Raw genomic sequence first — 56,269 nt, 5'->3', positions numbered from 1 at the left:
TAGAAAAGATGTATAGGGTCAACCAGATGGTTGGCGAAATACTTAACATCTTGAAAAATGAGGTAAAACCTGGTATAACCACCGAGTATTTAAATGAAGTAGCCGAAAAAGAAGCCAAAAAGAGGCATGCTAAATGCGCCTTTAAAGGCTACGGTGGCTTTCCTAAATCGCTGTGTACATCGATTAATGAAGAAGTAGTGCACGGTATACCCTCAAAAAAGAGGGTTTTGAAAGAGGGAGATATAATAAGCCTTGATTTTGGTCTTGTTTATGATGGATGGTATGGTGATTCGGCAATTACCGTGGCTGTTGGAAATATAGATGAAAAGAAAAAGAAGCTGATGAAGGTTACAAAAGAGGCACTCTATCGCGGCATCGCTTCAGCAAAAGCGGGTAATTTTCTTTACGACATCTCTGAGGCTATTCAAAGTTATGTAGAGAGCTTTGGTTTTTCTGCTGTCAGGGATTATGTGGGTCATGGGATTGGTAGAAACTTACATGAAGATCCGCAGGTGCCCAACTATGTGCCGGATAAGAATTTTAGAGGTCCTCTGTTAAAGGTTGGGATGGTTATAGCTATCGAGCCTATGATTAATGCCGGCACCTGGAGGGTAAAAGTTTTAAAGGATAAGTGGACTGTTGTTACAGCTGACGGTGAACCATCTGCTCATTTTGAGCATACAGTGGCAATTACAGATGAAGGTCCGTTTATCTTAAGTGAGGTAGGTAATGGCTAAGGAAAAGAGTATTTCTGTTGATGGAGAGGTTGTAGAGGCATTGCCCAATGCAATGTTTCGTGTAAAATTGAAAAACGGTCATATTGTACTTGCTCATGTTGCAGGGAAGATGCGCATGCATTTCATCAAGATTTTGCCTGGAGATAAGGTTAAGGTTGAGCTTTCTCCATACAGTATTGAACGTGGCAGAATAGTCTATAGGTATAAATAGGAAGCGGAGGTTTGAAATGAAGGTTAGGCCATCTGTGAAGAAGATTTGTCCTAAATGTAAAATTATAAGAAGAAAAGGTGTTGTAAGGGTTGTATGCGAAAACCCTAAACATAAACAAAGACAGGGTTAATGGAGGTTTAAGTGGCACGAATTGCTGGAGTTGAATTACCAAGGAACAAAAAGATTTTTATCGCTTTAACCTACATCTACGGTGTTGGCAGGACGCGTTCTTTAGAGATTCTCTCAAAAGCTAATGTTGATCCTGACAAAAGAACACACGAGCTAACACCTGAGGAGATTCAACGTATAAGGAGCGTTATTGCTGATTATAAGGTTGAAGGTGAGCTAAGAAAAGAAGTGGCAATGAATATCAAGGCTTTAATGGATCTTGGTAATTACAGAGGTTTAAGGCACAGGAGGGGCTTGCCTGTAAGAGGTCAGAGAACGAGAACAAATGCAAGAACCAGAAAAGGTAAGAAGAAAACCGTAGGTAGAAAATAAAAGGAGATGAGCGTAGATGGCTAAAACGGTTAGGAAAAAGAAAAAGGTCAAGAGAAATGTCGTAAGTGGTATAGCACATATTCAGGCTACATTTAACAATACGATAGTAACTATTACCGATCAAGATGGAAATGTATTGTGCTGGTCTTCTGCTGGCGATGCTGGTTTTAAAGGCACAAGGAAGGGAACCCCGTTTGCCGCCCAGCTTGCAGCCGAAAGTGCTGCCAAGAAGGCAATGGCAATGGGCATGAAAGAGATCGATGTCAGGGTAAAAGGACCTGGTCCCGGAAGAGAGACGGCTATCAGATCTCTTCAGTCAGCAGGGTTAAGGGTTAAGTCTATTAAAGATGTTACACCTATTCCACATAACGGGTGTAGACCACCTAAAAGAAGAAGGGTATAAGGAGACTAAAGTATGGCTGTATATACTGGACCTGCATGTAGAAGATGTAGAGCATTGGGCGTTAAGCTTTTCTTAAAAGGTGAAAGATGCTTTACCGATAAGTGTGCCTTTGAAAGAAGGCCTTATCCACCCGGAAAAAGCAGAAATACAAGAAGGAAGTTATCATCATATGCTCTGCATTTAGCCGAAAAACAAAAAGCCAAAGCGGTATATGGAGTTTTAGAGCGTCAGTTTAGAAGGTATTTTGAAGAGGCAAAGCGCCAGAAGGGTGAAACAGGTGCAAATCTTGTTATCTTACTTGAGCGCAGGCTTGATAATGTTGTTTACAGGGCTGGTTTTGCATCATCAAGAAGAGAGGCAAGGAGACTTGTTGCGCATGGCCATATCAAAGTGAACGGCAAAAAGGTAAATATCCCTTCTTATCTTGTCAAAAAAGGGGATGTTGTATCTGTTTCAGATAAAATGAAATCCAAAGAGGAGTTCAAACAGAGATTTGAGGAGAATGCAAGAAGATCATCTGCTTCGTGGATTGTTGTTGATATGGATAATGTGTCGGCTACATTTGCTGACATTCCAACAAGAGATGATGTACAGCCACCATTCAACGAAAACGCCATTGTTGAGTTGTACTCTAAATAAAAAATAACGAAGGGAAGCAAAATGAAGGGCGTTTTTAAGTATCTGACATTGCCTGAAGAGGTAAAAATAGATAAGGTTTCAGATGAGTTTGGAAGATTTATACTGGATCCTTTAAATGAGGGTTATGCTATAACCATTGGCAACGTTTTGAGGAGGATCTTGTTATCTTCGATACCCGGTGTTGCCGTTGTGGGTGTGGAAATAGAAGGTGTGGAGCATGAATTTAGCACAATAGAGGGTGTCAAAGAGGATGTTTTAAACATTATATTGAATCTCAAACATATGAGATTTAAGGCCCTTACGGATGATTTTGAAAGAGCTGAGGCGTATATAGAAAAGAAAGGCCCCGGAATTATTACGGCTGCGGATATCCAAACACCTGCACAGGTTGAGGTTGTTAGTCAGGATGCTTATATTGCAGAGCTGATGGATGATGCTGAATTTAAAGCAAAGCTTTACCTTGAAAAGGGTATAGGCTACAGACAGGCAAATTATGAAATGGTCAATACAGATATGGGATATATACCTATCGATGCATTGTTTTCGCCAATTGTAAAGGTTTCATATCATGTGGATAAAAGCACAACGAAAGATTATTATAACTACGAAAGATTGATTCTTGAGATAGAAACGGATAAAACTGTTACGCCTCAGGATGCTTTGAAAACAGCAAGTTTTATTCTTGGTAATTACATATCTATTTTTGCTGGAGACTTCAGAAAGGTTTCGATGGAAGAGCAAACCTCAACACAGCAGGAAGAACAAATTAACGAGGCTCTTCTTAAACCAATTGAGGAGCTTGAACTCAATGTAAGGGCTTCAAATTGTCTTGCAGCTCATAAAATTAGGTATATTTATGAACTTGTTCAGAAAACAGATGCAGAGCTTCTAAACACCAAGAATTTTGGCAAACAGTCACTTAAAGAGATTAAGGATGCTCTTGCCCAGCTAAACTTAGAGCTCGGTATGAGTTTTACGCAAAAGCAGCTTGAGACGATAGAAAATATGATAAAAGCCAAAGAAGGAGAGGGCAATGAGACATAGAAAGGGATACAAAACATTAAGTATCGATTCAGAAAGAAGAAAACATTTATTGAGAAACCTTGCAATTGCATTGATTGAGAATGAGAGGATTCAAACCACAGATGCCAAGGCAAGGGAGCTTGTCAGGTTTATAAGCAAGTTGATTACAATGGCAAAAAACGACACTCTTGCCTCCCGTAGAAAGGCTTTGGCTAAGTTGAACAACAACAAAAAAGCTGTGAGAAAATTATTTGACAATATCGCTCCACGGTTTGCCACAAGAAACGGCGGTTATGTTAGAAGGATTAAATTGGGCTTTAGAAAGGGTGATGCTGCAGCCGTTTCGATTGTGGAGTTTGTAGAAAAATCAGCAGAGTAGTGGATGGACACAAAGGCAATCAAAGGAGTATCTTTGATACTCCTTTTTTTTATAGCTGATTACTTTACAAAGTTATATATATCACATCATTTAACATTAAATGGTTCCATTGAGGTGATAAAGGGTTTTTTTAATATCGTGCATTTGGAAAACAAAGGTATTGCTTTTGGATTGCTTGCTGATTTACCCGAAAATCTACGCCGCATAGCGTTATGCACAATCAGTGGCGTTGTTTTTTTTGTTGTGTTATGGCTGATTGTCTTTTCTAAGGATAGAAATGGCATTTATATTTTTGCACTTTCACTTTTGGGTGGAGGAGATCTGGGAAATCTATACGATAGAGTTTTTAAGGGTTATGTTGTTGATTTTTTGGATTTTCATATAAAACAATACCATTACCCTGCATTCAACCTTGCAGATAGCTTTATAACAATCGGTATAACGCTGCTATTTTTCTATGCTTTCTTTAAAAGAGATGGTCGGGGCGAGAGGATTTGAACCTCCGACCACTTGAACCCCATTCAAGTGCGCTATCCAGGCTGCGCTACGCCCCGTTTTTTACCGTTTTGATTATAGGGTAATAGCCGTATTTTTTCAAGGTTTTAATGATTGCCTTTGATGGTGTTGAAAATCGTATATACCAGATAAAGCTCTTTTTGGGTTTTGCTTTGAATATGATTTTGAAAACGGTTTTTGACCAGGCTTTTTTGTAAGCTAATTTCTTTTGAGATTCAACGGATTTATCAATTAAACAGTAGTATAGAAGGTTTATATTTTTTATTGCATAAACATTATAACCCCTTGCTTTGAGGGCTTTTGCAAATTTTAATGTTGCATTGTAGCTTGTAAGACCACCCACATAAACATCATACACAAAGCCTTTTGTGATAGCTTTCTTTGAAAGTTTATATCCTATTTTATTGGATTTTAATATTCTTATAGCCACAGAGGGATTTGAGGTTTTAATGGTTACTGTATAAATTGGTAGTGGTTTTTGTTTTGGTCTGGGTTTTGGCTGTTTAATGGTAAATTGAGCAGGAAGCGGCGGCAGTAGTTTTGTTGTATTGTCAGGTTTTGGTTTTTTGGGGATTGTTGTAAATGCTACCTCAATACTAAAGATCGGGGCACTTTCACTCTTTTTTATCAGTTTTTCTACTTCCTCTTTCTTGGTTTTCTGTTCCTTTTTTGATTTTTTGTTTCCCTCTGGTTGTGTTTTTGGAGTTTTTACATGTATGCTGGGTTCATGTTTTGGTTTTATTGTTTTCTTTTTTGCAATCTGTTTTTCTATTTTTGGTTTAACAACGGTGATTTTGTTAACTTTTTTGAAAAGTTTTAGGGTTTGATAGGAGCCGATAATCAGGAATATTGCAATTAAAGCTAAAGCTACACCTAAAGCAATCTTTTTTGTTTTTTTGTATTTTTCGGGTATATCTATTTTTTCAGGCAGGTTGTGTTTAATGAGATTTAGCTTAATCATTGATAGATTGCCTTAAAAGTTGGATAGGTAAGTTCAGATAGATAGTTTAGGAAAGAAAAGCTTTCAACCATTCTGTCAAATGGATTTTTGTTTTCAATTAAGGTTGTTTTAATATGTTTTATACCTGTATTTTGCTTTATGAAGCCTTCTGCTGCATCAATACCTTTTGTTGAGTCTATTAATTTCAATGCCTTTGCCTGTTTACCACTAAAAACGCTACCATCTGCATAGGATTTGAGCTTATCTATTGGTATATGGCGGGCAGTTGAAACGGCTTCTAAAAATTGATTGTAAATACTTTCTAAAACAGAATAGATCATTTTTATATCCTGTTTATCGGGTTTTCTGAAAGGATTGCCAAAATCTTTAACCTTCCCTGTTTTAACGACAAATAGATTTACTCCAGCCCTTTTTGCAAGTTCTGAGAAATTTAATGTTTCAAAAATAACACCGATACTGCCCACAATAGATGTTGGATAAGCTACAATTTTATCTGCACCACATGCTGCAAAGTATGCACCGCTTGCCCCGATCGTTTTAATCAATGCCACAATGAATTTTTTTGTGTTTTTTAAGGCAAGGTAGATACGCTGGCTGGCACAGGCATCACCACCGGGTGAGTTGATTTTTATCAGGATAGCTTTGATATTTGGGTCATGTTGCGCTTTTTTTAGGTTTTTAATAAAATCATCGGCTGTTTTTGTTGATATAACACCTGTAAGTTTAATGACAGCTACATTGGGTGGTTTTGAAAATAGATAATACACCATATTAAAAACAAATAACGCTAAGAAACCTATTATGGCGTATTTTATAACCTTTTTCAGCATAAGGTCTTATTTTACTTTATAAAGGTCGATATGAGTCTTCTTTTGTCTTTATCTATGCGAAGAATCCTGATTTTTACCTTATCCCCCTTTTTGGGTTCTATGTTGTTGTATTCGCTCTTTGGCACAAGACCCTCTATGCCTTTCTGAAGTTTCACAAAACTTCCAAACGGTTTTACGCTAACAACCTCAACCTCTAATTCATCACCCACAGCGTATTTTTTATCCACCTCATCCCATGGATTGGGCATAAGTTGTTTTAAGCCCAGCGCTATTCTTTCCTTATCCTTTTCTATGTTTAACACCTTTGTTTTGATTTTATCTCCTATATTCAGCTGTGGCTTCTCATCTTTATCCCATGAGAGGTCGTTTTCATGGATTAAACCTTCTATACCTTCTGCCAGTCTCACAAACACACCAAAGTCCTTAATGCCTGTGACTATGCCTTCAACTACATCATCCACTTTGAACAGTTCATCGACCAATTCCCACGGATAGGGTTTGGTTTGTTTTATGGACAGCGACATACGCCTGTTTTCTTTGTCTATATTTGTAATCTTAACATCAACCTCATCGCCAATTTTATATAACTCTTCAAGTTTATAAGGGAACTTATCGTAGGTTATTTCACTTTTATGCACAAGTCCTTCAATACCCTTTTCAAGCTCAACAAAGATACCGTAGTCGACTATGTTAACGATTTTACCCTTCACTACATCATCAATTTTAAATTTATCATCTATATCTTCCCATGGATCCTTTGTGAGTTGCTTCATGCCCAGATAAACCTTTTTCTTATCCCTGTCTTCCTCTATTTTTATAACCTTTACATCAATTTCATCATCTATTGAAACCATCTCCGAAGGGTGGGAGATTCTGCTGTAGCTCATATCGGTTATATGCACAAGTCCGTCCACACCGCCAAGATCCACAAAGATACCATAATCTGTGATATTTTTAACCTTGCCTTTTAAGACAGCGCCCTCTTTAACCTTCTGCCATATTTCTTCTTGTCTTTTTCTTTCTTCCTCTTCAAGTAATATGCGCCTTGAAACAACAGCGTTTCTTTTGGCTTCGTTGATGCTTACAATTTTAAATTCGAACTCTTTACCCACATAGGCAGAGTAGTTTTTAACAGGTTTAATCTCAACCTGAGAGCCTGGCAAAAAAGCCAAAAATCCGTCTATTTTAACTGTAAATCCACCCTTGACTAAGTTTTTAATCCTTCCTTTTATTGTTTCGTTGTTTTTATAAGCCTCAACTACCCTGTGCCATCCCCTGATTCTGTCAGCTGCTGCCTTTGATAAAATCTCAAAACCATCATCATCGGTTTTATTGAAAAACAGTGCTTCAACCTCATCACCGATCTTTACATTGATGTTTCCCTCATCATCCTCAAACTCTTTCAGCTTGATTATGCCTTCTGACTTGTAACCTATATCAACGAAAACATCCTCTCCTCTAATGTCTATTACCTTACCTTTTATGATGTCTCCGCTGCCAAAGTTTTTGAATACATCATCGTAATTTGCCATCGATTGAGCATCTTTTTCCATGTTTGACATGTTTCCCTCCTTTTTTGTCTTTTAAGCATTATAACTATAGCTTAATTAGGTGTCAATAAATAAGCTTGACAGTAAAACTACAAGAACTTAAAATTTGCTTATGATAGATTTGCACACGCATACACTGTTTAGCGATGGTGAGCTGATACCTTCTGAGCTTGCAAGGAGAGCAAAAGAGATAGGCTACAGCGCCATTGCATTTACAGATCATGCGGATTTCTCCAATATGGAATTTATTATAAAAAATTTGCTTAAGGTTGTTGGGGGACTTGAGAAGTATTTTGGTTTGTATGTTTTTGCTGGTGTTGAAATTACCCATGTTCCACCTGAGCTTGTAGCTGATGCAGTAAAAAAAGCTTACAGTCTGGGTGCCGAAATTGTTGTTGTTCATGGCGAAAGCCCCGTTGAGCCTGTTAAAAAAGGTACAAACAAAGCGGCTATAGAAGCAGATTGCGATGTTTTAGCTCATCCGGGTTTAATTGAAGAAGAGGATGCCAAACTTGCTGCCAAAAACGGTGTATACCTTGAAATTTCCGCAAGAAGCGGCCACAGTTTTACAAACGGGCATGTTTATAAAATGGCAAAAAAACACGCTGCTAAATGTGTTTTAAATACCGACACCCATTCACCGCATAATTTAATAGATGATCAATTTGCAAAAGTTGTGTTAATGGGTGCAGGAATGGATGAAAATGAAGTCAAAAAAACGCTTTTTAATGCAGAAGAGCTTCTGGAGCGTTTATTGAAAAGGAGATACGATGAAAAGAATCGCTAAACTACTTTTGGTGTTGTTTGCTGCAGCGTTTGTAGCATCATGCTCAGGTTCTAAAGAGTTCATTTTACATGTTGAAAAGTATGAGCATTTTACTCAGCCGCTTGCACCACCTGTTGATTATGAAAAAATAACAAATGTTGACGATATAGGATACAGAGTGGGTCTGAATTTTTTTGATAAAAAGGCGTTTATCGGTAATCTTGATGGTGAGATATATGAGATTGACGCACAAACTGGTTCAAAAAAACTCATTGCAGAAATTGATCAGCCTATTGAATCCAATATTGCCTTTGATGGAGAAAGCATTTATGTTGGCTCAAACAGGGGCATTCTTTTTAAAATCTCATCAAACGGTAAGATTATTGCAAAAAAGTCTTTTGGCTTTCCTGTTATGAAGGTTTATTATGTTAAAGGCAAACTGTATGTTGGCACAGAAAATGACATTATATACTGCTTAAACCCTGCAGATTTATCTATAGAGTGGAAGTTTTTACACGGTGAGTTTAATATGCTTGATATAAGGGGCATAAGCGGCATGCTTTTTGGTATGGATGGTATTTATGTAGGTTTTGATGATGGCAGTATTGATAAGATTTCATATAAAGGGGATTTAGTCTGGGAGGTTCAGGCTTCAAAAGGCACGATGTTTATCGATTGCGATTCTACACCTGTTAAAAACGATCAGGCTGTTTATATTGCATCAACAAGAGGGTATATAGAAGCTGTTAATCCCGATGAAGGTAATGTTTTATGGAAAAGAAAGCTGTCAACATATGCAAATCTGCAGCTGAATATTTTTGGTGTATATGTAGCAGACGAAAACGGTTATATTTATTGTCTTGACAATTCAAATGGTGAAACGATCTGGAAAAAGAGAATCACTGCAAAGGGCAACATCTTTGCAATAAAATTGGTGGGAAAGGTGCTTTATGCAATAACAGATCAGGGTAGGCTTGTTGCTTTGGATAACTTAAGAGGGGATGTACTTGACATTGTTGATATCGATGATGATATAAGCTCCCCGTTTGCTTTATGTTGCAATAGGCTTTTTGTTGTATCAAGGGATGGTTCTATCTACTCCATCTTTTCGCGGTAAATCATGGATGAAAAAAACAACAATCTGAAGGGTTTTAATAACTTTTCCAAGTTTTTAGCTATATATCTGCTTGTAGCTGTATTTATGTTTTATCTCTATCAATATTTTACAAAGGTTCAAGTAAATAATATCCCCTATTCTACATTTAAGGAGCTTATAAAAGAAGGAAAGGTCAAGAGTTGCACAATTTCGGATAAATACATTAAAGGTGTATATATTGATAAAAACGGCAAAAAAATGCATTTTATAACCGTTGCCGTAAATGACCCTGACCTTATTAAAGACCTTGAAGCCCACAATGTAAAATTTAGTGGCAAAGTAACCAATACATGGCTGACAAATCTGATTTTTGGATGGATTCTACCGTTTGGGTTTCTATTTTTCATCTGGTGGTTGATGACAAAAAAGATGCGGGGCACAAGTGGTGGTCTGTTTGGCTTTGGTAAGGGCAGGTTTAAGGTTTATCTAAACGAAAAACCCGATGTAAAGTTTTCCGATGTTGCTGGAGCTGAGGAGGCAAAGCAGGAGATACAGGAAATTGTAGAATACTTAAAAGATCCACAAAAGTATCAAAGGTTGGGTGGCAGAGCTCCCAAGGGTGTTTTGCTTGTTGGAGTACCGGGTGTTGGAAAAACCTTATTTGCAAAGGCAACAGCTGGAGAGGCAGGTGTGCCCTTTATCAGTATCAGCGGTTCTGAGTTTATAGAGATGTTTGTGGGTGTGGGTGCAAGCAGGGTTAGAGACCTTTTTAATGAGGCAAAAAAGCTTTCTCCGTGTATCGTTTTTATTGATGAGATTGATGCAATTGGCAAGAGCAGGGCGTTTAACTCATTAACCAGCAACGATGAGAGGGAACAGACGCTCAATCAATTACTTGCTGAGATGGATGGCTTTGATTCATCAAAGGGTGTTATTATAATGGCTGCAACCAATAGACCGGAGATTTTAGACCCCGCTCTTTTAAGGCCCGGGCGTTTTGATAGACAGATTATTGTTGACAAACCCGATGTTAACGGCAGGGAAGCTATTTTTAAGGTTCATATGAAAAAGATAAAGGTTGGCAGTGATGTGGATGTTAAAAAATTAGCCCAGATGACACCGGGGCTTGTTGGTGCAGATATTGCAAATATTGTCAATGAAGCTGCTTTACTTGCCGCACGAGAGAATAAAGATGCTGTTTATATGGAGCATTTTGAGGAGGCTATCGAGCGTCAGATCGCAGGTCTGAAGAAGAAAAACCGTGTTATCAAGGAAGATGAAAAGAAGCGGGTCGCTTACCATGAATCTGGACATGCAATATGCGCATATATGCTACCCGGGGCAGATCCCGTGCATAAGATATCCATAATCCCGCGCGGATTGGCTGCACTGGGCTACACGCAGCAGCTACCTATGGATGATAGGTATCTGTTAACAAAAGAGGAAATGATTGATAGAGTGATTACACTGCTTGGTGGCAGGGCTGCAGAGGAGATTATCTTTGGCAGTGTTTCAACAGGTGCCCAAAATGACCTATCACGGGCAACCGACATTGTGCGTTCCATCATTACTCAATTTGGTATGGATGAAAAGTTGGGTTTGATGGTGGCTGAAGAAAGAGAAGGCGGAAGGTTTTTAACAAGCGAAGGCATTCTAACTAAGGGTGATAGGCTGAGTGAAAAAACCAAAGAGATCATAGACGAAGAGATTGTTAAGATATTGGATGAATGCTATGCAAAGGCCAAGGAAATCTTGATTAACAATAAGGAAAAACTACTGAGACTTGCAGAACTCCTACTAAAAAAGGAAGTGGTGGATAGCGAGGAGCTTAAGAAAGTAATGGAGGATAACAGTGGAGATTAAAAAAATACTGGCATGTGTGGACTCAAGTGAATATTCAACGGCTGTTATGAGGTTTTCTTCCTATTTTGCAAGAAAACTTGGCAGTGAACTTGTGGGTTTGCATGTAATCGATGTGATTCAGCTTGAAGGTCCAATGATGTACGATATCAGTGGCGCCATAGGACTTGAGCCGTTTATAGATTTTTCAGCAAAGGTAAAAGCTGCTTTAGAGGCAAAGGGAAAAAATATACTTGAATCTTTCAAAACAATAGCAGGGGAATTTGGGGTCAATTTTTCATACAGGATGCCCGTTGGCGTTGTGGCTAATGAGATTTTATCTGCATCTGAGGATTTCGATGTCGTGTTTATCGGCAGAAAGGGTGTTAATGAGCAGTATGAAAGGGGTATTCTGGGTAGCAATATTGAAAGTGTGCTAAGAAAGATAGAAAAACCGTTGTTTGTATCGCCAAAACATTTCTACACTTTTGATAAAGTTGTTGTGTGTGTTGATGGAAGAGAGATTTCTAAAAAGGCTTTTGAATATGCCACTTTTATAGCTAACCTGTTTGGTGTGGAAATCAGGGCTGTATTTGTCAAAAAATCACACGATCAGCCGCAATTTGAATATGATATTGATATAGTTGAGTCAGAAAGTGTGGTTGCTGGGCTTGAAACCTACATCTCTCAATTTGAAAAACCACTTGTTGTTATGGGCGCCTACGCCAAACCCAAGCTGCTTGAGATTCTGCTTGGCTCAACAACGGAGGCTCTTCTAAAACGGGATCTTGAATACGGTTTTCTTCTGGTAAGATAATGAAAGATATACAGAAAGAGTTTTTAGAGAATCGTAATAAGAATCGTGATGTCTGGCGTCTGTTTAAGATTTTGTCTGATTTTACAGATGCGTTTGAGGAATTGGATGAAATTGGTCCTGCTGTGGCTATTTTTGGCAGTGCAAGGGAAAAAGAGGATGGATTTTACTACAAAAAGGCAAGGGAGATATCAAAAAAACTTGCCGAGAATGGCTTTGCCATAATTACAGGCGGTGGTCCGGGTATAATGGAGGCTGCAAATAGAGGAGCTGTAGATGCAGGAGGTATTTCAATTGGTTTGAATATAGAGCTACCTCATGAGCAGTATCTCAACCGTTTCGTTAATATTGGACTTGATTTTAAATATTTTTTTACACGCAAGGTTACCTTTATGAAATACGCTGTGGCATTTGTTGTTATGCCCGGCGGCTACGGCACAATGGATGAGCTGTTTGAAAGCCTTGTGCTAATTCAGACGGATAAGATTGGCGCATTTCCTGTGGTTTTATATGGGAATGAGTTCTGGAAAAAAGTGTTTGATTTTTTGGTGTTTTTAAGGGATAGGCGCTATATTTCGCCTGAGGATCTATCTATTTTTAAGATAACCGATGATGTAGATGAGGTTGTTGAGTATATCAAGAATAGAACCTTCTCAATAACCGCCACTGCAAACAATCATGAAAAAAATCCCTGACTTCATATCTGAAGCATTAAGCTCAGTGCAACCACAAGAAGCTTTATCCTTTATAAAAATCGGTAATAATAAATTGCGGATAAATGATTTTTATATTGAGGCAAGGAAATGTGTTGTAGTGGCGGCAGGCAAGGCAGCATGTGCAATGGTTAATTTCTTTTTAGAAAGAGGTGTTAAATTTAAAGCCGGTATTGTTGCAACAAATAGACCCTGCAAGATTGATTGCAAGCAGATTGATTTTTTTCACTCCTCCCATCCACTCTACAGTTCTGAAAGCCTTCATGCTGGAAAGAAACTGATGGAGCTTGCAAAAAAGTATAGCAGTGCTGATTTTCTTTTTTTGATAAGCGGTGGAGCATCCTCTATGGTTGAGTATTTTGATTATGGTTTAAATAAGGTAAATACAGCAGTGGATTTTATTTTGAAGGGCGGGTTTGATATAAGACAACTGAATGCTTTTAGAAAATCTATTTCTTTAATTAAGTGCGGCAAACTACTCAGATTTATAAATGGCAGGGTGATTTCTTTGATTATAAGTGATGTTGTTGGTGATGATATAAGCGTTATTGGCTCAGGACTCACGGCATGTGAGGATCGAATGGATTTAAGTGGTGGAGTTGAAGAGGTTTTCAGGCGTTTTGAGATCTATCCAGAGAGCCGTTGTTTATCTAAAGAAGAGTTTCAGAGCATGAAGGTTAGTAATCTGGTCATTGCCTCAAATTTTACTTTTTTAAATAAGCTAAAGGAGATTCTAAAAGATAGAGGTTTTAATGTAATTAGTCTTGGTAGTCGTATAGAGGGGGATGTTGAATGCGTTGCGGGTGTTTTAAGTGGTGTTTTTAAGGAGGCGATTGAGAATAAACTGAATGTTAAAAAACCGATTGCTATAGTTTTTGGAGGCGAGACTACTGTCAAAGTAAAAAGAGCAGGTAAGGGTGGCAGGAATCAACATCTCAGTTTGTTAATTGCCTCACAACTTAAAGATTATGCAGGAAAATTTGAATATATTGGCTTTGCCACAGACGGTAAGGATGGCAATTCTAATTTTGCTGGCTGTATAGTGAATAAAGATATGTATGAGGCTGTAAGAAGACTTGATATCGATTTTGAAGAATATATAAAATCGTTCAATTCGGCGGTGTTTTTTGAGAGGGTTGGAACAGCTATCGGTGGATTTGATACAAACACAAATGTGGCAGATGTAGGTGTGTTTGTTGCACAATAGTTTTGACATGTAGTAAATAAAATATTATCATTGCCAAAAAGTCAATGTGATGGAGGTTTAAGATGTCTCACGATCATGGTGGCAATGAGCACAGGAAGTTGATGGGTTTTTACAATGCAGCTAAGTGGGCTATGAAGGGGGAGTGTTATTTAGACATCTATGCCGATGAGCTTTCTAATGAGGAAGAGGAGCAATTAAGAAGACATCTTGAAGATCTTGGTATTATTTTTGATGTTAGCCCCAAAGGCGTTATCAAAGGATACTTTGAGGGAAAATACGAAAAGGTTTTCCCTGTTATGAGGCAGCTTCTTAAAGAGGGTTGGAGCTGGTAGTCTTGAAATTTTATAATTAATCGTTATTATCTTTAGGGGAGTGGATCGGGTGGCCGCTTAAGCTTTATGCTTAAGAGGAAAGTCCGGGCTCTTCAGGGTCAGGGTGCCTCTCGAAAGGGAGGTTGGGGCGACCCAAAGGAAAGTGCCACAGAGAAGAGACCTCCAAGCCCTCACTTTTTATGTAAACATGTGATACCTATCCATTTTAGTGGATGGGTAGAAAAATAAATGTTTATGTTAATAAACTATTTCTTAGAAGAGTGAGGGCTCGGTGAAGCTGAAACGGTGGTGTAAGAGACCACCGCCTGGAGTAGTAATACTTCAGGGCACGGCAAACCCCACCCCGGAGCAAGACCAAATAGGAAGGCCAATGGGTTGACCCTGCCCTCGCATTATGCGATGGCCTTCGGGTAGGTCGCATAGATAAATGGCCACCGCCTGCTATAGCAGGTACAGAACCCGGCTTATAGATCCACTCCCTTTTTGTTTTATTCAGGTTTCTGGTATGCAATGGCCATCTTGAAATGGCACAGCTTGAATTTTGTGTTGAGGCGGGAAATCGACTCAGTAGCTCCTAAAATAAGATAGCCACCGGGATTTAGGATGTCGTTATAAAAGGTATCTATAACCTTTTGTCTTGATTTTGAGTCAAAGTATATCAGCACATTGCGGCAGAAGATCACATCCATCTTTCCGACTTTTCTGGAAAGTGCTGAATCTAAAAGGTTAAGGTTTTTGAATACAACTTTCCTTTTCACGAAATCCTTGATTTTATATTTGCCAAAACCGGCGTTATCAAAATACTTTTTCTTAAGTTCAGGCGTCAACTCTTTAACAGAGTATTCACCATAGACGCCCTCTTTTGCTTTTTCCAAAACTTCGTTTGATATGTCGCTTGCAAGCACCCTTGCAGGAATGTTTTGACCATATTTTTCCATTAAAGCTATAACGATTGTGTAAGGTTCCTCTCCCGTTGAACAGGCTGCAGACCATACATTTATAGAGCGTTTCTTTTTTAATAATTCAGGCACCATTACATCTCTAAATGCTTCAACTTGTCTGATATGCCTAAAAAAATAGGTTTCGTTGATTGTTATAGCATCAAACAGCGGGCCAAGCTCCTGAGAACCCTTTGGTGATTTTAAGTATTGCAGATACTCCTCAAAGCTTGATAGATTAAGCTCTTTTAATCTCTTCTTTAGTCTGTTTGTAAGCAGATATTCCTTGTTTTTCTCAAAGAAAATACCGGATTTTTTGTAGATAAACTCTCTTAATTCTTCGAATGTTTTTGGATTCATTTTTTCAGACACAGCTACTTAGACCCCTCAAAATAAAGTTGCTTTGCCTCTTCAATTTCCTCATATAGTTTAAATGTAAAGAATGCAAGGTCAAATTCCTCACTAAGGTTTGCCTCTTTTATCAATAACTGCCAGCCTTCATCCTCTTCAAGCGTAAATTTTGCATAATTGCCACCAAATCCTATACCTTCGGTGTAGGTTAAAAGGTCTGCTACATGAACAACAGAAACCAGAAGCTTATTTTTTGCGTTTTTGGGATCGTGATGATTTTCAACAATATCGATGATTTCCTCTGGTAGACCCCATATTGATAGTAGTTTTGATCCCAGCTGACAGTGATTTATGCCGTATAGTTCCATCTCTGAATCTATAAAAGAAATTCCTTTTTTGAAAGCGTTTTCCAGTATTTCATCCAGACACTCAGGTGCGTATAGATCAAGCAATACTTTGCCGATGTCGTGTATAACCCCGCCACTAAATTCTGCAGAGCTAAACTTAAAGTTTAAAATATTATTGATTATTTTTGCTGTAACACCACAACCAAATGAATGCTCTAAAAATTTATCCCTGTTAAAGTTTTTATGCAGTGGTAGTTTTTTTACGCTTGATAGGATAACGGATATCATAACTATGTTTTCTACCTGAACAAAGCCCAGCAGGTTTATGGCATGATTGAGGCTTGTAACCTCTCTTGCAAGGCCGTATAGAGAGGAGTTTGCAAACTTCAATATCTGACTGACTAAATTTGGATCCTTTTTAATAACCTCTTCAAGATTGCGTGATGTTGTGTTGGGGTCACGTGTAAGCCTGATTACCTCAAATGCTATGGCAGGAAAAGCTGGTAAATCGTCTATGCTTGCTAAGTTCTCATACAGCTCTTTAACCTTGTTCATAGTTAACAAGTTTATTGAAAAAAATTTTTCCGTCAAGTCTTTTTTTGTAAATTGTAAAAATTACTTGACAGGGTATAGTTTAGTTGTAAAATGACGGCGATGAAAAAGTTAATTTTTTTCCTTATTATTGCGTTTTTTTGCATATTTTCTGATTCTAAAGCTGCAACAATACAGCAATTATTTAGGGGCCTTCAAAACCAGCCTGTAACAAAGATTGATAAAGCAGAGGTAGCAATATTTAAGGCAAAGAAGTATCAGACTATATCTAATTTTTTCCCTAAAATTTTTGCAGTAGCATCGTATCAGCATTTCAATTCACCCACAAATCTCAGACCCATGACGCCCAAGGAGAGCTCAGATATTTCAAGAAGCTTTGGTTCCATGCCGTTTGGTAAAAATATAAAACAGATAGGTATAGAGTTTTCAGCGCCGCTATTTGTTGCAAGCCTGTTTGACATGGCACATATGAGTGAAAAGTTAAAAGAGTCTGCTCAGTGGAGGATGAAAATCAATTTCATAAAGAATGAAGCGGTTGTGGTTGAGTTAAACGGCGAGTTTATCTACCTTGAAAGATTAAAACAGTCTATAGAAAAAAGAAAAGCCTCTCTTGATAGTCAACTAAAAAGCATCAAACTTGCCTGTGAGAACGGCAGATTGCCGTGTGTCTATAAATACAAGGTGGAAGATGCCATAAATGCGCTGGATATAAAATTAAACGATGTAGATGCAAAGATAACCTCCATTGCAAATACGATTTATGCACTAACGGGTATAAGGCTTTCAAAGCCTGCAAAGATGGCACTATCAGGTAATATAACAGGTAGAAAGTATAAAATTTTAGAGTCATTGAGGCTTAAAACCGAAGCGCTCAAATATTCTGCAAAAGCAAGCAAAGATAAACTTTATCCATCTTTGATGATAAAGGGTTTTGTCTATAGAAAATTTACAAAAGCCTACAATACAAATGAAAATACCTTAAGGAATTACGGTTCAATAGGTGTATTTTTAAGCATACCTATATTTGACAAACCTCTGTATTCTGAGATTGAAAAATCACATTCGGAATATGTAAAGAGTGAGTTTGAGCTTGAGGATTACACAAACAGGATAAAAGCAAAGGCAAAAACATTAAAAAAGACACTGGATTTAATAGATAAGTCGATAATTATCCAGAATAAAAGCGTATCAAATAGCAAGAAACTGCTTAAATATGCAAAGGTGGCGTTTAAGTTGGGCAGAATGACGCTTGAGGAGTACTTAAGATACGAGGCAGATCTACTAAATAGTGAAGCTGAACTTTATTCTTTAAAATTAAAGAAATGGCAGGTAGTATCAGAGCTTGCCGTTATTTATGGTGAGGATTTAAAGGAGATCGTGAGATGAAAAAAATAGTTGTTATTCTGATGGTTATATTAATTCTTGCTGGAGTGGCTGTGCTTGTGAAGAAGAAAAAGAAAGAGCTGTTTGCACTAAAGCCACCAAAAGCATATCCGATTATCGTTAAAACAATAAAGCCCGAAATGGAAAATTTTTATCTCTCACTTGATGGACTGGGTCTTATTGAAAGCAATACAGATGTAAACATATCAACAAAGGTAGCATCAAGGATACTTTATTTAAAAGGTCTTGGTGAGCATGTTAAAAAGAATGATGTGCTTGTAAAACTGGATGATAGTTTTATTAAGTCAAAGCTGTTTTCTTTGAAATCTCAGTTGAACGCTTTGTATCAAAAGCTTTCTTCTTTAGAACTAAGCCTTTCAAACATGATTAAAACGCATAAAAGAACGCTTGAGTTGCTGAATGTTAAGGGTGCAAGTATAGAACAATCTCAGGCTGAAGAAGATAAAATTGCACAGCTAAAATCTGAAATATCAACTGTTAAATCCCAGATTAGATCTGCCAAAGAGCAGCTGAAATCTCTAAATGTAGAACTCACATACACGCTCATAAAATCGCCCATCGACGGTGTTGTTTCAAAACAGATAAGCAATGTTGGCGATGTTGCAATGCAGGGTAAGCCAATTTTAAAAATCAGTGCAGAAAAAGGTAAATACCTGCTTTTGAGGTTGCCTGATGATATCAAGCCGAAAGGTGTGATCTTTGAGGGTAAATTTTATAAGATTTTTGCTCTAAACGATACATTCAACGGCTTAAATGAGTATGAGGCAAGAGTTGATACGGGTTTATCTGTGGGTAGTCGTGTTAAAGTAGGTGTTGTTGTGTTTAAAGGTAACGCCTATAAACTGCCATTTGATGCCCTTTTAAGCGTAGGAGAAAAAAACTATATCTTTGTCTATAAAGACCACCATGCTTATCCTGTTTTAGCACAGATAGAAGGAGTGGGTCAGCAAGGAGTGGCAGTTTCAAACAATCTAAAAAATAAAAATATTGTTGTTGCAAAGCCTGATATCTTGCTGAAAGCTTTGGCTGGAACCCCATTAAAGGTGCAGTGATGTTTGAGTATTTTTACAAAAGACCGCATACGCTTTTTAGTTTGATAGTTCTTCTGTTTGTTTTGGGTGTTATAGGTTTAATCAACCTACCCAAAAACCTTTTTCCAGATAGTGCAAGACCCACGGTTCTTATAATGACAAGGGTGCCTGGCGCCTCGGCTGTTGTAGTAGCAAACAGTGTTTCGAAGCCTATAGAGGAAGAGGTATCCACGCTTGGTTATGTCAGGCAGATTAGCAGTATAAATATGCCCAATATGTCTGTGGTTAATGTGGAGTTTGAGTATAAAAAGGGTTTAAAAAACGCTGCTTTGGATGTGGTTAATGCCCTTGCAAGGGTTTCTTCCAAACTACCTAAAGGGGCAAAACCAACCATTTACACAGTGGGTAGCTTTACACTGCCTGTTGATGTTATAGCAGTCTATCCTAAGAAGAAGTATATAACCTTAACAGAGGTTAGAAAAATTGCGGATAGCTTTATAAAGCCCTATCTGTTGTCTTTAAAAGGTATCGGTAATGTTGAGGTTTTTGGTGGCTACAAAAGCGCCATTAATATAGCTATAGACCCATACAAACTTGCAAAATACAATTTAACAGCTGATAAGGTTATAGCGGCTATTGCAGCATTTAACAAAGATATACCGATAGGTTTTTTTAAAAGCAAGAATAATTTTATTACAGTTACATATTATGGTGAAAGGGATGAGATAGAAAGGCTTAAGCTTTTGGAGGTTGCACCCAATATTCCTCTTAAAAGCATAGCAGAGGTTAGCTGGTCGCATCAGAAGAATTTTAGTAGCTATATCGGTAATTCTCATCCTGCTATAGCCATTGCCATTCAGCGAACCAAAGGTGGCAATGTCTTAAAAACAAGTGATATTGTAAGAAACGCTATAAGGTATTTGAAAAAAGAATATCCCAACCTGAATTTTGAAATCTCTGATACCCAACGCAACCTTATTGAAACATCAAACAGTAATATGCTTGAGGCGTTAAGGGATGCAATTGTTTATACTTTGATTGTTATTTTGATTTTTCTGGGCAACTTTAGAGCTATTATTGCAGCTGGTTTGTCTATTCCGATGGTGTTTTTCTCCACACTTGCAATTATCTGGCTTGCGGGCGGTGAGCTCAATATCGTTGTTTATACGGCTATTATACTTGCCCTTGGTATGCTTACCGATGATGCGGTTGTTGTGCTTGAGAATATAGAAAGGCATCTCAATGAACTAAAAGAAGATTTAGGTACAGCTATTGAGCACGGCACAAAAGAGGTTGTGGGTCCTGTATTTGCAGGCACAATTTCAACGGTTGCACTGTTGTTTCCAATGATGTTTGTTGGGGATTATCCTCAGAGGATTTTCTTTCCACTCATTTCCACATTGATACTTGCGCTGTTAATCTCCTACTTTTTATCTATCACATTTATACCAAAACTTTCTTATTACCTTTACAAAAACGGTACTTCAAAAACCAGGGTAGAGTTGTTTTTTGAAAGGATCTATCAAAATACATTTGGCAGACTGATCGGGCTTTATTTAGGGGCGCTTGAGTTTTCAAACTCAAAAAGAAGGATCCTCAGACGGGTTATTATGGTTGTGGGTGTTTTGTTTATCCTTATCTTTAGCGTTAAAAATATAATGCCCGTCATAGGCAGGGATATTATGCCGCCGATGGATACGGGTATTATAGAGGCAAAGATCAGTTTTAGCCCGAATCTTTCAACACAGGAGGCGCAAAATCGCCTCATGCCTTTTTTGAACTGGTTGAAAAAACAGAAGTATGTTCAGATGAGCTCTGTGGCGTTTGGCTCTGAATTGGGTGTTACATCCTTTGGGGGTAATTTACCTCAGCAGGCTCAGATGACGATTATCTGCGTGGATAGATTTCACAGAAAACAGACCATCTGGCAGCTTGAGAGTGTTTTTAGAAACAGGTTGCACAACATAAGGGGTATTGAGAAGGTAGATGTTTACGATTTTGGGGCAACGCCATTATCATCGATTAATGCTCCGCTTGCAATAAGGCTTGAAAGCCCCGTCTATTACGGTTTGCCTGAAGCCTCACAGAAAGTTAAAAAAGCCATAGAGAAAATTAAAGGATTGACGAGTGTTTCTATAAGCTGGAAAAACGATATGCAGGAGATTAAACTTAAAATAGATGCCCAGAAAGCTTTAAGTTATGGTTTAACGCCGTTTTCTATAATTTCTCAAATTCCCATAAACGGTAGAATTGCATCTATTAGCGGCGATCTGTCTTCAATGAATGTTCAACCGATAAGGATTTATCTAAGGGGTAAATATAACGAAAATCTAAATTACATAAAGCTTCTGCCGATAAAAACACCCTACGGCTACTATATACCTCTTAAAAGTGTTGCGCATTTTGAAAAACAGTTTGCACCTGCAAAAATTGTAAGATACGATCTTATGTATGCAGATGAGGTGGATGCCTTTAGAAATAAAAAGCCTATCAGTATTATTACTTCAGAAAGCCAGCAACTACTAAAAAAACTTGATCTCAAAGGATTTGTGGTTAAACAGGCTGGAAGTATTGTGCAGCTTAACGATAGCTTTAAGCGGATGATAAAGGCCATTTTGATCGGTGTTATTTTGTTGATTAGTGTATTAACAGCTGTTTATCGCTCATTTAAGCTTGCTATAGTTATGATCGTTGTTCTTCCGCTTGCCATGATCGGTGCATCCTGGGGTATGCTGATTTTAAACAAACCATCCTGTATGCCATCACTTATGGGTATTCTGCTTCTGTTTGGTATTATTATTAAAAACTCTGTCTTGCTCGTTGACTTTTATAAAGAGTATAGAAAAAAGGAATCGCCGTTTGAGAGTGCTTTAGAAAGTATAAGGGTGAGATTCAGACCTGTAATGATGACAGCATTTGGCACAATTGCAGGCATGATTCCAATTGCACTTGAAAAGGCTGTGGGGCTTGAAAGATTATCTCCTTTGGCTGATGTTGCAATCGGTGGTTTGCTTGTTGGCACATTTTTAACGCTCGTCTATGTGCCGATGTTTGCATATCTGTTTGATAAAAAAGATTAACTAAAGTTTATAGCCTCTTGGTGTTATTAATTTGTTGTTTTTAAGGTAGGTTTTTGTATTGCCAACTACTACGACAGTTGACATATCAACAAATTCGTAATCAAAATCCATGATTGTTGAAATTTTTATCTCTTCATTTTCGCACATGCAGTTTTTTACGCATCCACATAAAAGATTACCCCGTTTTGCAAAAAACTCATTAAGGGTGTAAGGTAGTTGTGTGGTTCTTTTTTTGCTTTTTGGGTTGTATATGGCGCAGACAAAATCACCCATATTTATCGCATCGATCCGTTTTTTGATTAATTCCCAGGGTGTAAGGATATCGGATAGAGAAAGAATTACTGTATCTTCACTGATAATAGCACCAATTCTTGCAGATGCTGCAAAGGCTGCCGTTAAACCCGGAATAATGTCTATGTCTATGTTGTTATTTAACTGTAAGGCAAGAGATGCCATGCCGTATAACGATGCATCACCTGAACTTATAATAGCTGTTGTTAAACCGTTTTTGGCAAACTCAATGGCTTTTTTAACACGCTCAACCTCACCGCCCATAGAGTTTTGATAGATTATTTTATTTTTTGCGAAGGGCTTTATGCGTTCAATATATTTTTTATAACCACAAATTACCCGTGATTTTTTTAAGGCTTCTGTAGCTTCAAAAGTTAAATAATTTTCCCTGCATGGTCCAATTCCTATAACAAAAATCTTTGCGCTCATAACAGCTGTTCCTCTACAATTGCAATACTAACGCCGTTTATATCTGTTTTTGGTAGAATTAATCGAGGGTTTGTTGAGGCTAATAAGGCTGAAGCTTCTGCAACATTTTTGATTCCTATATGCTTAATTGCAGCAGACTCTTTGAAGCAGTAAAGTTCATTCTTATAAAGCTGTTTGGGTAGAAATACAGTTTCTAATTTGAGTTCTTTTGCAGCATCCACAAGCCCCTGTTCGTTTTGTTTTAGCCAGCAGCTTGCAACAACTCTAATGTTTGATGTTGTTAAGCCAATATTATTTAAAGTTTCAATGATTGCTTTTTTGACAATCTCCTTATCTATATTTTTCCTTGTGCCTATGCCCATAACATATCGTTTGTTTGTTTCTGTAGCTGTTGTTATAACAGCCTGACAACCGATGATAGAAGCAAGGTAGTGTGATAATCTGTTTGCCCCTCCTTCATGACCACTTAAACTGCTTATGCAGAAACGGGCAGCATCATCAATAACAACAACGGCTGGATCTGTATATTTTGACCTGATTAGATTACCTATCATCCTTATTACTATGCCAAGGGACATTATTGCAACTATCCCTTGATACTTGTCAAAACAAAATTTAAAAATCTCTTTGAGGCTGTCAAAGCTTTTGCAACTGTTGCAGTTGAGTTTTTTGAGTGCAAAAATATCGCATCCTGTTTTTTTGTTTATCATGTTTGCTATCTTGATGCCGTTGTTTGTGATTGCTATGCAGCAGAGGTTATCTAAAAGTGTGTGAAAATTTCTCATCGTAGAGTTTTGAGTATTCTTTTGGTTTCATATTTAGAACATCACCAACAATGACAACTGCATGTTTTTTTATCTCGGCTGTTTTGTGGATAATGTCTTTTAGCGTGCCTTTAATAATCTTTTCATCAGGCCAGCTAACCTTATAACAAACCGCTATGGGTGTATCCTCCTTATAGCCAGCTTTTAGAAATTCCTCAACTATTGAGTGAATTTTATCAGCAGATAGATAGAAACAGAATGTTCCACCGTGGCATAGGAGCTTTGTTAGTTTTTCATTATCCGGTAGTTTTGTCTTGCCTTCTATTCTGCTTATAGTGATGGTTTGTGAAGAGTTAGGGGCCGTTAAAGATATATTTAATTTTGCAGCTGCAGCAAAAAGGGCGGTGACACCGGGAATAATTTCAAACTCTATATTTTTTTTCTTAAGTTCTTCGGTTTGCTCTAAAATTGCCCCATATAACGAAGGATCGCCTGTATGCATCCTTGCAACATTTTTGTTTTCTTTGATGGCCTCTTCTATTACTTTAATAATTTCTGTTAATGTCATGGATTTTGAATCGTATATTTCTGCGTCCTTTTTGGCGTATGTTAATATATCTTTGTTTATGAGGCTGCCTGCGTATATCACAACATCGCAGCGTTTTAAAGCCTTCAGTCCTTTGATTGTTAAAAGGTCTTTATCGCCTGCCCCAGCACCTATAAAATAAACCTTAGCCATTTTTTCTTATCAAAATAACGATATACAAACCGTTTTTATCATCGATTGGCTTATCTGTAATCGTTTCGTTTTCATATCCTAAATTATAACAGATACTTATCTGAAAGTCTTTTAATTTTTCTCCTATTGTTTCTAAAACCTCAGATGGTGAGTATTTACCGCATAGAATTACGATTTTTTTATGGTTTGTATCTATTGTTTGTTTTGAATGGTGAAACGAAAAAAAAGCGGCATCTTCATAGGTTTCCTTTAACTTTGCAAAGGCAACCTGAAATGACGAAACGCCCGCTACAACCTCTGCAATTCTATCTTTGAAATTTTTGTAGATAAAGTTTGCTAAAGAAAAAAAGCCTGCATCACCCGACACAACGACACCGATTTTTTTATCCTTTTTTTCAAGTATCTTCAAAAGCTGCGATTTATAATCGCCACTTAATGCTATAAAGTTTTTGTGGTCGAATAGGTTGAGTCTTCCAAAACCCACAAGTATATCCATTTTGTGGGCTGTTTTTATGGCTTTTACTGTCAGGTATTCTTTTGTGCCTATGCCAGCAGAGATAATCCAGATGTTTTTAGGATTTTCCAACGATATTCCCTTTCATGTCGAATAGTATAACATCTAAATCAAACCCATAATCGTCAAACACCCTATTTTTTATTGCCACAGCTACTTTATCAAGGTTTTCTGATAGAGCTATCTCTTCTGTAGTGTTAAACTCACCTTTTAGGTTTAGTAGTTTTTTTATAAACGGAATTGGTGATGGAGATTGTTTTGAATGGGTATTGTAGTATCCCATTGCAATCTTGGCTAATTTGCCTGGATGCCCTGCAAGAGAAAATTTTCTTACACCCTTTCTTTTTAGGTAATCAAAAGCCTCTTTAAAATAATTACTAACCATTATTGTTGGGTAGTTGTAATATTTTTTTACAAACCTCTCTCCTATTTTGCCCGCAACGATAAAGAAGTAGTTAGATTCATTTAAAACAACATCTATCTCGCAATATATAGAGTTTATCAATGCTGTTAAACTCATAGGCTCCACTATACCGCTACTGCCAAGAATTGATATACCACCAACTATGCCCAGGCGAGGATTGAATGTTTTTTTTGCTATCTTTTCGCCCTCTGGCACAGATATCTCAATATCTAAATCCTCGTTGTATGAAAGATAGTGTTTTAGGTTTTTAATAAGCATCTTTTTTGGCGTAGGATTTATGGCTGGTTGACCAACTTCTACCTGTAATCCTTTTTTTGTAACAATTCCAATACCTCTTTTGACTATTATATTTATTTTGCCGCTACCTTTTTTAAGTTTTGAGTTGCACTCTATGCGTATCCTGTTTGTTATATCCGGGTCATCTCCTGCATCCTTTATTGAAAAACAGATCTCTCCATCAAAATATATAGGTATATTTGCTATCTCTCCTTTGGGTAAAATGATATTAACTGCCCTGGGTTTTCTATTAAATTTTTTATAAATGAGACTTCCAAGGGCAGTTGCTGTCAGATAACTACCCGTTGTAAATCCCTTTCTCATGCTATTATTGTGCATAATTTAGTATTAAATACAACAAAAATGTCTGTTCTATAAAATGAATTTTTCTTGACATTATATTGAAAATCTGGTAGATAGTTAGATGTCTAAATTATATAAAACTTTAGGTGTGCGGGGGTGTTTAAATGTTAAATTATTTTTTCCTTTTTAATCAGGGAGGTGGGTTTTGAAAAATTCCAAGGATCTATTTGATTACTACAACTCAATCATCGATGAGGTGGACGAAAGGTTAAACGACCTCTATAGTAAGGAAAGGGAGGAGGAGTTTAACGAAAGACTTAAAGAGAACGGTTTTACAAGAAGGGATTTTTTAAAATGGGCTTCGTTTGTGACTGCGGCGTTGATGTTGCCGCCAGCTTTTGAGTCTCGGGTGGCAAAAGCAGCCGCTATTAAAGAGAGAACCCCGATTATCTGGCTGCATATGGCAGAATGCACTGGCTGCTCTGAATCTTTCTTAAGAACCCAGAACCCCGACATAGCAACATTGATTTTTGATCAGGTATCGTTAACCTATCATGATACATTGATGATGGCCTCAGGCGAAAGGGTGGAAAAACACCTTGATGAGGCTATGCAGCGATATAAAGGCAGGTATATATGCATTATTGAAGGTGCCATACCGACAAAGGATGGCGGCATCTATTTAAGGGTTGGCTCAAAAGGTGAAACGGGTCTTGAAAGGGCAAGAAGGGTTACAAAGGATGCAAAGGTGGTATTGGCATTTGGTACATGTTCATCATTTGGTGGCGTTCAGGCAGCATATCCAAATCCAACAGGGGCAAAGGGTGTAAGGGATGCATTGGGTATCGAGATTGTTAATGTACCGGGCTGTCCTCCAAATAGCATAAATATGGTGGGAACGCTTTTGCATATACTTTTGTTTGATAAGATTCCTCCGCTTGATTTGTTGTATAGGCCTCTTTGGGCATACGGCTCAAGAATCCACGACTATTGCGAAAGAAGGGCTCACTTTGATGCCGGTGAGTTTGTTGAGGAGTGGGGCGATGAAGGCGCAAAGAAAGGCTGGTGCCTGTATAAGATGGGTTGCAAAGGTCCTTTAACATACAACAACTGCTCGCGCTACAGGTTCAATCAGGGCACAAACTGGCCTATTGGTGCCGGTCATGGTTGCATAGGATGCTCTGAGCCAAACTTCTGGGATAAGATGGCACCGTTTGAGGAGCCTATAGCAGAAGGCACTATAAGGGTGCCTGGTGGAAAGGGCGTTGAGGCAACAGCTGATGAGGTTGGTAGTTTCCTTGCCGGGGCTACAGCGGCAGCCATCGGTATCCATGCTGCAGGTAGTATAATTAGAGGCAAGGCGACAAAAAACTCTACAAAGGAGAGTGAATAATGGCTGATAAGAAACATTTGGTCATAGATCCTATAACAAGAATTGAAGGTCATTTAAGAATTGAGGTTGATATAAAGGATGGCAAGGTTGTTAACTCCTGGAGTTCTGGAACGCTTTGGAGGGGTATTGAGCCTATTCTGCAGGGTAGAGACATCAGGGATGCAGGATTGCTGGTTCAAAGAATTTGTGGTGTTTGCACCTGGGCACACTATGAGGCAAATACGATGTCTGCTGAGGTTGCATTAAAGATCAGGCCACCCACGAATGCAAGGCTGATTAGAAATATGATTAACGCAACACAGTTTATGCACGACCATATCGTTCATTTCTATGCGCTGCATTCCCTTGATTGGGCAGATGTTGCTGGTGCTTTGAAGGCTGATCCTGTTAAGGCAAGTGAGCTTGCACATCAATTTTCAAAAGCTCCGTATAACGCCAGCGTTGACCATTACAAAGCTGTCATTGAAAAGCTCAAAAAGTTTGTATCAAGTGGTCAGCTTGGGCCGTTTTCTGGAGCTTATCTTGGCAATAAGCTCTACAAGCTCCCACCAGAGGGCGATCTGATCGTTATATCCCACTACTTAGATGCGCTCTATATTCAGGTGATACTGGCACAGATGATGGCTATATACGGCGCAAAAAACCCGCATCCACAAAGCCTCGTTGTTGGTGGTATAACAAGCGTTATGGATATGCTTGATGCAAGAAGATTGGGTGAGTATACATCCAAACTTGATAAGGTAGGAGAGTTCATTCAGCATGCCTACCTTGCAGATATAGATTTGATTACACACTTCTACAAGGATGAATTTGTTGAAGGGTGGGGCTGCGGCTCTTATAACTTTTTAAGCTACGGTGGTTTTCCAGAGACAAACGACTGGGAGGCAGAATACAGATATCTACCGCAGGGTGTTATTTTCAACAGGGATCTGACAACAGTTGAAAAGGTTGATGAGAAGTTTATCACAGAAAGTATTGCTCATTCATGGTATAAGGGACCAGATAAAGGTTTATACCCGGGTGATGAGCAGACTGTTCCTGAATACACAGGTCTAAACAGTGACGGCACGGTTAAAGGAGAGGGCAAATACAGTTGGGTAAAGGCTCCACGATATAAAGGCAAGATGATGGAGGTTGGTCCTCTATCAAGGCAGTTAGTTGGTTATGCCCTCAATCATAATAATATGCGTGAAATGTTGCAGATTTATCTTAATAAACATAACGCCAATATAAATCAGATGTTCTCAACCGTAGGAAGGACAGCGGCAAGGGCTTTAGAAACAGCTTATATCTGGGCTGGTGCATACAGATGGGTTGACGATTTAGTTAAAAACCTAAAGCAGGGCGATGAAAGAACTTGGACAAGGTTTGAGTATCCTGAGAAGGAGACAAATACAGCGGTTGCACTCTATGAGGCACCAAGGGGTTCACTTGCCCATTTCGTCAGGATCAAGGGTAAAAATGTAACCCACTATCAGGTTGTTGTGCCTTCAACATGGAATGCTTCACCAAGAGATGAGAAAGGCCAAAGAGGAGCCTACGAGGAGAGTTTGATTAATCTACCTGTGCCGGATCCAGAGGAGCCGCTTGAGGTGTTGAGAACAATACACTCATTCGACCCATGTCTTGCCTGTGCTGTGCATCTTGTGGATGTGGATAGTGGCAAGGTGAGAAAATTCAAAGTAGAGGTTTGATATGAGTTGTCTTAAAAAGAAATATGAATGGACGGTTGGTATAAGGGTTCTGCACTGGTTGACCTTTATAGCTATTGCTGTGCTGACCTTTACAGGGTTTTATATTGCAGAGCCGTTCTGGTTTACCCATACGCCTGGCACAAAGGAGGCTTATAACACATTCTCGATGGCAAATGTGAGACTGATCCATTTTATTGCAGCCTATGTGTTTCTGTTTGCCATTATTTTGAGACTGTACTATGCGTTTTTCTCCCGCTTTGATGCTGACTGGAAGGCGTTTATGTTTAGATGGCTCAATGTAAGGGAGTGGTTTTCAACACTGAAAAACTACCTGACATTTAAACCCTACGGTGTTGAGGGTTTAAAAACCAAATACAACCCTGTTCAGTCTCTTGCTTATTTTGCATTCATCGTTGCAAGTATTTTGCAGTTGCTTACAGGTTTTATTCTCTATACGATGAATGAAAACTCCATAAGGGGTGTTGCGGGCATTCAAAAACTGTTTTTCCCTGTTGTTCAGCTGTTTGGCGGCTATGCAAATATTAGAATAGCCCACCATCTACTTATGTGGTTTTTCATTATCTTTGTTATTGCCCATGTTTATATGGTTATAGCCCACGATATTGGAGAAAAGAACGCTACGCTTTCAGCCATGTTTAACGGCTACAAGTGCGAGAAGGATGAATAGTATCGCCGTTGTTGGATTGGGGAACCTCCTGCTTGCCGATGAAGGCTTTGGGGTTCACCTGATCCGCTTCCTTGAAAAAAACTACACCTTTGATAATGTTGATATAATTGATGGTGGCACAATAGGCTTCAATCTGATTGAATATTTTGTAACCTATAAACAGTTGATTTTTGTTGATGCTATAAAGGTGGATGATGAGCCTGGGAGTATTTATCGATTTGACTTAGAACAGCTGCCACCCAACATCACATTTGTTTCATCAATTCATGAGATCGGTCTTGGCGATGTTATCCATCATGCAAGATTTATGGGTGTTGAGGCAAAAGCAGTTGTGGTTGGTGTTGTGCCTTTTAAAATTACACCCAATGATTTAACAACGGAACTATCAGAGCAACTTAAGTCTCGCATGCAGGCTGTGGCTGATGTTGTTTTGAATGAAGTTAAAAAAGCAGGTGGCATATATGCACGAAGGGGCAATAGCTGAAAGTATTGTTGATATCTTGAGGGATGTTAAAAAAGATAATGATTTAGAAAAGATTACCTATGTAAAGTTAAGGGTGGGTATTTTTAGCGGTGTAATGGTCGATGCTTTGATGTTTGCCCTGAATGCATTAAAAAACGAGGAAGAATTCATAGTTGATACAAAATTTGAGGTTGAAGAGGTAGATGTTAAAGCGCGCTGTGTGCTCTGTGATAAGGTTTATATGTTTGATAAAACTACTGAGGTGTGTTTTTTATGCCCGCAGTGTAATATGCCGCTTGAGATTGAAAGTGGTAAAGAGATGGAAATTGCTGTTGTGGAGGGAGAATAGGTGAAACGTGTAGTGGTTGAAAAAAAGGTCTTAGAAAGAAACAGCTTATCTGCCGATAAAATCAGGGCTATTTTAAAAGAAAAAGGTGTATTCAGTATAAATGTTATGTCTTCCCCTGGTGCAGGTAAAACAACAATCGTTGAAAAGACAATTGAATCCCTTAAGGACAATTATAAAATCTCATTTATCGATGGTGATTTAGATACTGATAGGGATGCTGAAAGAGTAAAGCAATTAGGTGTGGATGTTGTGCAAATCAATACATCCGGTGCCTGTCATCTTGATGCTGATATGGTGTTAAAAGCACTTCAAAAGGTTTCTTTAAATTGCGATCTGTTGATTATTGAAAATGTGGGAAACCTGGTCTGTCCAGCAACCTTTGATGTAGGTGCTGCCAAAAATGTTGTGATCTTAAGCCTTCCAGAGGGAGACGATAAGGTAAAAAAATATCCTGTTATGTTTAATGTTGCCGATATAGTTATAATTAATAAAATCGATTTGCTTGGAATAGTTGACTTTGATATGATGAAAGTTGAAAGGGAATTAAAGGAGGTTAATCCCAAAGCCAAATTAATAAAACTTTCAGCAAAGACTTTAGAGGGGTTTGATAGCTGGTTAAAGCAGCTAAAAGATTGGTTGGCAGAGTATGGATGATGAGATAGAAAAATTATCAGTAGCGATTTTAAAAGAAGGGTTAAAAGAAGAGATACTTGATGGTATTGCCCGTGTTTTTGGTGTTGATGCGGTAAGCATAGTTGCAGTTAAGGATTTAGAGTTAGATTTCATAAGAACCTCTAACTACTTTAAAAATCACAATATCGATATAGAGACATTATACGATGAAACAAAGGAAAGAAGGCTTCTATTTTCCAAGGCTATTTATGAGAAAGTTGTTATGGTTGAGGATTATCAACATTATCCAGAGGCTTTAGAAGACTGGAAAGCCACAGGTCTAAAATCGGTTTTTCTTATTAAGCTTAGCGATAAATTCAATGCTGTTTTGGGTTTTGAAAACTTTGAATCTATAAAGCATTTTGATGAAGAATTCCTAAAGGCTGTAGATTTTATAAAGCCATTTATAGAAAAAGCCGTTGAAGTAGAACTGCTTGAGGGCTATCTAAAAAGAGAATATGAGCTGTTGAATATTAAACCACCCAAAGACTCCTCATCTGCAACATTAAAGCAATGGATAAACAATGCACTTTCAAAGATAAACCTTATAACGCATGCAAAGGCTGTGAGTTTTATCTTTCCTGCCTACGGTATATATGCCGTTTTAAGTAGGGATAATAGTTTTGTTAGTTTTAGAAAAACAAAGGCTATAGAAAAAATGCTTGTATACAAAATGTATAAGCAAAAGCTTAAAGGCCCATCTGTCTTTAGGTATGAATTTTCTAAGGCCTACTTTGATTGTATTGAGGATATCTACAGACGATACGGGGTTAAAAATCTGCTTATTTTACCGGTATGGGATAATAAAGAACTTAAGGCTGTGGCCGGCTTTGGCTATTCTGCTGATTATCATTTCTCCATTTACGATGTCAACTTTGTTGATCTACTTTCTCGCAGGCTTGTTGAGCAGATTGAGGCTACTGAGGAGTTTGATAGACTAAGGAGTGTTATAACCAAAAGCGAGCAGGATATAATCAACAGCTTTGTAATGACAATAGAGTTGAGGGATGTATATACGAAAGGTCATTCGCAGCGTGTGGCTTATTATGCTTTAAGGATTGCGCAGGTTTTTGGCTATGATGAAAAGTTTACCGAAAGGCTATATGTAGCAGGGCTTTTGCACGACATTGGCAAAATCAGTATTCCCGATGCGGTGTTGTTGAAACCCTCAAAACTCACCAAAGTTGAATATGAAATGATAAAATACCACCCGCTTCTTTCCTATGAACTTGTCAGACAGTTTAGAAGCCTAAAGGATTTAAAGCAGATTGCAAAGATTGTTAAATACCACCACGAACACTGCGATGGTAGTGGCTACCCTGATGCTCTTGAATGCAGGCATATACCAAAGGGTGCACGAATTCTTGCTATAGCTGATGTTTTTGATGCTTTAACAACATCCCGCCCATACAGAAAGGCGTTTCAAAAAGAGGATGCTATAAAGATTATGCTTTCAGAAAAGGGTCACTTTGATGAGTCTATGCTCAAACGATCTGTTGATGTTTTGATAAATAGTTTTGAAGATGCCATGAAGATATCATTTCAGTCCCTAATCCCAAAGGCATTCGGTGAGTATAAAACAAGATTTTCTACGATAGATCCGATGACGGGTTTACTAAAAAGGAGTGCTTTAATCAGAAATATTGAGCATCTTTTATCTATAAATAAGCCGTTTAGGTTGTATATGGTTGATGTGAAAAATTTGGATCTGGTTAATATTCGCATGGGCTCTGCAGTTGGCGATGAGGTTATAATTGCAACAACTGAATGCCTTGAGGAGCTTAAGAAGTTCAACGCCATATCTTTATGCAGGCTTGGTGGCGATTCGTTTGTATTCGTCGTGTGTGATAGGGGTATGTACGATAAGATTGAAAGCAGACTAAAAAATCTATCTCGATGTGTGTGTGAAAGGTTTAATAAGCAGGGTTTGAAGCTTGAAATCTCTTTCAGTATAGTCAGTTTAAACTCCGTTGAAGGCATTTCAGCCGATGAGCTGATTTATAAATTGAGAAAAGCCAAAAAGGCTTTGAGCACAAAATTGGATGAGACTTGATCTCTACCTTGTCAAAAAAGGTTTGGTTGCTTCACGCAGCAGGGCAGAGCAGCTGATTAAGCTTGGCAGTGTATTGGTTAACGGATCAACCATCTTAAAGCCATCCTATAAGGTTAAAGATAAAGATGATATTCAGGTTATTGACTCAATCAAGTATGTTAGCAGGGCAGGGCTTAAACTTGAACATGCGCTTGATGCATTTGGCATTGAGGTAAAAGATAAAATTTGCCTTGATGTGGGTGCTTCAACCGGTGGTTTTACAGATTGCCTGCTAAAAAAGGGTGCATATGTGGTTTTTGCTGTTGATGTGGGAAAAGACCAACTTGATGAAAGCCTTAAGGGTAATCCACGCATTAAGAGTTTTGAAAATACGGATATAAGAAATTTTTCTACTGATATGGTTTTTGATATTATCACTGTGGATGTGAGCTTTATTTCTTTAACAAAGATTTTAGAGCATGTTAAAGGATTTTTAGCAGAAAACGGTGATATGATTTGTTTAATTAAGCCCCAGTTTGAGGTGGGTGCTGGCAAAACAAAGAAAGGTATAGTCAAAGATCAAAACCTTATTGAGGGTGTGTTGAACAACATTAAATCTTTTGTGCAAACAATTGGTTTAAAAAGTCGCGGTATTGTCGAATCACCCATTTTAGGAAAAGACGGCAACAGGGAGTTTTTGATCTGGTTGAAACATGGATGATGTAGTTGTTTATCTTCAGCATATGGCAAACAAACCTATAATAGTTTATGCTGTTGGTTTTGTTGTGGCTTTTTTTGAATCTTTTGCATTTGTAGGTGAGCTGGTGCCTGGCAGTGTTGTTGCTGTTGGTATTGGAGCGTTGTGTTTTATGGGTTATGGTAATGTAGGAATAGCTATATTGCTTAGCTCAACAGGCGCTGTGCTTGCTGATTTTGCAAGTTTTTATCTTGGTAAAAAAAGCACAGAGGTGGCATTGTTTGGTCGCCTTGAAAAAAAGTATAAGAAAGCGTTTAAAAAGGGTGAGGATTTTTTTAAAAAATACGGGGGCATAAGCGTATTTGTAGGCAGGTTTGTTGGTCCTTTAAGACCCATAGTGCCCTATGTTGCAGGTAGTATGAAAATGAATTTTGCTGTCTTTTCTGTTTTTGCTGTTATTAGCGGGATTTTGTGGGGTATCTGGTATGTGGGTCTGGGCTATCTTTTTGCTCAAAATCTTGATAAAATAAAGCAATTTTCTATCTGGCTTGAAGTGTCTATAGCTATTGGTGTGTTGCTGTTTGTAGTTTTAAGAAGGTTAAAACATGATTGAAAGCTTTATTGTCGTTTTTATTGGAGCTTTTATAGCATCATCTGTTGGAGCACTTTTGGGTATCGGCGGTGGGATCATAATGGTTCCTATCTTTGTTATATTTGCCCATATACCTATTCAGATGGCTGTTGCAGTGAGTCTTTTTGTTATTGTCTCAACGAGTTTGCTTGTCAGTGCAAAGCATATACAGAGCAATGCTTTAAATTTGAAATTGGGTGTTATGCTTGAGCTTGTTACCACCCTGGGTGCCATTGCAGGAAGCCTGTTTGCGTTGAGGCTGCCTCACAGATTGCTTGTTGTGCTGTTTGGTGTGTTTTTAATATTTATCTCTTTTTCAATGTTCAGAAAAAACAGGGATGTTGAGCAGACAGAAGATGGCAAATTTAGCTATTTTGATGAAAAACTTAAAAAGAATGTAAGATATGATGTTAAAAATCTGCCGTTTGCCTTTCCTCTATCGTTTATTGCAGGCATTACATCAGGATTGTTTGGAATAGGCGGTGGTGTTTTAAAGGTGCCTTTACTTGTAAAGGTCTGCAAGATTCCTGTTAAAGTTGCGACTGCAACAAGCAGCTTTATGGTTGGTATAACAGCAGCTGCGGCCGTGTTTATCTATTTTAAAGGAGGATTTTTGAGGCCAGATTATGCCTTTTTGGGGTTGTTTGGATCTTTTTTTGGCTCTCGCATAGGAATAAAGATCCATTCGGCCGTTAATGAGGATACATTGAGGGTTATCTTTGCCGTTTCATTGATTGTTGTGGCTATTGTTATGGTTCTAAAATAATGAAGAATTTTGCTGTTTTTTTGAGGATACTTTTCTGGATAGGTTTTATTTTGCTATTTATAGGTTTTGTTTCTCAGTTTGTATCCATTGGTATAGCAAATTTATCTTTATCTTTAATAGGTCTGTATGTTATTATGGTTTCACCGATAAGCGTGGCGTTTTATGTGTTTGTTGTGAGTCTAAGGCAGAAGGAATATCTGCTTGCCTTTGCCTCTTTGCTTTTGATTGCGATTCTTGCCTTTAATATTATGCTTGGAGAATAAAAAAAGAGGGGCAACCCCCTCTTAAATATCGAATGACTCACCGGGTTTTATTATTTTTACTTCAGCCTTTGAGCCGACCAGCTGAGCAAACTTTTCAGGATTTTGATGTATCACATCCCATGCAGAGTAATGCATTGGCATAACAACCTTTGGTTTTAGGAATTCTACGGCTCTTGCCGCATCCTCAGGACCCATTGTGAAATGATCTCCTATCGGTAGCATGGCAAGATCCAATCCAAGCTCACCAATCAACTGCATATCCATAAATAGACCTGTGTCGCCTGCATGGTAGAGTTTCTTGCCATCAATTTCTACAACAAATCCACAGGGATTACCCGTGTAGATAATATTGTTGCCGTCAATAATTGCACTGCCGTGATGGGCGATTGTGAGCTTTACCCAGAAATCGTCGCTAAACCTTCTTGAGCCGCCAATATGCATCGGAACAACATTCTCAACACCCTGATTCTGGCAGTATGTGGCAAGCTCATAGGGTGCTATCAGTGTGGCATTGTTGTTTTTTGCTATTGCTACTGCATCACCGATATGGTCTCCATGACCGTGTGTTACAAGCACATAGTTGACCTTTACATCGTCAGCTTTAAGTCCATAGGTAATGTCTGGATTGCCTGTTATAAAAGGATCGATAATGAAACTTGTATTGTTGCCCTCTACCATTACGCAGCTATGACCGACATACCTTACCTTTGCCATAATCTCACCTCCTTGCGGGTATTTCTAACTTAATAATAACCTTAAGTGGCATATTATCAAGTTATTTTTTAATAAATCTACTGCCGGGTTTTTCAAGTGGAATACCCGCCTTGCATAACGGACAATTATCCGGTTGGTAGTTTGTTATTTGAAGTTTTATTAAGGCAAAATAGTCTATGCCTTCTGGATTAAAATTGCCGCCTCTGTCTACAAGAGCGCCGATGCCTACGATGTTGTCTGTGTATTGTCTTACAACCTCTACTGTCTCTTTTACACTTTTGCCTGTTGTTACAACATCTTCTACAACCAAAACACGCTCGTTTTTATCAATTGTAAAACCCCTTCTCAATGTGAGTTTACCATCAACCCTTTCGGCAAATATACTTCTTATGTTTTGTCCAAGAGCCCTTGCTACATCGTAGGAAACAAGAATTCCACCCATGGCAGGTGCTATAACAACATCGATCTCTTTATCCTTGAAGTATTCTGCAATTGAAGAGCACAACAGCCATGCATCGTGCGGATATTGCAAAACCAGTGCACTCTGCAAATAGAATTCACTGTGCAGTCCGCTTGATAAAAGAAAGTGTCCCTGCAGGTATGCGTTTCTTTTTTTGTAAAGGTTTAAAGCCTCTTCAGAACTTAACATCTTCCACCTCTTCTACTATTTTTTTGAAGGATGTTGCTGGGTTTTCACTTGCATAGATAGGTCTTCCTATTACAAGAAAATCTGAGCCGTTTTTGATGGCATCGGCTGGCGTTGTTATTCTTTTTTGATCGTTCTTTTTAGCCCAGGCAGGTCTAATGCCTGGTGTGATAATCGTAAATTCTTTGCCAAACTCTTTTCTGATTAATGAGGTTTCTTTAGCAGAAAGCACCAATGCCCTTATGCCAGCTTTGTAGGCGTTTTCTGCAAGTTTTAAAACCATCTTTTCAACATCCATATCGACAAACATGTATTTTTTTAAGCTTTCGCTATCAAAGCTTGTAAGAACCGTAACAGCTGCAATAACAGGGCCTTCTGTTGATGTTTCATCCTCAAAGGCTTTAGAGCCATCTATGGCTGCTTTCATCATATCTATGCCACCGATGGAATGGATTGTAAGCATATTTATGCCCAGATGGGCTGCAGCAAAAACAGATTCTTTAACTGTGTTGGGAATATCGTGGTATTTTAAATCGAGAAATATCTTTTTCTTTTTTGATTTTAGATAATCTATTAATTGTGAAGAATATGCAGTGAAATTAACCGCACCCACCTTAAACCAGATAGCCTCATCAAGCTTATCAACAAGCTCTTTGATATTTTCAAATCCGCGCAGATCAAGAGCCGTTATAATTCTATCTTTCATTTTTTTCTCCTTTTAAAACCCTGTCTAATATGGCATTTATGAGTGCTTTGCCGCTTGGTGTGGATAGCTCTTTTGATATATTTACATATTCGTTAATAACCACCACTGGATGGGCTTGGTTTTCAAATAGCAATTCGTAGATGCCTACCCTGAGAATACATTTGTCGATAATAGCCATTATATCATCGCCTTTGGTTGCATACTTTTTTATTAGTCTGTCTATTATTTCTAAATTTTCAATTGTTCCGTCGATGAGTTTTTTGCAGAAGATTCTATCGTTTTCTTTTTTGGGATGGCCAACAAAATCCATAAAGGCAAATGGATTTTCACTCGTTCCAAATTCGTATGCGTATATATATTGAACGGCAACGACCCTGGCTTTCCTTCGAGACATTACAGCTGCTTGTAGAGATTGATCATCTCAAGCAGAGCAACCATTGCATCAAAACCCTTATTGCCCATTTTAGTGCCTGCTCTTTCTATTGCCTGTTCTATTGTGTCTGTTGTTAGAATGCCAAACGATACAGGTATCTTGCTGTTTAGGGAAATTTGAGCAATACCTTTTGCCGTTTCATTTGCCACAAAGTCAAAATGCGGTGTTGCCCCCCTTATTACAGCACCAAGACACAGAATTCCGTCAAACTCTTTATTGACAAGCTTTGATAAAACCATCGGTATCTCAAATGCACCGGGCACATAGTAGGTGGTAATGTTGTCTTTTTCTCCGTTGTGTCTTATGAATGCATCTATAGCACCATCAAGCAATTTCTGGGTAATAAAACTATTAAACCTGCTTATAATGATACCAACCTTTAAACCTGTTGCGTCCAATTTTCCTTCAACTATTCTCATTTTACACCTCTAAACCTTCTGTAATAGATGACCCATTTTGACCTTTTTTGTTTCCAGATAGCATTTATTGACCTCATTTGGATCGATTTCAATAGGCACCCTTTCAACGATTTCAAGTCCGTATCCTTCAAGACCTATGATCTTTTTGGGGTTGTTTGTCATTAATTTTATTTTGCCGACGCCCAGATCCACTAAAATCTGCGCCCCTATACCGTAATTTCTCAGATCCGGTTTAAAGCCCAACTTTATATTTGCCTCAACAGTATCATAACCCTGATCCTGCAGGGCGTATGCTTTGATTTTGTTGGTTAAACCTATGCCTCTACCTTCCTGCTGCATATATAAAACAATGCCTTTGCCTTCCTTTTCCACCATCTCCATAGCCTTATGCAGCTGATCACCGCAATCACATCTCAAAGAGCCTAAAATATCCCCTGTTAGACAGGATGAATGCACCCTTACAAGTGTGGGTTCGTTTTTGTTAATATTGCCTTTAACCAGTGCCACATGCTCAAAATCATCAACCTTGCTTTTGTAAACGATAATTTTAAAATGCCCGTATTTGGTGGGCAGGTCAGCTTCGGCTGTTCGCTCTATGAGCTTTTCCTTTTTCATTCGATACTCTATGATGCTTGCAATTGTTATCATTTTGAGATTGAACTTTTTTGCTATCTCCTCAAGCTGGGGTCTTCTTGCCATACTGCCATCTTCATTCATAATCTCACATATTACAGCTGCAGGGATAAGACCTGCAAGCTTTGCCAAATCAACGCTACCCTCTGTATGGCCGGCCCTTACAAGCACACCCCCTTTTTTTGCCTTAAGCGGAAACACATGCCCAGGTTTAACCAAATCCTCTGGTTTTACATCAGGCCTTATAGCTGTTTGGATGGTTGTTGCCCTATCGAAGGCTGATATGCCTGTTGTTACCCCAAATTTTGGATGTGCATCGATAGAAACGGTAAAAGCTGTTTTGAATTTATCGTTTTCGTCAATACTCATCAATTTGAGGTCTAATTTTTCTATCAATTTTTCATCCATGGGCAAACAGATAAGCCCTCTGCCGTATTTAGCCATAAAGTTTATAGCCTCAGGTGTTACAAACTGGGCTGCCATAACAAAATCGCCCTCGTTTTCCCTATCTTCATCATCAACCATTATGATCATTCTACCCGATCTGATTTCGTTTATCGCTTCCTCGACACTTGCAAACATCTTCTGCTCCTTTTCCTTCAAATTCCTGTTATTGTATAAAAGCTTTTGATATCTTTCAAATAATTAGGTAAAACCGTGAAGTGATAAAAACTCCTCTGTGATTCCTTCTTTGGAAGAACTGCCAAGAAACTTTTTAACATATTTTCCAATAATATCCAGCTCTATATTTACACTGTCGCCTATTTTTTTGTATTTGAGATTGGTGTTTTCAAATGTAAAAGGGATTACGGCTATCTCTAAAGATGTTTTTGAAAGATTTGCAATGGTCAAGCTTATGCCATCGATACAGATTGAGCCTTTTTCCACACAGTTTGAAAAGATATAGTTATCTATTGCTATTTTTAAAACAAAAAACTCCCCAAGTCTTTTAATATCTGATATTGATGCTGTTTTATCCACATGCCCCAGCACAAGATGGCCGTCAAGCCCATCAGAAAGCCTTAAGGCTCTTTCAAGGTTTACATATGCTCCTGTATTTATTGAGCCCAGATTTGTTTTATTTAATGTTTCAAAACTCACATCTACCTCAAAGTGTGCGTTAGAAAACTCAACAACTGTCAAACATGCACCGTTTACGGCTACAGAATCGCCGTTTTTTATCTCATCTATAATTTTATTAGCCTTTATTTTCATTCTTTTGCCGCTTGCAATCCTGGATATCTGCTCCACTACTCCTACATCCTGAACAATACCTGTAAACATCTAAAAATAACCCTCAATGAGAATATCGTTGTCGATATATTTACAGCTGATGTTGCTTAGTTTGACAGCATCCCGGGGTGATTTTACAGCCTCACTGCCCACAGCATTGAAAGCACCGTATGAGCCTGAAAGTTTGGGTGCAAAAAACAGATAAGCCTTGTTGTATAGTCTATGCTTTAGGAAATAACCGTGTGTTCTGCTGCCGCCTTCCACAACAACCGAACAGATTTCAAGCTCAAGCAGCAGTTTGTTGAGATGGTCTTTGTCAAATTCTCCATTTTTTGTCTTGCATTCCACAATTGTTGCGCCTGTAGCCTCAAGAACCCTTTTTTTTGCTTCGGGTGCATTTGGCGAGGTTATGATGATAATATTGTCTGGATAGACGCTAAAGATATTTGCTGAAACCGGTGTTTTAAGGTTTGCATCAAGAATTACTCTTTTTGGCTGTCTGTAGCCTTTGATTCTGCAGGTTAGAAGTGGATCATCCATTAATATGGTGTTTATGCCAACTAATATGGCTGAATGTGTGCCTCTGAGTCTGTGGGCAAACCTGCGTGAAGATGGGTTTGTTATCCATTTTGAGTTCCCGCCTTTGAGTGCAATCAAACCATTGAGAAGCATTGCAGCTTTCATAATATAAAACGGCTTTTTGTTGGTTATGTTTTCTATAAAAACTTCATTGAGTTTTTTTGCTTTTTCCTCCAAAACGCCAACTTTAACCTCAATTCCTGCTTTTTTTAGTCTTTCGATACCGCCGGATGCTGTTTTGTTTGGGTCTTTCATTGCTATTACCACGCGCTTTATGCCGCTTTTTATAATGGCTAAAGAGCAGGGTGGTGTTCTGCCGTAATGGTTGCATGGCTCCAGCGTAACATACATTGTTGCGCCTTTTAATAGGCTTTTGTCTTTGACACTGTTTATGGCTTCCACCTCAGCATGCGGTTTGCCAGCTTTTTTGTGGTATCCTTCAGCTATGATCTTTGAGTTTTTAACAATAACTGCTCCTACCATCGGATTGGGGCAAGTTTTTCCTTTAGCTTTTTTAGCAAGCTTTAAGGCTTTGCTCATGAATATTTCATCATCAGTCATATTTGAAAAATACACAAGAATTGCTCGTTTGTCAAAGCTATTTAACTACTGAAGTCTTACAAAGGCAAAGCCTGGAAATTCCTCTGAGTAAAGCGAGCCGTTCTGTTTTTTTATAAGGAATATGGAATGCTGGATGGGTATGACCATTACGCCGCCATCTTTTAAGGCGTTGGTCAGGGTGTTTGGCAGTCTTGATGCTGAAGCTGATACAAGTATTCTGTCAAATTCAGCATAACCTTCAGGGATTTTGTCAGCATGATACACTTCCACATTACTGAAATTGTACTTTTTTAAATTGGATTTACAAAACTCAACGAGCTCTTTTATTATCTCTGTGGCTATTACTTTACCTTCTTTAACTATACTTGCAAGCAGTGCTGTTGTATAACAGCTACCACATCCAACATCTAAAACAATGCTGTTGCTTTGGGGTTGCAACAACTCAAGCATGAATGCAACGGTGTATGGTTGAGAAATGGTTTGAGAAAATCCTATAGGTAGCGGATAGTCACCGTATGCCTGATCTTTGTAGTTTTCCCTTACAAACTCTATCCTGTCAACATTTAAAAACGCTTTGATGATGGCAGGGGTCTTTAAAACACCCCTGCCTATGAGATGCTCAACCAGCTCTTTATTGCTTTTCACACCTTAAATTTAATCCACAACCTGCCATTTTCAATTGAACGATTCATGCTCTGTTCTTCTGATAATTTCATCCTGCAGCTGCTCATTCAGATGATTAAAGTAGTCGCTGTATCCTGCAACCCTCACAATGAGGTCTGAATATTTCTCTGGATGTTTTTTTGCATCTTTCAGCGTTTCTGCACTTACAACATTAAACTGAACATGGTGTCCGTCTAATTTAAAGTAAGTCCTTATCAATTTTACCATTGCGTCTATTCCTTTTTCATCTTTAAGCAGGTCTGGTGTAAACTTTACATTTAATAGCGTGCCGCCGGTTTTTATATGATCCATCTTTGATGCGGATTTTAATGCAGCTGTTGGTCCGTTTTTATCCATGCCCTGAACAGGCGAGATGCCTTCCGATATTGGCTGATATGCCTTTCTGCCGTCGGCTGAAGCAATAAGTTTGCTTCCAAAATAGACATGAACGGTTGTTGGCAGCATATTGATCCTGAATGTGCCGCCGCGATAGGTTTTTCTACCATCGACATTTCTGAAAAACTCCTCAAATACCATTTTCATCAGGCTGTCTGCGTAGTCATTGTCGTTGCCGTATTTATGCGTTTTGTTAAGGAGAATCTGCCTTTGAAGCTCATAGCCTTCAAAGTTTTTCTCAAGCATCTCTTTAAATGTCTTTTTGTCAAAAACCTTTTCTTCAAATACCTTTTGTTTAATTGCCGCAAGTGAATCTGTAATTGTGCCGATTCCAACACCCTGAATGTAGGATGAGTTATACCTTGCACCGCCGTTGTGGTAGTCAAGCCCTTTTTTGATGCAATCATCGATAAATATCGATAGAAATACAGCGGGCATATATTTTGCATAGATGCTTTCTATAATGATGTTGCCCTCTATTTTTACATCTATGAAATACTTTAGCTGCTTTTTGAAAGCCTCAAAAAACTCCTCAAATGTCTCAAACTCTTCAAAGTTGCCTGTTTTTGGGCCGATCTGTTTTTTTGTTATGGGGTCAAAGCCGTTAAAGATGGTAAGCTCAAGTATCTTTGGCAGGTTGAAATACCCTGTAAGCATGTAGTTTTCTTTGCCAAACGCTCCAGTTTCCACGCATCCACTTGTGCCACCGCTTCTTGCATCTTCAATGGACTTACCCTGTCTTAGAAGTTCTTCAAATACGGCATCGGTATTGAATATCGATGGCTGGCCAAAACCTGTTTTTATAATATCAATAGCCCTTTTTATAAACCTATCGGGATTCTTTCTACTTAAATGAACGCTTGCATTGGGTTGCACAAGCCTCATCTCTTCAACAACATCCAAAAGCAGGTAGCTTAGCTCGTTAACATTATCCGTTCCATCCTCTTTTATGCCACCGATGTTGATCTGGGCAAAATCTGTGTAGGTGGAGCTTTCCTGAGCTGTTACGCCGACCTTGGGAGGGGCAGGGTGGTTGTGGAACTTAACCCATAAACATTCAAGTAGCTCCTTAGCCTGCTCTTTCGTCATTGTGCCATTTTCTATGTCTTTTTTGTAGAAAGGATATAGGTGTTTATCCAGTTTTCCTGGGCTGAATGCATCCCATCCGTTAAGCTCTGTTATGACACCGATGTGGACAAACCAGTAGTATTGAAGCGCCTCATGAAAGTTTCTTGGTGCATTGGCTGGAACCCACCTGCAAACCTCTGCTATTTTGTTAAGCTCCTGCCTTCTTTGTGGGTCTGGTTCTTCTTTGGCCATCTTTTCAGCTAAATCTGCATATCTTTCTGCAAATTTTATCAAAGCTCTGGCTGCTATTTTCATAGCTTTAAGCTCTTCGATTTTATCTATTGCTTTTGGGTCATTTGCTATATCAAACGATGCAATGCGTTCGTCTATTTCTTTTATAAAATCAAGCAATCCCTTTTTGTAGATTTTGTCATCAAGAACTGTATGCCCCGGTGAGCGCTGCTCCATAAACTCCGTAAATACACCCGCTTCAAAGGCATCTTTCCACCTTTGAGGCAGACTTTCAAAGATCTTTTCCCTGATCGTTTTACCCTTCCAGTATGGTATTATCTCTTCTTCATAAACCTTAAAGGTTTCTTCTGATACCTTATATGAAACCTTTTCTCTATCGTTTAAGACCCTTAAATCCTCAAGTGAATGTAGTGTGATTTCTGGATAGGTAGGCGTGGCTTTTATATCATCACCTCTTTCTCCAACAATCAGCTCACCATCGTTGATAAATATCTTTTTATTCAAGAGAATATACTCAAACGCCTTGGCTCTTTTGATAGGGATTGAGGTTTCTTTGCAATTTTTGTAAAACTCAGTCAAAAGCAGAGCTCTTTCATGGCTTATCGTTTCCTGTTTTTCTATCGATTGCCTTCTGAGTTTTTTAATCCTGTCGTTCATTCCCCTATCTTCCTTGACAATCTTTGTGTAGTCTATTATTTTGCATGAACTTTTTTGCATGGCTAACCTCCTATACCTGTTTTAAAGCCCTGTTTAACAAATATTTCCCTTATCTCTTCCATTCTTTCATTTGATGGTTTATTAACATGATTTAATTTAAACTTCTTTGAAAGCCTGCTGTATTTATCTATCATCATGTTGTGATATGGTAGGAGATCAATATTTGTAATGTTTTTAAGCTGCTTTAAGAATGCTATTGTTTTCATTATATTTTTTTCATCGTCGTTTATTGTTGGTATTATGGGGATTCTTATGTTTATTTTAGCCCCGCTTTTGTCTAACTCTAAAAGGTTGTTTAATATAATTCTGTTACTTACGCCTGTGTATAATTTATGCTTTTCATCATCCATATGTTTGATGTCATACATAAACAGATCGCAGTATTTTGCTGCCTCAAGTAGATAATCTATCTTTGTGTAGCCAGTTGTATCAACAGCCGTATGGTAACCGTTTTCCTTTAAAGCCTTAAGAAGTTCTACTAAAAACTCATATTGCATAAAAGGCTCGCCACCAGAAATTGTAACACCACCGCTTTCTTCAACAAAATCCCTCTCTTTTGCAACCTCGTCTAAAAGCTCCTCCACTGAATAGTATTTTCCAACCATCTCAAGTGCATTGGTGGGGCAGTTATCAACACATAAACCGCATAAATCGCAGCTGTTTTTATTTATTATCGGTTTGTCTTTAAACTGGATAGCGTTTTTTGGACAAATAGCCTCACAGGTTTTGCATGCAATACACTTGTTCTGGTAGTGGATGATCTCCATTTTGTTAAGCTGACTTTCGGGGTTGTGGCACCACCAGCACCTCAAGGGGCAACCCTTAAAGAAGATGGTGGTTCTCAACCCCGGCCCATCATGGATGGAGTATCGTTTAATGTCAAAAATTAATCCTTTAAAGCCGCTCATTTGATATCTGATATATCAGATTAGGAAAGATTTGTCAAGCTTTTTATTAAAAATTTTAAAATGTTTTAGTTTGAAAACTGCTTTGATAGAATATTTTTCTGGATTTTACCCATGGCGTTTTTAGGTAGCTCTTTTAAAAAATGCACCCGCTTGGGGCATTTGTATGGGGCAAGCTGTTTTTTGCACTCCTGGATAATTACTTCTTCGTTTAGTTTGCATGAATCCTTTAAAACTACGGCAGCCTCCACCCTTTCACCAAAATCCTCATCTTTTACACCAAAAACGGCAGACTCTACAACACAATCCATGTTGTCTATAACATTTTCTACCTCTTTGGGATAAACATTAAATCCACCTGTTATAATTAGCTCTTTTGCTCTACCCACCAGGTATAATCTGCCAGAGTTGTCTAAATATCCCATATCACCTGTTTTAAACCAGCCGTTTTCAAACGATTCCCTTGTTTTATCAGGTTTTCTAAAGTAACCTTTAAATACATTGCTACCCTTTATATAAACCTCACCCACCGTATTTGGTGGCATCTCTTTTGAATCTTTTGAGATTTTTATTTTGCAGTCGCCTATCGGGTATCCAACGCTTAGAGGTATTCTTTTGTCTTCTTCATAAGGATTTGATGCAATCATGCCAGCCTCACTCATGCCGTATCGCTCAAGAATTTTATGATTAGTGAGATTGTAGAACCTATTGAATACTACCTCTGTAAGTGGAGCTGAGCCACTGATAAATAGTCTCATTGATTGGAAATTTGTCTTTCCATTTAGGTTTTGTAAAGCCTGGGTAAGTCTGTTGTAGATTGTTGGCACGCCCATAAATAATGTAATCTTTTCATGCTTTATAGTTTCTATTGTTCTTAAAGCATCAAATTTTCCATGCATGACAATATCCATGCAGGCATTTAGAGCTCCCTGAAGTGCTACAACAAGCCCATGAACATGAAAGATCGGCAATACATGCAGCAGTTTATCGTTTTGACTAAGGAGCCACAGTTCTTTTAAAGCCTCCATGTTTGTAATGAGGTTTTTGTGTGTGATCATGGCACCTTTGCTTTTACCTGTTGTGCCTGAGGTGTATGCAATAATTGCCGTATTGGAGGGTTTGGTTAAATCGATTAGCGGATGTTCCTCAAATTCATCCAGTTTAAGATTTTTTATATCAAACGGTTTTATATTAAACTCAATTAAGGTTTTTGTAAGGCTTGAGATATTTTCTTTATCCGAAATAAATAAAGCTGCCTGTGCATCTTCAAGAAAATAGGCTGTTTCAGAAACAGAATAGTTGGGGTTTAGGGGTAGTGTAACTGCACCGATTAACATATTTGCAAAATGCAGATAGATAAACTCCATCGATTTGTTGAGTTTTAGTGCAACTCTATCACCCTTTTTAACACCCTGCTGCTTAAGAAAGGTTGCTGCTTTGAGTATATTTGATGCGATCTCATCAAACCTAAAAATCCTATCCTCAAATTTTAAATATCTATCGTTTCTGTTTTTTATCTTTTTTAAAATGTAGTAGCTGATATTCATTTCATCGCAATCACATCTATTGCAACCCTTGCCCCTTTGGGCATCGCTGCCTGAATCACAAGACTCCTTGCCGGTTTGTGGGAAAAGTATTTTTCATAGACTGTATTTACCTGGCCAAAATCATCTAAGTTGGTTAAATAAAGCGTCGCCTTTACAACATTTGCAAGTTTAAAGCCAGCAGCTTTTAGTATGTTTTCTATGTTTCTGAACGCTCTGTTTGCCTCCTCTTTAACATCACCATCAACAATATTGCCCGTTTGCGGATCTATACCTAACTGCATCGATACAAAACAGAAGTTTTCTTTTTTAATTGCCTGAGAATATGGACCTAAAGCCTTTGGAGCTGAGGCTGTCTGAACGATCATTGTCTCCTCCTATTCAACTTCAATATGGAGAATTTTGTAGAAGTTATTTGATGTTAATCTGCTTCCCAGATCACCCACACTTAACTGTTCTGGATTGTCTATGGTTATTTCTAAGTGCTTCTTTTTTTCATCAACAAAAGAGACAATGGGTTGAGAAAACTTTTTAAACGGTGAGTGGTTTAGCTGAAACTGCAGGCGTTTTATAATATCTTCTTTAGATGTATGTTCTGTTTTACTAATAAGCTGAATAAATCTATCTACTGCGCCGTAGTTTTTAAATTTAACTTTAACCTCAAGCGGTTTAATTTCGTAGGCTTTTGAAAGCAAACCCAGCACCATTATAGGGTTTGGATTATCGCCGTTTAGCTGCTTTGCAATCTCTCTAAAACCCTCTATGTCAACATTTGCAAGTTTTAAGGAGTAGGAGACCGCAAGGTTATCTTTCCAGTTGATTGTATAATGGTCAAGGAATGCCGTTTTATCTTTTTTGTCCAGAATAAGATGTGCTTTGATATTAATAGGTGCATTAAGGTTTAGAATTTTTGTTATTTTTTCAAAATCGCTTTGTGTTGTGAAGAATATATTTTTGTTTATATGGATGTCTGTGAGATTGATTTTTTCTTCTTCCTTTGCATCTTCCTTTTCAACCTCTATATGTCCTGTTTTTATTGTAGCTATTGTTTTATTTGACAAATCAGGGTTTATCTTTTGGAGGTTAATAATGTTGGCATTTTTAATTACAACAGAGTAGTCATTTGATAGGGGATTGCCGTGTATAACCAGCTCATCGACCACTATTTTTCCAAGTTTTTTACCGTTTTTGTTTACATTCCAAATGAGATTATGGATCGTTATGGAGCGACTTAAAATAGAACTTGTTAGATTTTTGTAGCTAACATCTTTTTTGAGGTGGTTCTTTTCAAGCAGCGTATCGATCCTTTTTTCTGCCACTTTTTTTGCGTATTGATTGGCAAAATAATACCCTCCAACAACCGATACAACAAGAATTGCAATAATTACGCCAATAAGCGTTGATTTTTTCATTTTAACCTCCCTTTTTGGCAATTATAGGATATTGGCATTTTTAGAGCAAGTCTAAATAAGGTGTTTTGACTTTTTTGGTGGATTTATTATGTTAAACAGCGAGGGTGAGCTGATGCATGTAATTGCGGCAAGAATGATAATAGAAGCGTTAATCTCTTCAGATATTATACCCAGTTTTAAACCTATAATGCTTGCTGCAATAATAAGACTCAATCTGCCACTTAGAAGCACTCCAGCAGAAATTGTTTCCCTTAATGAGAATCTTACAAGTAATGGCGTTGCCGAGATAACCTTTACTAAAATACCACCCAACACGATAAGGATTATAAATTCAATACTACCTTTTGAATGTAAAGGAAGTGTGGATTTTGCTCCTTGAGCTATAAAGAAAAATGGAATAAAGAAGCCATATCCTATCGCATCAAGCTTGAGTCTTAAAATTCTTATATGGGCTGAATTTATCGTTGATATGATAATTCCAGCAAGAAAGCTACCTAAAATCAGCTCCACGCCCAACTTTTCTGCCAGAAATATAAACAGAAACAGGATGGCAAATGAGCCTCTAATGCCTATCTGGATGTGGGATTTATGTTTCATGGTTTCAAATAGAGTGTATATGATAGGAATCTGTGGCAATCGCTTGATAAAGCGAACAATAAGAAATGTTAAACCAAACAGAACAATGACAAGCAGACTATCAACTGTGAGCTTATTTTTGACTTTATAAACAGAAAATAGGCTTATAAGCATAAGCGTTAGAAAATCAGCCACAAAAGCTGCCTGAAGCAGCGTCTGTTTGTAAACCTTCTTTAGGTCTTCTCGTGCCTTTAAGGTTGGAAAAACAATTGCCACAGATGTTGTTGAAAATATCAATGTTAGGTATAATACACTTGTTGAGCAGTTGAAATGTTTAACAAGGTAGCTTGAAAATAAGCCTGATATCAAGAAGGTGGAAGTAAAAATCAAAATAGCCAAAAACAGGGGTGAATGAAAAAAGCTTTTGCCTTTTAAGGATTTTAGGTCAACATCACTTTCAAGACCGCTTAAAAACATTAAAAAAATCAAGCCAAATGTCGATAAAAATTCAACAATTTCTGAATTTGTATGGATAATATTGAAACCCGACCTGCCCAGTATAAAACCTATCAATATCTCAAATGCAACAGATGGAATAATGCCCTTGAATAGTTTCATACTAAAAAAAGGAATTATAAAGCTCAAAACAACAATTAATGCGATTGAGTCATTCATAATAGAAGTTTTAATTTTTGAACCAATTTATCAAGGATTCGCGCAGTTGCACCCCAGATAATCTCCCCTTTATATTCAATAATAAATGTTTGCCTGTTTTTACCTTTGTAGCTGTAGTTTTTTCTTTCAAATGGATGATTTTTTATAAAAAAATCAAACGGAATAAATAATAACTTTACAACTTCGTCGGGATTGTAGTTGTATGGAGGCTGTTTTTTTACTATACCCCCAAACGGATATATGAGGAAGTTTGTTGTTAATGTTCTCATGGGTTCAAATGGACCCAGTAGTTCTATGTCGTTGCCACAGATGTTAAGCTCCTCACATGTTTCACGCAGCGCCGTGTGGGCAAAGTTTTTATCCGATTTTTCCCAAGAGCCGCCGGGAAATGAAATCTGATCTGGATGGGTTGTGCTGCTTGAAGGTTTTTTTTCAAATATCAACAACCAATCATCCTTGCTTTTTAAAAAGGGTATAATTACTGCCGCTTTTTTTAAATTGGGATTTGAAATGGTAATTTTTTGGGATTGGCTAAATAGTTTTTTTAAGGTTTTTTCATCAATCATAATTTTATTATATCCGTTTTGGTGATTTTGTGTAGCGGTTTGTAAAGATTTGCTGTAAAATAAAAATATGAAGGTATTTTTGATCGATGTTGATAATACATTATATCCGCAAGAAGCGGGCATTTTTGATCTTGTCGATAAAAGAATCAATGAATATATGATTAAGTTTTTGGGTATGGATGCAAAAGAAGTACCGCGCAAAAGAATAGAATACTGGCATACATACGGCACAACTATGGCGGGTTTGATGAAGCACTTCAACATAGACCCGTATCACTTTCTTGAGTTTACACACGATGTTGATATAGATGGCAGGATAAAGCCTAATAAAACCTTAAGGGAAAAACTACAGAAAATAGAGGCGGTAAAGATCGCATTTACAAATGCACCGCTAACACATGCAAAGCGGGTGCTTGAGCTTCTTGGCATCATAGATCAGTTTGTTGATATCTTTGATATAATAAGCGCTGATTTTATCGGCAAGCCGCATAAATACCCCTATCAAAAAATAGTAAAACTAACAAAAGCAGAAAAATATATCATGGCTGATGATGTGGATAGAAATGTCAAAACGGCAAAGCAGTTAGGCATGTTTGCTATCCATATAGGCGACAATAAAGAGGTTGCTGATTTAGCTGTTAAAAGATTTGAAGAAATTCCAGAAACTTTGATTAATAAGCTATAGCAAGCAGAAGTTCTCTAACAACCACTGCTGCAGTGATAGAGGAGACGCCGCTTTGGTCATAATGAGGCGAAAGCTCAACTACATCAGCTCCCACAACATTCAATTCTTTTAGTTTAACTATAAAATCTACAAGTTCTTTAAAGGTTATACCACCTGGCTCAGGTGTTCCTGTACCACAGAAAATGGAAGGGTCAAGCACATCAAGGTCGATTGAAACATAAACAGGTCTATTTTTTAGCTGTTTGATATATTCATCTGCTTTTTTCAAGTCAAATAGACACATATGCGTGTCTCTAAAAGGCAAAAGCCTGTCTTCTTTGACCATGCTCCTTATGCCTAACTGATAGAGATTTTCAAAACCTATAATCTCAGCTGTTCTGCGCATAACCGTTGCATGGGAGAGTTTTTCGCCTCTAAAGCTATCTATCAAATCGCTGTGCGCATCAAGCTGTATAACTGCAAGCTCTTTATATTTTGTTGCATGGGCTTTTATGATTGGCAGACTTATGAGATGCTCTCCACCAAGGCTAACAACCCTTTTTCCCTGTCTTATTATACGTGATATAAAGGTTTCTATAATCTGGAGGTTTAACTCCTTTAAAGAGAAGCTAAGCGGTATGTCGCCTATATCAAAAAACTTTATATCCCTTAAATCCCTATCCTGATACGGGCTGTATGATTCTATACCGTATGAGGCATCCCTGATGGCATTGGGAGCAAATCGAGATCCAGGTCTAAAGGTGGATGTGCCATCATACGGCACACCCACCAATATTGTTCTTGCTTTTTTTGAGGAGGGGAGGCTGCAGTAGTATTTCATCTATCCCACCATAAAACAACGCAGGCAAACACAGCACCGTGGTTTTCAACCACATGATCGACAGAAATACTTTCTATCCTGTCTATTTCATATCCTCTGTATTCCATACCCCATTGAGCCATTTTTCTAACCTGTTCTTCGGCTTCTTGGGCTGTAATGTCAAAATCTTCAAACTCCATAATTAGGCCGTTCATTGTTTTGTCTTTTGGTATTGCAATGGCAACGGCTGCAGCTATTCGCTGACCTTTTTTTGATGATGTCAAAGCAGCATAGGCCACAGGAACAAGATCCCCTCGTGGTAGTGTGATAGATTCTACCTTTTTACAGTTCGGAGGCAAGATAGAACTCATCTTAACCAGATTTGTATCTCCAACGCCGCTTTTTAGTAAAGCAACATCGAATGCATTAAGCTGGCTAAATCCTTCTGCAGAGGCCGCCTTAATGGCATAGATATTGGGAGCCCCTTCGTACATCTAAGGTTTCCTCCTGATAAAGTTATGTGTTTAATTATGCAAAAGCAGCGCTATTGTTTTCTTGTTTCTTTTGTTCTATGAAAAACGGTTTGAACTCAAGGTTTTCTATATCTAAAACCCCGCGTAAGACTTCTTTTTCTTCGCAACGCTTGGGTTTTAGCACCTTTTTAAGGTATTCATGGGCTTTCCATGGATTTGATGAATCACCACATGTAAAGAAATCAACGGCGGCAAATCCATATTCAGGCCATGTATGAATTGCAAGATGGGATTCAGCAACGATAACAACCCCGCTAACCCCAAAGGGTTCGAAGGTTCTAAAAGAGGAAGAAATAACGGTGGCATTTGCAGCTTTAGCTGCCTCAATCAAATGCTTCTCTAACATCTTTGGATCGTTGAGAAGCTCTTTGTCACACTCAAAGTACTCAGCCAAAATGTGTCTTCCAAGTGCCTTCACTCATGTGCCCTCCTTTTTTCCCATTAAAGTTTTTTGCCCTCCCAGCCGGGCTGGCAACAGTCAAAATATATATCACTTGACAGTATAAAAGTCAAAGATTTTATTTGTTATGAGTTTGGTTGGCGAAAGTATTTCTTATTATTGATATTTTCTATTTGTTATCTTTTGTTGGCAAGATATACAATAAGCTTTTCCGCCAAATATTTTCTTTCTTTCAAAGCAGTATTTTGCTTCACTGTAAGATATTGGTTTTTTGCACGCAAAACAGTAGTATTTACTTCCCTTTTTGTTATAGTTAAACGGTTTGTGATGCTTAATTAAAAAGTCGATAATAATTAAAAATTCATCGTCAGATAGAATCCAATCAACATCGGAGAGTTTTTTTAGTAGGTTATTTGAGAAATATTCGTCAAGTTTTATATTTATATAATTCGGTACTTCATCAGCTTTCAGGATAGGTATATCGGTGTTTCTAAAACCAGTAATAATACCGTTTTGAGATATTGCAACAATAGGATCAATTTTCATATTAATAAAACCACCCTGCTTTTTAAAAAATAGAAATTTTTCCTCATCCCTTAACAGTTCTCTATTTTTTTGCAAAAACTCTCTGAGGAGTTTGGCTTGTCTTTTTAATTGATTTATAGGCGAAGGTATTCCTTTGTAATGATTATTTTCAAGCCTTAACCATTCTTGATTTTGCGTTATTTTTATTTTAGTGGATACGCTTTTTGATTCAATTATAAAAACCCCTTTTTTATGAAACAACAAATGATCAAATTGAACATTAATTTCTTTATCGATTTCTAACCTAAGACCATTTATTATGCATAGGTCTTTTTCCTGCTTAAAAAAACTTTTTAATATATACGCCATTTGTTGTTCGGCTTTTAAGCCTGCGGCAAAGTTTGCGGGTAATCCTTTTGTATTATAATCAACAAGTGTATATTCCATACCCATACTCCTTGATTTGGAGAATCGTTAAATTATCTAAAAAAAGGATTGTTTAGTCAAAAGATTTATTATGCTTATTAATATATTTTACCTTTAACATTTTAAAAATCGCTTTTGCGCAGCCATCGCTTTGCAAATATACACCTGCTTTAAAGTAGTTTTCTATGTTTTTCCAGCTACTTACATAGATATAGAATTTCTTATGATTGAGATATATTGTTAGTTTGCTGTTTTTAACCGTTACTTTAATTGTAAAAAAGTCTTTTGGTGTTCTGCCTAAATCTATTTTAATGTATTTGCTGTGTTTTGTTGGTGAAAGTCTGATTATTGCCCATATGTGGTTTATTTTTTTTCTTAGTTTTTTACAGAAGGCTATTCTTAAAAGTGGTTTATTAATTGTTTTGGTTGAATGAATCTGGATAAATGTAAACTCTTTTGAGTTTAGTGGCAAAATTTTAATCTGGGCTTTTAGTGCATTCTCTTTTTTTGTGTTTACTATCCATTGGTATTTAAAACGAAGTTCGCTTCTTTGGTGTTTCCCGCACATGTAGAATACGAGGTTTCCATTGCTATTTAAATGAAAGTGCTTACTTGCATAACCTCTAAAATCACCATATTTACTAGAATAGATTGGATTGTATTTGCTTGTTGGTGCTTGAAGTTTTGAAATTTTTAATATCGGATTAAACTTGCGTGAACTATATGGCGGATAGTATGCCCGCATGGCTATAATTACAAATATCATTAATAAATGTTGTATTTGTATAAGAGTTTTTTTCATTTTAATTCTTTTGGTTTTTGTTAGTTTTTGATAAGCAGGTTTACAATATCTATCGGCTTTGAGTTTTTCTGCGCAGCTAATTCTTTTAATGTTGCCTCAGCTGTTGCGTTAATATTTGCTTGTTTTAATTTTTTAATGCAAATTGTTGTTTTAATGTTTTTTAATTTACAAAATTCAGATAATTTCATTTTGCCGTAATTTGCATGTTGTTGCGTGTTTGTTTTGCTGATTATTATGCTGTATATCTTAGCTGGTGTTGTATTGTTTTTCTCTGCTATTTCTAATAGCGTTTGATTTTCATCAAAAGTTAAGTTTCGCCGTTTTAGTTTTAATATAGCTTCTTTTAAGTTTATATTTAATTTTGTTCATAGCCCTTTTAGAGTAAATTTTTCTGCATGGGGAATCGGTATGTCAACTTTGTTTTCTTCCCAAGAATTTTTAATGTTATTTTGAATCTGCGAAACTGCTTTAAAAGGCTGAATTTGAGTAATAGTTCCAGCAGACACTAAAACGATAATTATTATACTAAACAAAGACTCCAAACTAAATAGATACCGTTTCAAAATACCCCAGTTTACGATTAGATGCCATATAACAAATATTGTCATTATTATAGCAAATATAATGTGAAGATTGCTCCATTCGTCTTTATCAAGCCCAAAAAGAGTCCATCCAGTAAAGTAGGCGACCCTTCCTGAGGGAACAATATAAAGCACAACTCCACTGATAATTAAGATTGCAGTAGTATAAAAGAGAACTAAATCGATCCACTTTCTTTGTTTAATTTTATCTATCCCTTGAATTAATAATGTTGTTAAACTCTACTTGCGAGATGTATTGCGGAGTATAGTTAGATCCATATCTTTTTGAGAGTCTTATAAATGCCTTTAAGTGATTTGTGCTTCCCCATCTAAGTCTTGAATATACAAAGTCAATATCGTTATTATCGCTTCTTTTTATAGCTTTATCAAGATCATAAATATCTAAATCTTCAATGGTAGCGCCAACTTTTAGAGCATCTACAATTGATTTGCTCCCTTTTTCAACTAACTCCTTGTATAATTCTTGGATATGTGGATGTGAAAAAACTCCAACTACATCTGTTTTTACAGGGTCTTCTATTCCATATTTATCAAGTAAAAATTTAACCATTTGCATATGCCACGATTCGCTTTTTGCGATATTCCTGAATATAGGGATTCTCCATTTTTTGTAAAGCGATAAATATACATCTCTTGCAAGTTTCTCTTCCTCTCTCATATGCAGGAGGTCTTGTTTTTCATTCTGACTTATGGGTGATTTATTAATTCTCAATATATAACTTTTTATAGAGTTTGTGCTTGAAAACGCACAAATTCCTGCAAAATTTACTAAAACCAATATAGCTACCATTACACTAAACTTTTTCATTTTCTCACCCACTATTCAAATTATGACAATTTTAATTGTTTGTGTAAAGCTTTTTTTGTGAGCTTAAATTCGCCTTCCAAGCCCCTACTTAATCAAACAATCTCAAGAAGATAAATAAAGTCTAATTGAGCTTAATAAAGCTTTGCAATTCTTATGAGCAGGTAAAAAAGTAGGTGTCCGACCATCAGCTACAATTGGAAAACCCAAGACAGATGGTGGTCGGATAATTCCCTTCATCAAGCCCGACTGCCTACTTAAGAAAGTCTTTGAAGAGTTCTTGGCGTCAGGCTCGATAAAGGAGCCTGTCGAGCCCCTACTTGAATAAACACCTATTAGAACATAAATGAAACTCAATTAAGTCTAATTAAGTTTTGTTTTCCCTC

General features: G+C 37.7%; 65 protein-coding genes, 1 tRNA gene and 1 other RNA gene (1 of these 67 cut by a window edge). 32 read left to right on the top strand and 35 right to left on the bottom strand.

The genetic code is table 11. The features are described from left to right. The 9 genes in view from map to lspA are tightly spaced (at most 21 nt apart) and all read left to right on the top strand, a layout consistent with a single transcriptional unit that may run on beyond the window. Positions 1-737, top strand: partial view of a type I methionyl aminopeptidase gene (gene map, locus EK17_RS08390; protein ID WP_035589635.1) — the 3' portion only. 28 nt of this gene lie to the left of the window's left edge; the window shows 737 of its 765 coding nt (coding positions 29-765); its start codon lies off the left edge, out of view; the stop codon is at positions 735-737. Continuing rightward, a complete protein-coding gene (gene infA, locus EK17_RS08385; RefSeq protein ID WP_035589632.1) occupies positions 730-948 on the top strand; it encodes a translation initiation factor IF-1 in 219 nt (72 codons plus the stop codon). Before map ends, infA begins: the two co-directional genes overlap by 8 nt. A 16-nt stretch (positions 949-964) precedes the next feature. Continuing rightward, positions 965-1,078, top strand: coding sequence for a 50S ribosomal protein L36 (gene rpmJ, locus EK17_RS08380; protein ID WP_025270558.1), 114 nt, complete (start codon positions 965-967; stop codon positions 1,076-1,078). 11 nt (positions 1,079-1,089) lie between these two features. Then, a complete protein-coding gene (gene rpsM, locus EK17_RS08375) occupies positions 1,090-1,449 on the top strand; it encodes a 30S ribosomal protein S13 (protein WP_035589630.1) in 360 nt (119 codons plus the stop codon). Between the two features lie 16 nt (positions 1,450-1,465). After that, positions 1,466-1,852 carry a 30S ribosomal protein S11 gene (gene rpsK, locus EK17_RS08370; RefSeq protein ID WP_035589628.1) on the top strand — a complete coding sequence of 129 codons (387 nt, stop codon included), beginning with the start codon at positions 1,466-1,468 and terminating at the stop codon, positions 1,850-1,852. Between the two features lie 12 nt (positions 1,853-1,864). Beyond that, entirely contained in the window at positions 1,865-2,491 is a 627-nt protein-coding gene (gene rpsD / locus EK17_RS08365) for a 30S ribosomal protein S4 (RefSeq protein WP_035589626.1), read from the top strand. Between the two features lie 21 nt (positions 2,492-2,512). Next, positions 2,513-3,535: a DNA-directed RNA polymerase subunit alpha gene (locus EK17_RS08360; protein ID WP_035589624.1), complete on the top strand. Its 1,023-nt coding sequence runs from the start codon at positions 2,513-2,515 to the stop codon at positions 3,533-3,535. Next, entirely contained in the window at positions 3,525-3,893 is a 369-nt protein-coding gene (gene rplQ, locus EK17_RS08355) for a 50S ribosomal protein L17 (protein ID WP_035589622.1), read from the top strand. Before EK17_RS08360 ends, rplQ begins: the two co-directional genes overlap by 11 nt. Positions 3,894-3,896: 3 nt before the next feature. Further along, complete coding sequence (lspA, locus tag EK17_RS09310; RefSeq protein ID WP_084675137.1) at positions 3,897-4,391, top strand: signal peptidase II; 495 nt, start codon at positions 3,897-3,899, stop codon at positions 4,389-4,391. Here lspA and EK17_RS08345 read toward each other — a convergent pair. The 4 genes from EK17_RS08345 to EK17_RS08330 all read right to left on the bottom strand — a co-directional run bounded on the left by EK17_RS08345 (position 4,370) and on the right by EK17_RS08330 (position 7,762). Then, a tRNA-Pro gene (locus EK17_RS08345) sits at positions 4,370-4,447 on the bottom strand. The two genes, lspA and EK17_RS08345, sit on opposite strands and share 22 nt — an antisense overlap. Then, positions 4,438-5,370: a hypothetical protein gene (locus tag EK17_RS09305; RefSeq protein ID WP_084675136.1), complete on the bottom strand. Its 933-nt coding sequence runs from the start codon at positions 5,368-5,370 to the stop codon at positions 4,438-4,440. The genes EK17_RS08345 and EK17_RS09305 overlap by 10 nt, the downstream gene beginning before the upstream one ends. Continuing rightward, a complete protein-coding gene (sppA, locus tag EK17_RS09170; protein WP_051904542.1) occupies positions 5,367-6,200 on the bottom strand; it encodes a signal peptide peptidase SppA in 834 nt (277 codons plus the stop codon). Before sppA ends, EK17_RS09305 begins: the two co-directional genes overlap by 4 nt. Before the next feature lie 11 nt (positions 6,201-6,211). Beyond that, entirely contained in the window at positions 6,212-7,762 is a 1,551-nt protein-coding gene (locus tag EK17_RS08330) for a 30S ribosomal protein S1 (protein ID WP_051904541.1), read from the bottom strand. Positions 7,763-7,862: 100 nt separating this feature from the next. On the opposite strand from EK17_RS08330, the gene EK17_RS08325 reads away from it, so the two are divergent. The 8 genes from EK17_RS08325 to rnpB all read left to right on the top strand — a co-directional run bounded on the left by EK17_RS08325 (position 7,863) and on the right by rnpB (position 15,000). Then, positions 7,863-8,537, top strand: coding sequence for a histidinol phosphate phosphatase domain-containing protein (locus tag EK17_RS08325; RefSeq protein WP_035589616.1), 675 nt, complete (start codon positions 7,863-7,865; stop codon positions 8,535-8,537). Then, positions 8,521-9,633: an outer membrane protein assembly factor BamB family protein gene (locus EK17_RS08320; RefSeq protein ID WP_035589614.1), complete on the top strand. Its 1,113-nt coding sequence runs from the start codon at positions 8,521-8,523 to the stop codon at positions 9,631-9,633. The genes EK17_RS08325 and EK17_RS08320 overlap by 17 nt, the downstream gene beginning before the upstream one ends. A 3-nt stretch (positions 9,634-9,636) precedes the next feature. Continuing rightward, the gene (gene ftsH, locus EK17_RS08315; RefSeq protein WP_035589612.1) at positions 9,637-11,475 is read left to right on the top strand and encodes an ATP-dependent zinc metalloprotease FtsH; all 1,839 of its coding nucleotides are present in this window, start codon (positions 9,637-9,639) and stop codon (positions 11,473-11,475) included. Further along, positions 11,465-12,268 (top strand): universal stress protein, encoded by an 804-nt coding sequence (locus tag EK17_RS08310; protein ID WP_035589610.1) that lies wholly within the window; start codon positions 11,465-11,467, stop codon positions 12,266-12,268. Before ftsH ends, EK17_RS08310 begins: the two co-directional genes overlap by 11 nt. Continuing rightward, complete coding sequence (locus EK17_RS08305) at positions 12,268-12,960, top strand: LOG family protein (RefSeq protein WP_035589608.1); 693 nt, start codon at positions 12,268-12,270, stop codon at positions 12,958-12,960. Before EK17_RS08310 ends, EK17_RS08305 begins: the two co-directional genes overlap by 1 nt. Continuing rightward, on the top strand, positions 12,944-14,185 hold the full coding sequence (locus tag EK17_RS08300; RefSeq protein WP_035589607.1) for a glycerate kinase type-2 family protein: 1,242 nt from the start codon (positions 12,944-12,946) through the stop codon (positions 14,183-14,185). Before EK17_RS08305 ends, EK17_RS08300 begins: the two co-directional genes overlap by 17 nt. A 62-nt stretch (positions 14,186-14,247) precedes the next feature. Then, positions 14,248-14,517, top strand: a complete 270-nt coding sequence (locus EK17_RS08295; protein ID WP_035589606.1) for a hypothetical protein — start codon at positions 14,248-14,250, stop codon at positions 14,515-14,517. A gap of 37 nt (positions 14,518-14,554) precedes the next feature. After that, positions 14,555-15,000, top strand: an RNA gene (rnpB, locus tag EK17_RS09175) — RNase P RNA component class A. Between the two features lie 5 nt (positions 15,001-15,005). Here rnpB and EK17_RS08290 read toward each other — a convergent pair. Together EK17_RS08290 and EK17_RS08285 are read right to left on the bottom strand one after the other, a co-directional pair. Continuing rightward, the gene (locus tag EK17_RS08290; RefSeq protein WP_051904540.1) at positions 15,006-15,827 is read right to left on the bottom strand and encodes a CheR family methyltransferase; all 822 of its coding nucleotides are present in this window, start codon (positions 15,825-15,827) and stop codon (positions 15,006-15,008) included. A 2-nt stretch (positions 15,828-15,829) separates the two neighbouring features. Further along, positions 15,830-16,708, bottom strand: a complete 879-nt coding sequence (locus EK17_RS08285) for an HDOD domain-containing protein (protein WP_035589605.1) — start codon at positions 16,706-16,708, stop codon at positions 15,830-15,832. A 99-nt stretch (positions 16,709-16,807) separates the two neighbouring features. On the opposite strand from EK17_RS08285, the gene EK17_RS08280 reads away from it, so the two are divergent. Genes EK17_RS08280 through EK17_RS08270 form a run of 3 tightly spaced genes read left to right on the top strand, consistent with a single transcriptional unit; the run spans position 16,808 to position 22,220 of the window. Further along, positions 16,808-18,091, top strand: coding sequence for a TolC family protein (locus EK17_RS08280; protein ID WP_035589604.1), 1,284 nt, complete (start codon positions 16,808-16,810; stop codon positions 18,089-18,091). After that, entirely contained in the window at positions 18,088-19,161 is a 1,074-nt protein-coding gene (locus tag EK17_RS08275; protein ID WP_035589602.1) for an efflux RND transporter periplasmic adaptor subunit, read from the top strand. Before EK17_RS08280 ends, EK17_RS08275 begins: the two co-directional genes overlap by 4 nt. Beyond that, positions 19,161-22,220, top strand: a complete 3,060-nt coding sequence (locus EK17_RS08270; protein ID WP_035589600.1) for an efflux RND transporter permease subunit — start codon at positions 19,161-19,163, stop codon at positions 22,218-22,220. The genes EK17_RS08275 and EK17_RS08270 overlap by 1 nt, the downstream gene beginning before the upstream one ends. Here the strand turns inward: EK17_RS08270 and cobJ are convergent, their stop codons facing one another. The 5 genes from cobJ to cbiD are packed head-to-tail and all read right to left on the bottom strand — an operon-like array spanning position 22,221 to position 25,981. Next, positions 22,221-22,940, bottom strand: a complete 720-nt coding sequence (gene cobJ / locus EK17_RS08265) for a precorrin-3B C(17)-methyltransferase (protein WP_035589598.1) — start codon at positions 22,938-22,940, stop codon at positions 22,221-22,223. Next, positions 22,937-23,725 carry a cobalamin biosynthesis protein gene (locus tag EK17_RS08260; protein ID WP_051904539.1) on the bottom strand — a complete coding sequence of 263 codons (789 nt, stop codon included), beginning with the start codon at positions 23,723-23,725 and terminating at the stop codon, positions 22,937-22,939. The genes cobJ and EK17_RS08260 overlap by 4 nt, the downstream gene beginning before the upstream one ends. Then, on the bottom strand, positions 23,697-24,443 hold the full coding sequence (gene cobM / locus EK17_RS08255) for a precorrin-4 C(11)-methyltransferase (RefSeq protein WP_035589596.1): 747 nt from the start codon (positions 24,441-24,443) through the stop codon (positions 23,697-23,699). Before cobM ends, EK17_RS08260 begins: the two co-directional genes overlap by 29 nt. Next, a complete protein-coding gene (gene cbiE, locus EK17_RS08250; RefSeq protein WP_051904538.1) occupies positions 24,436-25,029 on the bottom strand; it encodes a precorrin-6y C5,15-methyltransferase (decarboxylating) subunit CbiE in 594 nt (197 codons plus the stop codon). The genes cobM and cbiE overlap by 8 nt, the downstream gene beginning before the upstream one ends. Next, complete coding sequence (gene cbiD, locus EK17_RS08245) at positions 25,016-25,981, bottom strand: cobalt-precorrin-5B (C(1))-methyltransferase CbiD (protein WP_035589594.1); 966 nt, start codon at positions 25,979-25,981, stop codon at positions 25,016-25,018. Before cbiD ends, cbiE begins: the two co-directional genes overlap by 14 nt. A gap of 184 nt (positions 25,982-26,165) precedes the next feature. Here cbiD and EK17_RS08240 point away from each other — a divergent pair, with 184 nt between their 5' ends. The 11 genes from EK17_RS08240 to EK17_RS08190 are packed head-to-tail and all read left to right on the top strand — an operon-like array spanning position 26,166 to position 35,608. Next, positions 26,166-27,353: a hydrogenase small subunit gene (locus EK17_RS08240; protein WP_035589592.1), complete on the top strand. Its 1,188-nt coding sequence runs from the start codon at positions 26,166-26,168 to the stop codon at positions 27,351-27,353. Beyond that, entirely contained in the window at positions 27,353-29,047 is a 1,695-nt protein-coding gene (locus EK17_RS08235; protein WP_035589590.1) for a nickel-dependent hydrogenase large subunit, read from the top strand. Before EK17_RS08240 ends, EK17_RS08235 begins: the two co-directional genes overlap by 1 nt. Position 29,048: 1 nt before the next feature. After that, the gene (cybH, locus tag EK17_RS09165; RefSeq protein ID WP_051904537.1) at positions 29,049-29,735 is read left to right on the top strand and encodes a Ni/Fe-hydrogenase, b-type cytochrome subunit; all 687 of its coding nucleotides are present in this window, start codon (positions 29,049-29,051) and stop codon (positions 29,733-29,735) included. Continuing rightward, complete coding sequence (locus EK17_RS08225) at positions 29,728-30,219, top strand: HyaD/HybD family hydrogenase maturation endopeptidase (RefSeq protein ID WP_035589588.1); 492 nt, start codon at positions 29,728-29,730, stop codon at positions 30,217-30,219. The genes cybH and EK17_RS08225 overlap by 8 nt, the downstream gene beginning before the upstream one ends. Then, positions 30,197-30,547 carry a hydrogenase maturation nickel metallochaperone HypA/HybF gene (locus tag EK17_RS08220; RefSeq protein ID WP_035589587.1) on the top strand — a complete coding sequence of 117 codons (351 nt, stop codon included), beginning with the start codon at positions 30,197-30,199 and terminating at the stop codon, positions 30,545-30,547. The genes EK17_RS08225 and EK17_RS08220 overlap by 23 nt, the downstream gene beginning before the upstream one ends. Beyond that, positions 30,548-31,201, top strand: coding sequence for a hydrogenase nickel incorporation protein HypB (gene hypB / locus EK17_RS08215; protein ID WP_035589585.1), 654 nt, complete (start codon positions 30,548-30,550; stop codon positions 31,199-31,201). After that, positions 31,194-33,272, top strand: a complete 2,079-nt coding sequence (locus EK17_RS09160; RefSeq protein WP_051904536.1) for an HD domain-containing phosphohydrolase — start codon at positions 31,194-31,196, stop codon at positions 33,270-33,272. The genes hypB and EK17_RS09160 overlap by 8 nt, the downstream gene beginning before the upstream one ends. Beyond that, positions 33,262-33,972: a 23S rRNA (cytidine-2'-O)-methyltransferase TlyA gene (gene tlyA, locus EK17_RS08205; protein ID WP_035589583.1), complete on the top strand. Its 711-nt coding sequence runs from the start codon at positions 33,262-33,264 to the stop codon at positions 33,970-33,972. The genes EK17_RS09160 and tlyA overlap by 11 nt, the downstream gene beginning before the upstream one ends. Next, complete coding sequence (locus EK17_RS08200; protein WP_035589581.1) at positions 33,965-34,561, top strand: DedA family protein; 597 nt, start codon at positions 33,965-33,967, stop codon at positions 34,559-34,561. The genes tlyA and EK17_RS08200 overlap by 8 nt, the downstream gene beginning before the upstream one ends. Next, positions 34,554-35,345 carry a sulfite exporter TauE/SafE family protein gene (locus tag EK17_RS08195; protein WP_035589579.1) on the top strand — a complete coding sequence of 264 codons (792 nt, stop codon included), beginning with the start codon at positions 34,554-34,556 and terminating at the stop codon, positions 35,343-35,345. Before EK17_RS08200 ends, EK17_RS08195 begins: the two co-directional genes overlap by 8 nt. Next, a complete protein-coding gene (locus EK17_RS08190; protein ID WP_035589577.1) occupies positions 35,345-35,608 on the top strand; it encodes a hypothetical protein in 264 nt (87 codons plus the stop codon). Before EK17_RS08195 ends, EK17_RS08190 begins: the two co-directional genes overlap by 1 nt. A gap of 21 nt (positions 35,609-35,629) precedes the next feature. On the opposite strand, the gene EK17_RS08185 is transcribed toward EK17_RS08190, so the two are convergent. From EK17_RS08185 to EK17_RS08110, 16 genes are all read right to left on the bottom strand, one after another. After that, entirely contained in the window at positions 35,630-36,322 is a 693-nt protein-coding gene (locus EK17_RS08185) for a metal-dependent hydrolase (protein ID WP_035589575.1), read from the bottom strand. Positions 36,323-36,383: 61 nt separating this feature from the next. Next, complete coding sequence (gene pyrE / locus EK17_RS08180; RefSeq protein WP_035589573.1) at positions 36,384-36,971, bottom strand: orotate phosphoribosyltransferase; 588 nt, start codon at positions 36,969-36,971, stop codon at positions 36,384-36,386. Beyond that, a complete protein-coding gene (gene pyrF, locus EK17_RS08175) occupies positions 36,958-37,674 on the bottom strand; it encodes an orotidine-5'-phosphate decarboxylase (RefSeq protein ID WP_035589571.1) in 717 nt (238 codons plus the stop codon). The genes pyrE and pyrF overlap by 14 nt, the downstream gene beginning before the upstream one ends. After that, a complete protein-coding gene (gene nusB, locus EK17_RS08170) occupies positions 37,664-38,068 on the bottom strand; it encodes a transcription antitermination factor NusB (RefSeq protein WP_051904535.1) in 405 nt (134 codons plus the stop codon). Before nusB ends, pyrF begins: the two co-directional genes overlap by 11 nt. Then, positions 38,068-38,526: a 6,7-dimethyl-8-ribityllumazine synthase gene (gene ribH, locus EK17_RS08165; protein ID WP_035589570.1), complete on the bottom strand. Its 459-nt coding sequence runs from the start codon at positions 38,524-38,526 to the stop codon at positions 38,068-38,070. The genes nusB and ribH overlap by 1 nt, the downstream gene beginning before the upstream one ends. A 9-nt stretch (positions 38,527-38,535) precedes the next feature. Beyond that, positions 38,536-39,762: a bifunctional 3,4-dihydroxy-2-butanone-4-phosphate synthase/GTP cyclohydrolase II gene (locus tag EK17_RS08160; RefSeq protein WP_269557968.1), complete on the bottom strand. Its 1,227-nt coding sequence runs from the start codon at positions 39,760-39,762 to the stop codon at positions 38,536-38,538. Between the two features lie 42 nt (positions 39,763-39,804). Next, complete coding sequence (locus EK17_RS08155) at positions 39,805-40,443, bottom strand: riboflavin synthase (RefSeq protein WP_035589566.1); 639 nt, start codon at positions 40,441-40,443, stop codon at positions 39,805-39,807. Then, positions 40,444-41,532, bottom strand: a complete 1,089-nt coding sequence (gene ribD / locus EK17_RS08150; RefSeq protein WP_051904534.1) for a bifunctional diaminohydroxyphosphoribosylaminopyrimidine deaminase/5-amino-6-(5-phosphoribosylamino)uracil reductase RibD — start codon at positions 41,530-41,532, stop codon at positions 40,444-40,446. Positions 41,533-41,577: 45 nt separating this feature from the next. After that, complete coding sequence (pcm, locus tag EK17_RS08145; protein ID WP_035589562.1) at positions 41,578-42,177, bottom strand: protein-L-isoaspartate O-methyltransferase; 600 nt, start codon at positions 42,175-42,177, stop codon at positions 41,578-41,580. Positions 42,178-42,207: 30 nt separating this feature from the next. Next, positions 42,208-44,628, bottom strand: a complete 2,421-nt coding sequence (gene hypD / locus EK17_RS08140; RefSeq protein ID WP_084675132.1) for a trans-4-hydroxy-L-proline dehydratase — start codon at positions 44,626-44,628, stop codon at positions 42,208-42,210. Positions 44,629-44,630: 2 nt separating this feature from the next. After that, entirely contained in the window at positions 44,631-45,536 is a 906-nt protein-coding gene (locus tag EK17_RS08135; RefSeq protein WP_035589560.1) for a glycyl-radical enzyme activating protein, read from the bottom strand. A gap of 65 nt (positions 45,537-45,601) precedes the next feature. After that, complete coding sequence (locus EK17_RS08130; protein WP_051904533.1) at positions 45,602-47,080, bottom strand: AMP-binding protein; 1,479 nt, start codon at positions 47,078-47,080, stop codon at positions 45,602-45,604. Continuing rightward, positions 47,077-47,445: a Rid family detoxifying hydrolase gene (locus tag EK17_RS08125; RefSeq protein WP_035589558.1), complete on the bottom strand. Its 369-nt coding sequence runs from the start codon at positions 47,443-47,445 to the stop codon at positions 47,077-47,079. Before EK17_RS08125 ends, EK17_RS08130 begins: the two co-directional genes overlap by 4 nt. Positions 47,446-47,454: 9 nt before the next feature. Further along, a complete protein-coding gene (locus EK17_RS08120) occupies positions 47,455-48,489 on the bottom strand; it encodes a YdgA family protein (RefSeq protein WP_035589556.1) in 1,035 nt (344 codons plus the stop codon). Between the two features lie 51 nt (positions 48,490-48,540). Further along, on the bottom strand, positions 48,541-49,740 hold the full coding sequence (locus EK17_RS08115; RefSeq protein ID WP_035589554.1) for a cation:proton antiporter: 1,200 nt from the start codon (positions 49,738-49,740) through the stop codon (positions 48,541-48,543). Further along, complete coding sequence (locus EK17_RS08110; RefSeq protein WP_035589553.1) at positions 49,737-50,306, bottom strand: NUDIX hydrolase; 570 nt, start codon at positions 50,304-50,306, stop codon at positions 49,737-49,739. Before EK17_RS08110 ends, EK17_RS08115 begins: the two co-directional genes overlap by 4 nt. Before the next feature lie 67 nt (positions 50,307-50,373). On the opposite strand from EK17_RS08110, the gene EK17_RS08105 reads away from it, so the two are divergent. Then, complete coding sequence (locus tag EK17_RS08105) at positions 50,374-50,991, top strand: pyrimidine 5'-nucleotidase (RefSeq protein WP_084675130.1); 618 nt, start codon at positions 50,374-50,376, stop codon at positions 50,989-50,991. Here the strand turns inward: EK17_RS08105 and speB are convergent. From speB to EK17_RS08070, 8 genes are all read right to left on the bottom strand, one after another. Further along, a complete protein-coding gene (gene speB / locus EK17_RS08100; RefSeq protein ID WP_035589551.1) occupies positions 50,978-51,811 on the bottom strand; it encodes an agmatinase in 834 nt (277 codons plus the stop codon). The genes EK17_RS08105 and speB overlap by 14 nt on opposite strands. Continuing rightward, positions 51,808-52,284, bottom strand: coding sequence for a pyruvoyl-dependent arginine decarboxylase (locus EK17_RS08095; protein WP_035589549.1), 477 nt, complete (start codon positions 52,282-52,284; stop codon positions 51,808-51,810). The genes speB and EK17_RS08095 overlap by 4 nt, the downstream gene beginning before the upstream one ends. A 34-nt stretch (positions 52,285-52,318) precedes the next feature. Beyond that, positions 52,319-52,741, bottom strand: a complete 423-nt coding sequence (gene speD / locus EK17_RS08090; RefSeq protein WP_035589547.1) for an adenosylmethionine decarboxylase — start codon at positions 52,739-52,741, stop codon at positions 52,319-52,321. Positions 52,742-52,879: 138 nt separating this feature from the next. Beyond that, complete coding sequence (locus tag EK17_RS08085; RefSeq protein WP_035589545.1) at positions 52,880-53,695, bottom strand: nuclease-related domain-containing protein; 816 nt, start codon at positions 53,693-53,695, stop codon at positions 52,880-52,882. Between the two features lie 52 nt (positions 53,696-53,747). Further along, complete coding sequence (locus tag EK17_RS08080) at positions 53,748-54,440, bottom strand: polysaccharide lyase family 7 protein (RefSeq protein ID WP_051904545.1); 693 nt, start codon at positions 54,438-54,440, stop codon at positions 53,748-53,750. A gap of 56 nt (positions 54,441-54,496) precedes the next feature. After that, the gene (locus EK17_RS09365; RefSeq protein ID WP_156957538.1) at positions 54,497-54,664 is read right to left on the bottom strand and encodes a hypothetical protein; all 168 of its coding nucleotides are present in this window, start codon (positions 54,662-54,664) and stop codon (positions 54,497-54,499) included. Positions 54,665-54,841: 177 nt separating this feature from the next. After that, positions 54,842-55,243 carry a DUF4405 domain-containing protein gene (locus EK17_RS09155; protein ID WP_269557969.1) on the bottom strand — a complete coding sequence of 134 codons (402 nt, stop codon included), beginning with the start codon at positions 55,241-55,243 and terminating at the stop codon, positions 54,842-54,844. 19 nt (positions 55,244-55,262) lie between these two features. Beyond that, positions 55,263-55,898 carry a DUF2202 domain-containing protein gene (locus tag EK17_RS08070; RefSeq protein ID WP_198018182.1) on the bottom strand — a complete coding sequence of 212 codons (636 nt, stop codon included), beginning with the start codon at positions 55,896-55,898 and terminating at the stop codon, positions 55,263-55,265. Positions 55,899-56,269 lie beyond the last annotated feature (371 nt).

The sequence above is a fragment of the Hippea jasoniae genome, from assembly GCF_000744435.1.
GTDB lineage: Bacteria > Campylobacterota_A > Desulfurellia > Desulfurellales > Hippeaceae > Hippea > Hippea jasoniae.
This window is presented reverse-complemented; position numbering and strand designations above follow the sequence as displayed.

Bases quoted from the DNA above. Each gene is read 5' to 3' on its own strand.
- EK17_RS08295 (WP_035589606.1), top strand. From the start codon at position 14,248: ATGTCTCACGATCATGGTGGCAATGAGCACAGGAAGTTGATGGGTTTT.
- sppA (WP_051904542.1), bottom strand. From the start codon at position 6,200: ATGCTGAAAAAGGTTATAAAATACGCCATAATAGGTTTCTTAGCGTTA.
- EK17_RS08080 (WP_051904545.1), bottom strand. From the start codon at position 54,440: ATGATATTTGTAATTATAGCCATGCGGGCATACTATCCGCCATATAGT.
- ribD (WP_051904534.1), bottom strand. From the start codon at position 41,532: ATGACTGATGATGAAATATTCATGAGCAAAGCCTTAAAGCTTGCTAAA.
- rpsD (WP_035589626.1), top strand. From the start codon at position 1,865: ATGGCTGTATATACTGGACCTGCATGTAGAAGATGTAGAGCATTGGGC.
- cybH (WP_051904537.1), top strand. From the start codon at position 29,049: ATGAGTTGTCTTAAAAAGAAATATGAATGGACGGTTGGTATAAGGGTT.
- EK17_RS08325 (WP_035589616.1), top strand. From the start codon at position 7,863: ATGATAGATTTGCACACGCATACACTGTTTAGCGATGGTGAGCTGATA.
- EK17_RS08195 (WP_035589579.1), top strand. From the start codon at position 34,554: ATGATTGAAAGCTTTATTGTCGTTTTTATTGGAGCTTTTATAGCATCA.
- EK17_RS08270 (WP_035589600.1), top strand. From the start codon at position 19,161: ATGTTTGAGTATTTTTACAAAAGACCGCATACGCTTTTTAGTTTGATA.
- pyrE (WP_035589573.1), bottom strand. From the start codon at position 36,971: ATGTTAAGTTCTGAAGAGGCTTTAAACCTTTACAAAAAAAGAAACGCA.
- hypD (WP_084675132.1), bottom strand. From the start codon at position 44,628: ATGCAAAAAAGTTCATGCAAAATAATAGACTACACAAAGATTGTCAAG.
- ftsH (WP_035589612.1), top strand. From the start codon at position 9,637: ATGGATGAAAAAAACAACAATCTGAAGGGTTTTAATAACTTTTCCAAG.
- EK17_RS08130 (WP_051904533.1), bottom strand. From the start codon at position 47,080: ATGAATATCAGCTACTACATTTTAAAAAAGATAAAAAACAGAAACGAT.
- cobM (WP_035589596.1), bottom strand. From the start codon at position 24,443: ATGGCTAAGGTTTATTTTATAGGTGCTGGGGCAGGCGATAAAGACCTT.
- EK17_RS08125 (WP_035589558.1), bottom strand. From the start codon at position 47,445: ATGATCGTTCAGACAGCCTCAGCTCCAAAGGCTTTAGGTCCATATTCT.
- rpsK (WP_035589628.1), top strand. From the start codon at position 1,466: ATGGCTAAAACGGTTAGGAAAAAGAAAAAGGTCAAGAGAAATGTCGTA.
- EK17_RS08235 (WP_035589590.1), top strand. From the start codon at position 27,353: ATGGCTGATAAGAAACATTTGGTCATAGATCCTATAACAAGAATTGAA.
- EK17_RS08360 (WP_035589624.1), top strand. From the start codon at position 2,513: ATGAAGGGCGTTTTTAAGTATCTGACATTGCCTGAAGAGGTAAAAATA.
- EK17_RS08285 (WP_035589605.1), bottom strand. From the start codon at position 16,708: ATGAACAAGGTTAAAGAGCTGTATGAGAACTTAGCAAGCATAGACGAT.
- EK17_RS08185 (WP_035589575.1), bottom strand. From the start codon at position 36,322: ATGGCAAAGGTAAGGTATGTCGGTCATAGCTGCGTAATGGTAGAGGGC.
- EK17_RS08260 (WP_051904539.1), bottom strand. From the start codon at position 23,725: ATGAGAAATTTTCACACACTTTTAGATAACCTCTGCTGCATAGCAATC.
- speB (WP_035589551.1), bottom strand. From the start codon at position 51,811: ATGAAATACTACTGCAGCCTCCCCTCCTCAAAAAAAGCAAGAACAATA.
- tlyA (WP_035589583.1), top strand. From the start codon at position 33,262: ATGAGACTTGATCTCTACCTTGTCAAAAAAGGTTTGGTTGCTTCACGC.
- EK17_RS08120 (WP_035589556.1), bottom strand. From the start codon at position 48,489: ATGAAAAAATCAACGCTTATTGGCGTAATTATTGCAATTCTTGTTGTA.
- EK17_RS08320 (WP_035589614.1), top strand. From the start codon at position 8,521: ATGAAAAGAATCGCTAAACTACTTTTGGTGTTGTTTGCTGCAGCGTTT.
- EK17_RS08225 (WP_035589588.1), top strand. From the start codon at position 29,728: ATGAATAGTATCGCCGTTGTTGGATTGGGGAACCTCCTGCTTGCCGAT.
- EK17_RS08305 (WP_035589608.1), top strand. From the start codon at position 12,268: ATGAAAGATATACAGAAAGAGTTTTTAGAGAATCGTAATAAGAATCGT.
- EK17_RS08275 (WP_035589602.1), top strand. From the start codon at position 18,088: ATGAAAAAAATAGTTGTTATTCTGATGGTTATATTAATTCTTGCTGGA.
- EK17_RS09305 (WP_084675136.1), bottom strand. From the start codon at position 5,370: ATGATTAAGCTAAATCTCATTAAACACAACCTGCCTGAAAAAATAGAT.
- EK17_RS08135 (WP_035589560.1), bottom strand. From the start codon at position 45,536: ATGAGCGGCTTTAAAGGATTAATTTTTGACATTAAACGATACTCCATC.
- EK17_RS08105 (WP_084675130.1), top strand. From the start codon at position 50,374: ATGAAGGTATTTTTGATCGATGTTGATAATACATTATATCCGCAAGAA.
- rplQ (WP_035589622.1), top strand. From the start codon at position 3,525: ATGAGACATAGAAAGGGATACAAAACATTAAGTATCGATTCAGAAAGA.
- EK17_RS08095 (WP_035589549.1), bottom strand. From the start codon at position 52,284: ATGTACGAAGGGGCTCCCAATATCTATGCCATTAAGGCGGCCTCTGCA.
- cobJ (WP_035589598.1), bottom strand. From the start codon at position 22,940: ATGAGCGCAAAGATTTTTGTTATAGGAATTGGACCATGCAGGGAAAAT.
- EK17_RS08280 (WP_035589604.1), top strand. From the start codon at position 16,808: ATGAAAAAGTTAATTTTTTTCCTTATTATTGCGTTTTTTTGCATATTT.
- EK17_RS08115 (WP_035589554.1), bottom strand. From the start codon at position 49,740: ATGAATGACTCAATCGCATTAATTGTTGTTTTGAGCTTTATAATTCCT.
- EK17_RS08155 (WP_035589566.1), bottom strand. From the start codon at position 40,443: ATGTTTACAGGTATTGTTCAGGATGTAGGAGTAGTGGAGCAGATATCC.
- rpmJ (WP_025270558.1), top strand. From the start codon at position 965: ATGAAGGTTAGGCCATCTGTGAAGAAGATTTGTCCTAAATGTAAAATT.
- EK17_RS08200 (WP_035589581.1), top strand. From the start codon at position 33,965: ATGGATGATGTAGTTGTTTATCTTCAGCATATGGCAAACAAACCTATA.
- lspA (WP_084675137.1), top strand. From the start codon at position 3,897: ATGGACACAAAGGCAATCAAAGGAGTATCTTTGATACTCCTTTTTTTT.
- EK17_RS08300 (WP_035589607.1), top strand. From the start codon at position 12,944: ATGAAAAAAATCCCTGACTTCATATCTGAAGCATTAAGCTCAGTGCAA.
- EK17_RS08190 (WP_035589577.1), top strand. From the start codon at position 35,345: ATGAAGAATTTTGCTGTTTTTTTGAGGATACTTTTCTGGATAGGTTTT.
- EK17_RS08085 (WP_035589545.1), bottom strand. From the start codon at position 53,695: ATGGAATATACACTTGTTGATTATAATACAAAAGGATTACCCGCAAAC.
- EK17_RS08110 (WP_035589553.1), bottom strand. From the start codon at position 50,306: ATGATTGATGAAAAAACCTTAAAAAAACTATTTAGCCAATCCCAAAAA.
- cbiD (WP_035589594.1), bottom strand. From the start codon at position 25,981: ATGAGAAAGGGATTTACAACGGGTAGTTATCTGACAGCAACTGCCCTT.
- EK17_RS09365 (WP_156957538.1), bottom strand. From the start codon at position 54,664: ATGAAATTATCTGAATTTTGTAAATTAAAAAACATTAAAACAACAATT.
- pyrF (WP_035589571.1), bottom strand. From the start codon at position 37,674: ATGAAAGATAGAATTATAACGGCTCTTGATCTGCGCGGATTTGAAAAT.
- EK17_RS08220 (WP_035589587.1), top strand. From the start codon at position 30,197: ATGCACGAAGGGGCAATAGCTGAAAGTATTGTTGATATCTTGAGGGAT.
- infA (WP_035589632.1), top strand. From the start codon at position 730: ATGGCTAAGGAAAAGAGTATTTCTGTTGATGGAGAGGTTGTAGAGGCA.
- EK17_RS09160 (WP_051904536.1), top strand. From the start codon at position 31,194: ATGGATGATGAGATAGAAAAATTATCAGTAGCGATTTTAAAAGAAGGG.
- nusB (WP_051904535.1), bottom strand. From the start codon at position 38,068: ATGTCTCGAAGGAAAGCCAGGGTCGTTGCCGTTCAATATATATACGCA.
- ribH (WP_035589570.1), bottom strand. From the start codon at position 38,526: ATGAGAATAGTTGAAGGAAAATTGGACGCAACAGGTTTAAAGGTTGGT.
- EK17_RS08330 (WP_051904541.1), bottom strand. From the start codon at position 7,762: ATGTCAAACATGGAAAAAGATGCTCAATCGATGGCAAATTACGATGAT.